Annotated in this window: 49 protein-coding genes, 2 pseudogenes and 1 riboswitch (1 of these 52 running past the window's edge); of the genes and pseudogenes, 21 read left to right on the top strand and 30 right to left on the bottom strand. The window is 45.1% G+C overall.

Annotation, left to right across the window (positions count from 1 at the left end):
• On the top strand, positions 1–96 hold the 3' portion of the coding sequence (locus L2755_RS12660) for a sigma-54-dependent transcriptional regulator (protein ID WP_248981056.1). Its footprint begins 1,275 nt before the window's first position; the window shows 96 of its 1,371 coding nt (coding positions 1,276–1,371); its start codon lies off the left edge, out of view; the stop codon is at positions 94–96.
• 88 nt (positions 97–184) lie between these two features.
• On the opposite strand, the gene L2755_RS12655 is transcribed toward L2755_RS12660, so the two are convergent.
• The 7 genes from L2755_RS12655 to L2755_RS12625 all read right to left on the bottom strand — a co-directional run bounded on the left by L2755_RS12655 (position 185) and on the right by L2755_RS12625 (position 11,642).
• Positions 185–1,429: a dicarboxylate/amino acid:cation symporter gene (locus L2755_RS12655; protein WP_248981055.1), complete on the bottom strand. Its 1,245-nt coding sequence runs from the start codon at positions 1,427–1,429 to the stop codon at positions 185–187.
• A 575-nt stretch (positions 1,430–2,004) separates the two neighbouring features.
• Positions 2,005–2,904, bottom strand: a complete 900-nt coding sequence (locus tag L2755_RS12650) for a DUF7281 domain-containing protein (protein WP_248981054.1) — start codon at positions 2,902–2,904, stop codon at positions 2,005–2,007.
• A 7-nt stretch (positions 2,905–2,911) separates the two neighbouring features.
• Positions 2,912–4,165, bottom strand: a complete 1,254-nt coding sequence (locus L2755_RS12645; protein ID WP_248981053.1) for a hypothetical protein — start codon at positions 4,163–4,165, stop codon at positions 2,912–2,914.
• The gene (locus L2755_RS12640) at positions 4,165–4,788 is read right to left on the bottom strand and encodes a hypothetical protein (protein WP_248981052.1); all 624 of its coding nucleotides are present in this window, start codon (positions 4,786–4,788) and stop codon (positions 4,165–4,167) included. Before L2755_RS12640 ends, L2755_RS12645 begins: the two co-directional genes overlap by 1 nt.
• On the bottom strand, positions 4,788–8,495 hold the full coding sequence (locus L2755_RS12635; RefSeq protein ID WP_248981051.1) for an ATP-binding protein: 3,708 nt from the start codon (positions 8,493–8,495) through the stop codon (positions 4,788–4,790). Before L2755_RS12635 ends, L2755_RS12640 begins: the two co-directional genes overlap by 1 nt.
• Positions 8,496–8,810: 315 nt before the next feature.
• Positions 8,811–10,184, bottom strand: coding sequence for an alanine/glycine:cation symporter family protein (locus tag L2755_RS12630; protein WP_248981050.1), 1,374 nt, complete (start codon positions 10,182–10,184; stop codon positions 8,811–8,813).
• 207 nt (positions 10,185–10,391) lie between these two features.
• Positions 10,392–10,523, bottom strand: a riboswitch (glycine riboswitch).
• A 411-nt stretch (positions 10,524–10,934) separates the two neighbouring features.
• Complete coding sequence (locus L2755_RS12625; RefSeq protein WP_248981049.1) at positions 10,935–11,642, bottom strand: DUF3581 domain-containing protein; 708 nt, start codon at positions 11,640–11,642, stop codon at positions 10,935–10,937.
• A 456-nt stretch (positions 11,643–12,098) separates the two neighbouring features.
• Between L2755_RS12625 and L2755_RS12620 the strand changes: the two genes are divergently transcribed.
• From L2755_RS12620 to L2755_RS12610, 3 genes are all read left to right on the top strand, one after another.
• On the top strand, positions 12,099–13,277 hold the full coding sequence (locus L2755_RS12620; RefSeq protein ID WP_248981048.1) for a porin: 1,179 nt from the start codon (positions 12,099–12,101) through the stop codon (positions 13,275–13,277).
• Between the two features lie 94 nt (positions 13,278–13,371).
• Positions 13,372–13,905: an FMN-binding protein gene (locus L2755_RS12615; protein ID WP_428847797.1), complete on the top strand. Its 534-nt coding sequence runs from the start codon at positions 13,372–13,374 to the stop codon at positions 13,903–13,905.
• Positions 13,902–14,672 carry a PepSY-associated TM helix domain-containing protein gene (locus L2755_RS12610; protein WP_248981046.1) on the top strand — a complete coding sequence of 257 codons (771 nt, stop codon included), beginning with the start codon at positions 13,902–13,904 and terminating at the stop codon, positions 14,670–14,672. Before L2755_RS12615 ends, L2755_RS12610 begins: the two co-directional genes overlap by 4 nt.
• Before the next feature lie 38 nt (positions 14,673–14,710).
• On the opposite strand, the gene L2755_RS12605 is transcribed toward L2755_RS12610, so the two are convergent.
• Positions 14,711–15,598, bottom strand: coding sequence for a LysR family transcriptional regulator (locus L2755_RS12605; protein ID WP_248981045.1), 888 nt, complete (start codon positions 15,596–15,598; stop codon positions 14,711–14,713).
• A gap of 174 nt (positions 15,599–15,772) precedes the next feature.
• On the opposite strand from L2755_RS12605, the gene L2755_RS12600 reads away from it, so the two are divergent.
• Positions 15,773–16,378 (top strand): short chain dehydrogenase, encoded by a 606-nt coding sequence (locus L2755_RS12600; RefSeq protein ID WP_248981044.1) that lies wholly within the window; start codon positions 15,773–15,775, stop codon positions 16,376–16,378.
• Between the two features lie 86 nt (positions 16,379–16,464).
• Here the strand turns inward: L2755_RS12600 and L2755_RS12595 are convergent, their stop codons facing one another.
• From L2755_RS12595 to L2755_RS12580, 4 genes are all read right to left on the bottom strand, one after another.
• Positions 16,465–17,103 (bottom strand): glutathione S-transferase family protein, encoded by a 639-nt coding sequence (locus L2755_RS12595; RefSeq protein ID WP_248981043.1) that lies wholly within the window; start codon positions 17,101–17,103, stop codon positions 16,465–16,467.
• Between the two features lie 164 nt (positions 17,104–17,267).
• A complete protein-coding gene (gene mrcB / locus L2755_RS12590; RefSeq protein ID WP_248981042.1) occupies positions 17,268–19,649 on the bottom strand; it encodes a penicillin-binding protein 1B in 2,382 nt (793 codons plus the stop codon).
• A 480-nt stretch (positions 19,650–20,129) separates the two neighbouring features.
• Complete coding sequence (gabT, locus tag L2755_RS12585) at positions 20,130–21,410, bottom strand: 4-aminobutyrate--2-oxoglutarate transaminase (protein ID WP_248981041.1); 1,281 nt, start codon at positions 21,408–21,410, stop codon at positions 20,130–20,132.
• Positions 21,411–21,476: 66 nt separating this feature from the next.
• On the bottom strand, positions 21,477–22,934 hold the full coding sequence (locus L2755_RS12580; RefSeq protein WP_248981062.1) for an NAD-dependent succinate-semialdehyde dehydrogenase: 1,458 nt from the start codon (positions 22,932–22,934) through the stop codon (positions 21,477–21,479).
• A 176-nt stretch (positions 22,935–23,110) separates the two neighbouring features.
• Between L2755_RS12580 and L2755_RS12575 the strand changes: the two genes are divergently transcribed.
• Positions 23,111–24,052: a LysR family transcriptional regulator gene (locus tag L2755_RS12575; RefSeq protein ID WP_248981040.1), complete on the top strand. Its 942-nt coding sequence runs from the start codon at positions 23,111–23,113 to the stop codon at positions 24,050–24,052.
• Between the two features lie 277 nt (positions 24,053–24,329).
• On the opposite strand, the gene L2755_RS12570 is transcribed toward L2755_RS12575, so the two are convergent.
• The 4 genes and pseudogenes from L2755_RS12570 to hrpB form a co-directional block, all read right to left on the bottom strand.
• On the bottom strand, positions 24,330–24,557 hold the full coding sequence (locus tag L2755_RS12570) for a hypothetical protein (RefSeq protein ID WP_248981039.1): 228 nt from the start codon (positions 24,555–24,557) through the stop codon (positions 24,330–24,332).
• A gap of 134 nt (positions 24,558–24,691) precedes the next feature.
• Positions 24,692–25,012, bottom strand: a complete 321-nt coding sequence (locus L2755_RS12565; RefSeq protein ID WP_248981038.1) for a hypothetical protein — start codon at positions 25,010–25,012, stop codon at positions 24,692–24,694.
• Between the two features lie 297 nt (positions 25,013–25,309).
• Positions 25,310–25,474: pseudogene (locus L2755_RS22315) on the bottom strand (transposase); the annotation flags it as partial.
• A gap of 460 nt (positions 25,475–25,934) precedes the next feature.
• A complete protein-coding gene (hrpB, locus tag L2755_RS12560; RefSeq protein ID WP_248981037.1) occupies positions 25,935–28,439 on the bottom strand; it encodes an ATP-dependent helicase HrpB in 2,505 nt (834 codons plus the stop codon).
• Positions 28,440–28,597: 158 nt separating this feature from the next.
• Here hrpB and thpR point away from each other — a divergent pair, with 158 nt between their 5' ends.
• Together thpR and L2755_RS12550 are read left to right on the top strand one after the other, a co-directional pair.
• Positions 28,598–29,113, top strand: a complete 516-nt coding sequence (gene thpR / locus L2755_RS12555; protein WP_248981036.1) for an RNA 2',3'-cyclic phosphodiesterase — start codon at positions 28,598–28,600, stop codon at positions 29,111–29,113.
• 144 nt (positions 29,114–29,257) lie between these two features.
• Entirely contained in the window at positions 29,258–29,569 is a 312-nt protein-coding gene (locus tag L2755_RS12550) for a hypothetical protein (protein ID WP_248981035.1), read from the top strand.
• Positions 29,570–30,040: 471 nt separating this feature from the next.
• Here L2755_RS12550 and L2755_RS12545 read toward each other — a convergent pair whose 3' ends face one another.
• Together L2755_RS12545 and pepB are read right to left on the bottom strand one after the other, a co-directional pair.
• Positions 30,041–30,958, bottom strand: a complete 918-nt coding sequence (locus L2755_RS12545) for a winged helix-turn-helix domain-containing protein (RefSeq protein WP_248981034.1) — start codon at positions 30,956–30,958, stop codon at positions 30,041–30,043.
• A 281-nt stretch (positions 30,959–31,239) separates the two neighbouring features.
• The gene (gene pepB, locus L2755_RS12540; protein ID WP_248981033.1) at positions 31,240–32,517 is read right to left on the bottom strand and encodes an aminopeptidase PepB; all 1,278 of its coding nucleotides are present in this window, start codon (positions 32,515–32,517) and stop codon (positions 31,240–31,242) included.
• Positions 32,518–32,756: 239 nt separating this feature from the next.
• Between pepB and sfsA the strand changes: the two genes are divergently transcribed.
• From sfsA to L2755_RS12490, 10 genes are all read left to right on the top strand, one after another.
• Positions 32,757–33,461, top strand: coding sequence for a DNA/RNA nuclease SfsA (sfsA, locus tag L2755_RS12535; protein ID WP_248981032.1), 705 nt, complete (start codon positions 32,757–32,759; stop codon positions 33,459–33,461).
• A gap of 160 nt (positions 33,462–33,621) precedes the next feature.
• Complete coding sequence (dksA, locus tag L2755_RS12530) at positions 33,622–34,065, top strand: RNA polymerase-binding protein DksA (RefSeq protein WP_202287904.1); 444 nt, start codon at positions 33,622–33,624, stop codon at positions 34,063–34,065.
• 56 nt (positions 34,066–34,121) lie between these two features.
• Positions 34,122–35,000 (top strand): tRNA glutamyl-Q(34) synthetase GluQRS, encoded by an 879-nt coding sequence (gene gluQRS, locus L2755_RS12525; RefSeq protein WP_248981031.1) that lies wholly within the window; start codon positions 34,122–34,124, stop codon positions 34,998–35,000.
• Between the two features lie 180 nt (positions 35,001–35,180).
• Entirely contained in the window at positions 35,181–36,482 is a 1,302-nt protein-coding gene (gene pcnB / locus L2755_RS12520) for a polynucleotide adenylyltransferase PcnB (protein WP_248981030.1), read from the top strand.
• Positions 36,482–36,961: a 2-amino-4-hydroxy-6-hydroxymethyldihydropteridine diphosphokinase gene (folK, locus tag L2755_RS12515; protein ID WP_248981029.1), complete on the top strand. Its 480-nt coding sequence runs from the start codon at positions 36,482–36,484 to the stop codon at positions 36,959–36,961. Before pcnB ends, folK begins: the two co-directional genes overlap by 1 nt.
• A 131-nt stretch (positions 36,962–37,092) precedes the next feature.
• A complete protein-coding gene (panB, locus tag L2755_RS12510; RefSeq protein ID WP_248981028.1) occupies positions 37,093–37,887 on the top strand; it encodes a 3-methyl-2-oxobutanoate hydroxymethyltransferase in 795 nt (264 codons plus the stop codon).
• Between the two features lie 58 nt (positions 37,888–37,945).
• Positions 37,946–38,794 (top strand): pantoate--beta-alanine ligase, encoded by an 849-nt coding sequence (gene panC, locus L2755_RS12505; RefSeq protein ID WP_248981027.1) that lies wholly within the window; start codon positions 37,946–37,948, stop codon positions 38,792–38,794.
• A gap of 176 nt (positions 38,795–38,970) precedes the next feature.
• A complete protein-coding gene (locus L2755_RS12500) occupies positions 38,971–39,477 on the top strand; it encodes a DUF4124 domain-containing protein (RefSeq protein WP_248981026.1) in 507 nt (168 codons plus the stop codon).
• A 124-nt stretch (positions 39,478–39,601) separates the two neighbouring features.
• A complete protein-coding gene (locus tag L2755_RS12495) occupies positions 39,602–40,009 on the top strand; it encodes a hypothetical protein (RefSeq protein WP_248981025.1) in 408 nt (135 codons plus the stop codon).
• On the top strand, positions 40,009–40,350 hold the full coding sequence (locus tag L2755_RS12490; protein WP_248981024.1) for a DUF4144 domain-containing protein: 342 nt from the start codon (positions 40,009–40,011) through the stop codon (positions 40,348–40,350). Before L2755_RS12495 ends, L2755_RS12490 begins: the two co-directional genes overlap by 1 nt.
• A 79-nt stretch (positions 40,351–40,429) precedes the next feature.
• On the opposite strand, the pseudogene L2755_RS12485 reads toward L2755_RS12490, so the two are convergent.
• From L2755_RS12485 to L2755_RS12445, 8 genes and pseudogenes are all read right to left on the bottom strand, one after another.
• A pseudogene (locus tag L2755_RS12485) lies at positions 40,430–40,540 on the bottom strand (ABC transporter permease); the annotation flags it as partial.
• A gap of 163 nt (positions 40,541–40,703) precedes the next feature.
• Positions 40,704–41,474, bottom strand: a complete 771-nt coding sequence (locus L2755_RS12475; protein ID WP_248981061.1) for an ABC transporter permease — start codon at positions 41,472–41,474, stop codon at positions 40,704–40,706.
• Positions 41,475–41,476: 2 nt separating this feature from the next.
• Positions 41,477–42,421, bottom strand: coding sequence for an ABC transporter ATP-binding protein (locus L2755_RS12470; RefSeq protein ID WP_248981023.1), 945 nt, complete (start codon positions 42,419–42,421; stop codon positions 41,477–41,479).
• Between the two features lie 140 nt (positions 42,422–42,561).
• Complete coding sequence (gene hpt, locus L2755_RS12465) at positions 42,562–43,095, bottom strand: hypoxanthine phosphoribosyltransferase (RefSeq protein ID WP_248981022.1); 534 nt, start codon at positions 43,093–43,095, stop codon at positions 42,562–42,564.
• Between the two features lie 7 nt (positions 43,096–43,102).
• The gene (locus tag L2755_RS12460; RefSeq protein ID WP_283102819.1) at positions 43,103–43,756 is read right to left on the bottom strand and encodes a flavin prenyltransferase UbiX; all 654 of its coding nucleotides are present in this window, start codon (positions 43,754–43,756) and stop codon (positions 43,103–43,105) included.
• A gap of 35 nt (positions 43,757–43,791) precedes the next feature.
• A complete protein-coding gene (gene mpl, locus L2755_RS12455) occupies positions 43,792–45,177 on the bottom strand; it encodes a UDP-N-acetylmuramate:L-alanyl-gamma-D-glutamyl-meso-diaminopimelate ligase (protein WP_248981021.1) in 1,386 nt (461 codons plus the stop codon).
• Positions 45,178–45,398: 221 nt separating this feature from the next.
• Complete coding sequence (locus L2755_RS12450; protein ID WP_248981020.1) at positions 45,399–46,244, bottom strand: universal stress protein; 846 nt, start codon at positions 46,242–46,244, stop codon at positions 45,399–45,401.
• 14 nt (positions 46,245–46,258) lie between these two features.
• Positions 46,259–47,746: a SulP family inorganic anion transporter gene (locus tag L2755_RS12445; RefSeq protein WP_248981019.1), complete on the bottom strand. Its 1,488-nt coding sequence runs from the start codon at positions 47,744–47,746 to the stop codon at positions 46,259–46,261.
• A gap of 606 nt (positions 47,747–48,352) precedes the next feature.
• On the opposite strand from L2755_RS12445, the gene L2755_RS12440 reads away from it, so the two are divergent.
• Together L2755_RS12440 and bluB are read left to right on the top strand one after the other, a co-directional pair.
• On the top strand, positions 48,353–49,669 hold the full coding sequence (locus L2755_RS12440; RefSeq protein ID WP_248981018.1) for an anaerobic C4-dicarboxylate transporter: 1,317 nt from the start codon (positions 48,353–48,355) through the stop codon (positions 49,667–49,669).
• 155 nt (positions 49,670–49,824) lie between these two features.
• Positions 49,825–50,469: a 5,6-dimethylbenzimidazole synthase gene (bluB, locus tag L2755_RS12435; RefSeq protein WP_248981017.1), complete on the top strand. Its 645-nt coding sequence runs from the start codon at positions 49,825–49,827 to the stop codon at positions 50,467–50,469.
• Here the strand turns inward: bluB and L2755_RS12430 are convergent.
• Positions 50,466–50,819 (bottom strand): hypothetical protein, encoded by a 354-nt coding sequence (locus L2755_RS12430; protein WP_248981016.1) that lies wholly within the window; start codon positions 50,817–50,819, stop codon positions 50,466–50,468. The genes bluB and L2755_RS12430 overlap by 4 nt on opposite strands.
• A 254-nt stretch (positions 50,820–51,073) precedes the next feature.
• Between L2755_RS12430 and L2755_RS12425 the strand changes: the two genes are divergently transcribed.
• Positions 51,074–51,784 (top strand): oxidative stress defense protein, encoded by a 711-nt coding sequence (locus tag L2755_RS12425; RefSeq protein ID WP_248981015.1) that lies wholly within the window; start codon positions 51,074–51,076, stop codon positions 51,782–51,784.
• A gap of 81 nt (positions 51,785–51,865) precedes the next feature.
• On the opposite strand, the gene L2755_RS12420 is transcribed toward L2755_RS12425, so the two are convergent.
• From L2755_RS12420 to L2755_RS12410, 3 genes are all read right to left on the bottom strand, one after another.
• Positions 51,866–53,032: a porin gene (locus L2755_RS12420; protein WP_248981014.1), complete on the bottom strand. Its 1,167-nt coding sequence runs from the start codon at positions 53,030–53,032 to the stop codon at positions 51,866–51,868.
• Positions 53,033–53,337: 305 nt separating this feature from the next.
• Positions 53,338–55,218, bottom strand: coding sequence for a tetratricopeptide repeat-containing diguanylate cyclase (locus L2755_RS12415; RefSeq protein ID WP_248981013.1), 1,881 nt, complete (start codon positions 55,216–55,218; stop codon positions 53,338–53,340).
• 280 nt (positions 55,219–55,498) lie between these two features.
• The gene (locus L2755_RS12410) at positions 55,499–56,779 is read right to left on the bottom strand and encodes an O-acetylhomoserine aminocarboxypropyltransferase/cysteine synthase family protein (protein ID WP_248981059.1); all 1,281 of its coding nucleotides are present in this window, start codon (positions 56,777–56,779) and stop codon (positions 55,499–55,501) included.
• Between the last annotated feature and the right edge of the window lie 892 nt (positions 56,780–57,671).

Raw genomic sequence — 57,671 nt, 5'->3', positions numbered from 1 at the left:
ATTAACGAAGCGATGAGCCGCACCGCCAATAGTCAAACCGCGGCAGCGAGAATGCTCGGCATTAGCCAAAGTGCCTTAAGCCGACGGCTTAAGTAAGCAGTGATGGATCAGTACTGATGGCCAATACTCATTTTTAGCCAAAAAAAATGCCAGCTAATCGCTGGCACTTTAGTCATGTCGCAGCTTAGGCGGTAACTAGCTTAGCTTCTGCACGTTTTTCAGTTTCATCAACAATGGTCAGCACTGCTGCATCGCCAACCACATTGCATGATGTCAGCACCATATCAATTATACGGTCTAGCGCTGCAACGATAGCAAATGCTTCAACAGGTAAACCCATCTGATGGATAAGCACACCAATCATCACCATTCCGCCACCAGGGACGCCACCAGCGCCAACAGAGAGCAAGAAGACACTAAACAGTAGTGCTGGAAGTTGATCCATGCCAATTGGAGCGCCAAACGCGTTTGCCACAAAGAAAATAGCAATGGTGATGTAAATCGATACACCGCCCATATTCATCGTGGCACCGAGCGGAACGCCAAAACCGGCAACGGCGCGATTAACGCCAAGCTTTTCGGTCAGAGTGCGCATTGTTACTGGAATCGTTGCATTTGAGCTGGCTGTGGAGAGTGAAAACAGGATCTGCTCACGTGTTTTCTCGCGGAACTCTTTTGCCGATATAGGGGTAAACATGCTAACGGCAAATGGATACACCACAAAAATCCATAACAGTAGCAAGCTTAAAATAACCACTAGGTATTCAAGCACACTACCAAATATCGCCGCTTCTAGTGTCGCGCCCAACTTTAGCATTAATGCCAACACACCAATTGGTGCAAGCTGCATTACCACGCTAATCAACTTCATCATGATTTTGTTGGCAACCTGAAAGCCACTCACTGCGCTTTTAGCGGTGTCGCCTAGAGACTTAATCACACCACCAAGTAGCAGTGCCATAAAGATAACTTGCAACATGTTACCCGACGTAAAGGCCGCAACAGGGTTGTTAGGGACAATGCCTACTATGAGTTCAACCAAGTTTGGCAGCTCAGTCGCGACTATCTCTACACCGCCGTTGCTGGACATATCCACGCCTTTGCCAGGTGCCAATAACAAGGCTACTGCTAAAGCAGCAAAAATAGCCACTATGGTGTTGATGATATAGAAGCCAAAGGTTTTTCCGCCTAAGCGACCAAAACTATTGAGATCTTTAAGCTCGCAAACACCACATACAATTGAGACGAAAACCAGCGGTACCACTAACATCATGATCATATTGACGAACATGGTGCCAGCGCCAGAAGCAATATCGACCACGGTGCCGCTAAAGAAGCTGATATCAGCGAGGAAGTATTGAATAATCGATCCGAAGATCAGACCGGTAAACAGACCAATAAAGATCCGCGTTGAAAGTGATTTAGTCATTAACTTGCCTTATATTCGACATGTCTTATCGCATGTCTTCTACTGCCTTCAATGATGACGACTTACGACTAAGCGCCTATTTATGGCAGGGATAGTGAAACATGCTGGCAATAATTTCAATCAAAAACAGTGAATAAGTTTAGCCAACAAATTTACAACAAGCACCAGTAAACAAGACAAGCTACTGTTAAATAAGTGAAAAACAATCACCCGCAGAACAATCCGAATGGTCAACTTTTACACACCCAACATAAGCTCAACATTAAAAGAACAACCACGCAAAAACCAAGCAGTTAATAACACTGCAAGCACAAGCAAAAACAGTGATAACAGCCACTAATGGTAACTTTGGCGAAGTGATAGACCGCTAGATATGACTAAGTAGTATTATCTAAAGCTCAACTGCTGAATGTTTGCGCTTAACACCCCGTAAGATGTATTTCAGCACAAGGTTAACAGCGAGCAGATGTTGTTGCTTAATACTCACTCGTTGCTCGATTATAACTGCAACAAAGACCAATACTGCGGATGCTTTTACTGGTATTTGGCTTGTTTATGCTGCCCGCGAGTCCAATTTATTTCGCCTTTAAATCAAATAGCTGCAACGCTACTCCATGGCTCAACATATGCTCTTGTTTCAGCGTTATATGTTGTGCATTCATTAGCGCAAAGGCCAACTTGCATTGTGCGGGTAAGGATTGTTGTCTTTGCAAATACAGCCGAGAGTCACTTTGGTTATGCCAGTCTTGTTCAATGCCCTGTAAATCAATGGCAATCGCCGCTTCGCAATCCATTGGCGACAACCAATAGTCTGCACCACTGCTGTAAGCGATTTCGATGCCTTTAGGGTCTAAATCACTAAAACAGACCAACTTGGTGTTAGGGTCATTCTGCCAACGCCTAAAAAATTGATAAGCAGTTCCCGTCTGTTGACTCGGTTTAACGTCGCCGCGGTATAGCCACAATGCGTCCTGCAAGCACTCAGGCAAGATCAAATTAGCTAAGTTGGCCATCAAGGTCAGGTTTTCAACCAAGACAATATAGGGGTGTTCAACGGTATCAATCTCGTCAGCCTTCACTGAAATACCTAGCGAGGATAAGGGCGACTTAGCCATCAGCTGCTGGTTAACTCGCAGCTCAGCAATACTATTAATTAAAATAAAATCACGACTCACTGGGTAGCTATTGAGTTTCTCACTCCGGTATAAAAATGAATTATGTTTGCGACTTTTAGTCTCTGGGTAAGTATCGAACTCAAGATCAACGCCCAACTCTTTTTTAACCGCTGCAATAAGGCGTATTTTATCGATACTGGTATAGGTGTAATACCCTGCCGACCCCTTCGTTCCTGACGACAAAGTCCCAAAACCATAGTCAGACGATAATTGCTTTACATACTCTTTACTGGGGATCTTGGCGCCAGAGGAGTATTGTCGAAGCAGGGCTTTGGTTTTACCAAACAAGTCTCTATTCATACAGGTTCTATTTTAAACTCGGGTCTAGGCCTATCACCACATCGTGGTAGCTAAAGTTGGCTGTTGTCCCTTGAACTTGGACCCCTTTCATATTGATGCTAAAAGCGGCTTGTTGTTCATTGGTTAACTTACAATAGTTGCTAAACACTAATTCAATCCAGGCTTTTGGATGAATGCTGTGCGCGGTGTCTTGCCACTGGATTTGTGAGTAATGCCAAAATGCCAATGCTGAGATAGGCTCATCTGAGGTGATCACTTGCTCAAACAGCGCTTCTGCTTGTAGATCAAAAAAGTCACTTTGGTAGCTCACTCGCTCTATAGGTGCTATCTCAATTTCAGCGCTCTCACGCTCTTTCACCTCCTGAGCAGCGGATTGCTTTCTTAAAGAGTGAACCAACTTAATCAGCGGAGTTTCTAGCGCTGTGTTACGGGTATCAACATAGGACCTAAGAGCCATCGCTGGTGCAAGCTTCAACGCTTCAGGCAGTGTTGGCTGTTCATACAGGTTATCGCTCAGTTCGAACTCTGGGTGCTGACGTAAAAAACGCGCCATGCTGCGCAGTTGATTGGCTTTTTTCTCATCACGACGTAAGCGAAACAAACTGAGGCGCATATTGTCGATAATGAAGCGTAATCGCGGCAACACTTGATTAAACCAATACACAAAGCCAGTGATTTTCCGCGCAAACTCATTGGGGCACGGCCAGTTAATCCACTCGTAGCAAGCTTCCGGGTCGATTTGCTGCAACTCGGTCAGCAGGTTTTGAGCATGGTTTAAGTAACGCTCATTTTGCCTGATCTTGTTGGCTAAGCTGCTAACAAAACCAAATTGGCTGACAATGCCGTAATGCATGTTATCGAGGTTATTGTTTAAACCATCTTTGGTTTCATATAAAAGATCATCGAGCTGTTCGAGAAATAAGTCGGCGTCTTCACTCTGATCGGCCTGTACTGAAAGCTGATAGTCTTTGACGGTTTCATCGAGTGCCTCAATCACCTTGCCCATATCGGTTAATTGACGATAGCTACTTTGCTTACGCATCAAACGATTGAGCATACGTTTAAAGTCGGTGGTGACTCTAAACTCACCGACCTCGTCATCTGGGCGCAGTAAACCCGCCTTGTGTAAGGTCGAAATAGTTTTGCTATCTTGGCTATCGGCCGCTATCGAGCCATAGACATAAGCACTGGCTAACAACTCATCATTAGCGCCAATCTTTCTCAGTAGCGCTGAAACCTGTCCTGCATCAAAACCCGCCATTAGAACAATAACTCATCTTGTTGTTCAGCCTGCTCATCTGGCAACTCGACTTGCTCTGAATCATTTAAAAACTCAATTAAGCAGTAAATTAGATCAAACCGCGCAGTGGCAAAATAACGGCTACTGCCTGGATTTTTTCGCACAAAATAGTGCATATCTTCCAGTTTATTAAACAGGGTCGCCAGTTGCTCTCTGGTTTCTTCCTTATTGGTTTTAAACGGCTTAATGGAGGTTAAGCGTCTAAGCTGGTCACGTAAGGTTTGATCTTGCTCGAAGGGTTCAAACAAGGTGTTAATATTGACCACCGATTTACCATGCAAGGGCAAGTCGGCTTGAGTGGCTGTTAGCAGTAGATCTAAAAACTCCACTAAGGGTCTAAAGATACTGCGCATTTCGTTAAACAGTGCTGATAACTCAGCCGTATTACTTTGGTCAACCCGCTCATAAGTGCAGTAAAAGGCATCGGCATTATCAAGGTAAGTTAAGTTACGATCTAGATTCGATAAAAAATCACTGACGCGCTCAAACTCGCTTTCCACTTTTAAGTAGGTGAACTCTTCAGCAAAAGCCGTTTCGCAAATCACCTCGCCAGTTAACAGCTTTTGGATAGTCTGTTTAAACATTATAACTCCTGCTTAGCGGTTGCCGCTTGTTGCTGATTGGCACGTTTCGCAAGTAACTCATCGAGGCGCGACTGCGGGATCTCCGCATGGTAAATTTTATTGTCTTTCAATTTATAATGCTTGTCGTACAAGGATAAAATATGACGATCCGTCGACGGCGAAGCCGACAAGATGTGGATATCGTTATCAGTGAACATTTTCAATAGCAGGTCAATGTTTTCGGCGGCCAATTCACCCAGCTCATCCACAGGCAAAATGATCTGACTGCTAAATTGGCTTTCACCGCGTAGCATACCCAGCAAGCCTGAGAACAATGACAACATGGCTAAATATGACAATCCAGTTGAACTGACCTTTTTCAATTGGCGAGCATTCCGCGCGTGTTTTACATGGCCTTTTTCAGTGATGGTAAATTCAATGTCAAATAAATTGCTGTGGTTCAATACAAAGCCTTCACTTGGCAAATAGGTCGCCAAATTTTGCATTGCATATACCAGATCGTCGGGGATCTCACCGACACCATCGCTTAACTGATCGCGGCATAGATCGTAAGCCTTGGAAAATTCTTTTAGCGATCCCCAATATTCCAGCTCTTCTTGCTTCATCACCGTGGTCACGTTGATCTCAGCTAAGGCATCAAAATGGGCTAGCGCTGTGACCTTACTCGACAAGTTTTTACCTATGGTCTTAATCTGTCTAGCAAAGTTTTCAACGTGTTGATAGAACTCGTTGATCATCGTGGCGTTAACCGACACCAACTGATAAGTGTTCTTCTGCTTTTGCTCCGCACTGCTTAGCAACTCAACGATGGGCTCTCGATATTTAAATAAGCTTCTTGCGGCGCTAAAATTGTCATTCTCGACCACCAGTTTTTGCCAATTATCGTACAAGTCACTGCTAGCGTGTTTCTTTTTAAAGCCATCATTAAACTTATTGAGTTGCTCGCCTAGGCGTTTCTCAATCACTTTAAATTGGTTGAGCCAATCGGCGCAAAAACTCACACTCAGATCGGCTTGATTATGAGGATGTTCAGCAGAGCCTAGCGCTTCAATACCGTGTTTTTCACAATGACGTTGGCTTTCATTTAGTTGAGTGAGTAACTCCTCGGTGTAGGCTTTTTTATCATTCAATTTTTTAATATTGCTGCGCAGTGCGCTAATGTCACTATTGAGTCGCACTCTAGTATCTTCAAGCTGCGTCTCAATACCGCGTTGCTGCACTAATCGATTCTGATTGAGCTCAACTAAGCCATCTCGATGACAATAGCGGTCAGTCATGAAGTGTTGGTAGTGATGCGCCTTTTGCTCAAAGACAGCACATTGCTTCAATGCTTGCTCTATCGTCTTGCGCTCGCTGGTGCGTTTATCAACTTCGCCATCGGGGTCAAGCTTAGCTAAATCGGTACTTTGCTGCTTTTTTAAATCTTTTAATCGTTGTTTATAGTTGGCTTCCAGCGCGGCTGTTTCCGCCGCTAATAATGCCAACTGACTATCACGATCGCCTTCAACCACCATGCGCTTTTCAAGCAACTGATTGTGTAACTCGTGTCGCTGCTCTTCGACATCATCGCTATGCTGTTGCTGCTGTTTGACTAGGCGCTTGTGCTCGGTCTCTAGCGTTTTTAGTTGCAGGTTAACCGCGTCGGTATACGCTTTAATCGCGACTCGTTTTTTAAGCTCGAAATTATCTTTTTGCATGTTGAGCTGTTGTAAGTTGAGCTCATTCTTGGCGATGTGTTGCGTCGCGACAGCACAATCGTTTTCAGCTGCTGCTATCTCTTTGGTTAGCAGCCCAATATGTTCATCAAGCTGTTCTATCTTCTCAGCCTGCAGGTTAACTTTTTCCGCCAGAGCCTCGTATTTTTCTCTTAGCTGGATCTCATCAAGAAACAGTGAGTCATTACTCTGCAAAGGCTCTAAATCGAGTGACAGACCATAGAAACTGTCACCACCAACCCATGCTGGCGCTAAATCACAACGGGTTAACTGCTCGCTTGTCAGTAAGCGACCAATGGTATTTTTCCAGTTTTTTGCTTGGGCTTCATTATCGAGGAAATACTGCAATGAGCCTTCAGCAGGAATAAGCTGTGAGCCGACTTGCGCATATTCCGCAGATAGCCCTTCTAGCTGACGCTTTTCTTGGGCATATTTCTCTAACTGATTATCTCGTCGCTTGATTAAGCCGTTATATTGCTGCAATGCTTGAGAATGGCTCTTATACAAACTATTTTGTTTATCTTTAGCTTCGCTTAACGCGACGGTGTTTTGCTCAATATCTTGCTGTAACTCAGGGGCGAGTTGCACTTGATTGAGCTGTACCTGAGTTAACTTTTGCTGCTCAACCTTAAGATCGCTTTCCAGCTGTTGCTTATTCAATTGCAATGCCGTATTTCGTGCACTCAGTTGTTGCTCTAGTTCGCGGTTTTGCAGGCGATCGACATCGTTGATCTTAGTGAGCTGCTGGGTGGCAACTTCACGAATGTCAGTGACTTTTATTTGATTGCCGTTTTGATCTTGCAGATGCTTAAACTTAAGTGTTTGAATAAGATCGGTAAACTTTTGCTGCAATTTATTAATATTGCCTTCAAAGGCACTAATAATGGCATTGATCTCATTGAGCTGATCTTGATGCTGCGGCGCCCTGTCAGCTTGCAGCTGATAATTTGCCGCATCATCATCGTCATAGTTCATTTTATCGGTATCGAGTAAATCAATTCTGCTTTGATCACTCTCTATTTCAGCTTTTAAGTTAGACACTTGCTTGCTTAATGACTGCTTGCTGGTTTCGAGTTCCTGTAGCAAGGCGGCAAGTTGTTGTTGCGCTGTCGTTTTCTTTTCAGCGCTTAGCTGTTGCTGCTCATTAAGGTTAACTTGGTGAGCGAGGATTTCAAAATGCAGGTGCTGCAGTTTATCGATAAGACTGTCTAAACTATTAAAATCACCCTGCCACAAGCCAATTTTTTCCGCCACTTTTTGCACTGCGCGGCTCGCTTGAATATCGGCAAGCCAGTTGCTGATATCTTCTTTATTGAGGCTAATCTGCTCTTTTTCGTCGCTTGTGCCTCGGGCAAGGTAGTCACTGGCAATAGCCACCAGCATGCGCTTAACCGCTTCAAAATCGAGGTTTTTCTCAATTGTGCCGTTAATCACTTTATCGATATGCGGACTCGATTGCTCACAAAAGCTGTAGCGGTTTTGTAATTGACGCACGTCTTTTAATTTACGACCACTACGGAGGTTTTGGATCACTTGACGGTATTTTTCAACCGCTAGATAACTTGATGAGTCACAGCCTATCTGTCGATAAAAGCCCTCAATCTCCTTCATTGAACGACGCTGATGATTGTCGCCAATGAAGTGGTCACTGTTATAAGCCGCATCAATAAATTTATATTGGGCTCCACGGCCATCGCTACTGACGAGCACCATACAAGTTTGCCCGTGGGGACGTTGATACTCATAGATCAACATGCTTGAAGCTCGTGGCAAATAGTAGTCGACAAAATTACGCGCCTGATCGACCTTGCTAACAATATCACTAGGTCGCATGCCATAAAATAATGGCAATAATCGCATTAAAGAGGTTTTACCTGCGCCATTAGTTCCCTCTAACTGCGTGTGGCCGCTTAAATCAAGCTCATTAACCTGCCCTTTCCAAAAACTGTCAATGATTATAATACGCAGTAAAGAGTAGCCTTGCTGAGCCATGAACGATCCTTATATGAGCGACTTTTACACCGTTACGACGTAAAAAAGGGTAAGCCAGATAATTTATAAGGATTAGGCTTTATTGTCGATAGCAAAGCCCACTAGAATAACCAATTGGCTTACTTTATTTCGTTTTATGCCGGTAGTGTGAGCGTAGAGTGGCTGTAGAAGGTGTTTCTTAGAATATTTAACAGATTTTGTCAGCATTGATGAGATTTTAAACTACGATTTTTTCTACTTAAAATGGCACCTTACTGCCGATAAACGTGCAGTAAAGTGACCTGAATCCCTTACACTAATTATTCCCCACGCAGATTATTGACTACGCAGTTCATCAAGCACTGCGGCGCGGCGCTTAGCAAAGTACTTATTGGTCTCTGCAATAATCACATGCCTTAAACCAATTAAGGCAATCAAATTTGGGATCGCCATCAAGCCGTTAACGGTATCGGCTAACATCCAAATCAAGTCCAGTTGAATAAAGGCTCCGACGGCAATCAAGCTTAAAAAGATCAGTTGATATAGCCTAATGCCTTTTTCACCCAGACGCTGACCCGTTAGGTAATACCAGCAACGCTCACCGTAATAATGCCAGCCCAAAATAGTGGTAAAGGCAAAACAAACTAGCGCTATGGTCACCACATATTGACCAATAATAGCCGAGCCGCCAGCGGCGAATGCAGCGCTGGTCATCGCTGCACCTGCGGTATCACCACTCCATACGCCAGTGATGATCAACACCAATCCGGTCATGGTACAGATTAAGATGGTATCGAAGAATGTCCCCGTCATGCTAACCATGCCCTGTTCAACAGGCTCATTGGTTTTGGCAGCCGCGGCGGCAATTGGCGCGCTTCCTAGACCAGATTCATTAGAGAATACCCCGCGGGCAATACCAATTTGCAGTGCTTGCGCGACCGTCGCCCCTAAAAAGCCGCCAGCGGCTGACACTGGCGTGAAGGCAGAATGAAGCACTAATTGCAGCGCCGGCATAATTTGCTCGGCAAACATCACCAAGATCCACACGCAAGCAAGCACATATCCTAATGCCATCGTCGGCACGACTTTTTGCGCTACATTGGCAATGCGTTTAACGCCGCCGAGCGTCACAGCCGCTACCATAGAGGTCAACACAATCGCGGTAACCCAAGCTGGCACATCAAAGGCGATGGTCATGGCATCGCTAATGGCATTTACCTGCGCAAAGGTGCCGATGCCAAAAAAGGCGACGCCGACGCCAAACACGGCAAAGATTTTTGCCAGCCATTTAAGACCGAGTCCGCGCTCAATATAGTACATCGGGCCGCCGGCAATATTGCCACGGGCATCGGTGGTGCGGTATTTCACCGCCAACATACACTCGGCGTATTTGGTCGCCATGCCAAAAAAGGCTGCCAACCACATCCAGAAAAGTGCCCCTGGACCACCCATCTTAATCGCGGTGGCAACCCCTACAATATTACCGGTACCTATGGTGGCCGATAGTGCAGTACAAAGCGCGGCAAAAGAGCTGAGATCGCCCTTGCCTGTCGCTGGTTTAAACAGCAGGCTGAGGGCGAGCGGAAGTTTAAAGACTTGAATAAGTTTAAGTCTAATCGTCAGGTAAAGGCCGGTTCCGACCAATAAGCAAAGGGTAACGGGACCCCAAACAATGGCATTAATATCGGCTAGTAGTGCGTGGTAGTTCATGGTGTTCCTCGAATATTAAACAACAAGACTCGCTATTGCCAAACGGCTTAAAAAATAGGAGTTATTAATAGTCGGAGGAGGAAAAGAAATGGCTTATGTTTGTCGCTGGCGAATGCAGCAACGGTTTATTCCACTCAGTGATGAGTAGAAAAGGCGCAGCGACAAGCGACAGTGACTAATATCGGCTTGATAATAGTTAACACAGTCATCCTCTCCTCTGTCCTTTTGCCTGAGCGTTTCGCGTTAACTAAAAAGCGGTTAACACTTTCGCCTTCGGCGCCGCATGACAAATAAAGCTTCGAACGCTTATCTGCTCGCAGTCTCTCCAGAGGCTCGTCCAGTAACAGTCCTCACCACAATGTGGCACCTGAAAGAGTCCTTGGTCTGAGCGCTACGCTATAAGTTAATATAGTGAAATAGAGCTCGAAACAAAGTTGCCTCGTCGGTGTAGGGTTGCTCCCTACTCTCCTGCTACCTTCATCCGAACGGATCCACTATTAATCGTATCTAAACGATTTATAGGGTTAAGCAGCATGCGTTATCTAACGGCTAGCCTCAAGTGAGATAACTCACACTTTAATCACTTGAAAGCCAGAATTAGAACGGTTGCTGATTTAATCAGCGCGCGAATAAAAAAAACCGACTAATCGCGAGTGCGATTAATCGGTGTTAATACTAATTCAATGTTAAATGCTATGGTCAATGAGCGGCCTATAACATTAGATCATGATCAACGCTATAGAGGTATGTTTAAGCACTATAGCTAATGCGGCGCTCTTCGTACCTATCAAACATTTGCTGTGCTTGGTCATCTACGTAAGGACGTAGGCCACTCATCACCAATGTTTTAATGCCGGTACCCACTAATGTCTCCCCACTATGCAGTTCAAACGTTAAGGTGACATCGCCACGCTTACCTTGGATCTGTAAATCTTGTGCAACTAACGTGAGCTCAACTTCGGTAAAGTCGAGTGTGGTCAGATCAAAAGACATGCTTTCGTAAATAACCAATGGCCTTGCAGGGTTGATCATCATCTGGTGCTGTTTCATCATCGGCACCAAAATATGCATAAAATTGAGACCAGAAAATGCGACATATTTACGAATAAACGATTCAATTTGCACATCACAATACCTAACGTCTCCGCTACGGTGGACGTTTAAATAGCATTTGTCTTTGTCATCTCTAATATCGAAATCTTCGTCTACAGCGGCAGGGAATTGCAGCTGTACGCCTTCACCAACCATACCTGCAAAATTAAAGGTCATTTTCTGGCTGAGACCGTATTCATTCAACACCAGAGAGAAAAGCAGGTCACCTGGTACGCAAAAGCGCTTGGCAGCGACGTCATGAATTGGATTAAAATCTTGTGCAACGCTTTTAGCAAACTCACTCGCCTGTTCAGGGGCGATTAAAATAGACTGGTTTGCTTTTTTAAAGAAAGAACTTAGAAACATAATCACTCAACAATCTTATTAGCGTTCAAAGTAGCGGTGCATTGTATACCATGATTGATTTTTGACTCACCCGATGACTTCCTCACGCCTTGATTAATACGTTACTACCAACGTATATACAACCAAAAAACGACATAAAAAACGAGTCGCTCTAAGTCTATTTACATTTCCAGCGCGCTAATCATAGCTATTTTCATGCCAATGTAACTAAAACACTTACCTCTAGCGTCATTATAAAGGCAAATGTATCAATTTACCCTCAAGAGGACCCAATAGCTAAAGCCTTGATTAAATACGAATAATAGTAACCATACAAAATAAAAGGTTAAACCTATTGATACAATAACTTTACAAACCTTGATCTAAATCATAATTTGAATGAGAATAATTTGCATTATGTTACTCAATTGGTAGAATCCTCACAAATTTTATAACCCGATCTAACAAAGGGACTGAATGATGATGAAAAAAACCTTACTTGCTACTGCGCTAGTTAGCATGTTTGCGGCTCAAGGGGCTTATGCTTCAGATGAAACAGCTGAGCTACGTAAGATTATTGAGCAGCAGCAAAAGGTCTTACAAGATCTTGAAAAGCGTCTTGATGAAACAGAAATTCGCGTTGAGAAAACCGCTGATGTTGTTGAAGAATCTGTTAGCGAAAGCAAAAGTGCGACGACTATCGGCGGTTACGGTGAGCTTCACTACAACAACATTACTAATAATAAGACTGGCACAGATAAAAAAGAGTTCGACTTCCATCGCTTCGTACTTTTCGTCGGTCATGAGTTTACTGAAAGCACACGCTTTTTCTCTGAGCTAGAGGTTGAACACTCAATCTCTGGTGAAGGCCAAAACGGTGAAGTTGAACTAGAGCAAGCTTACATTGAACACGACTTTAACCAGATGCTCACTGGTAAAGCGGGTCTATTCTTAATGCCTGTCGGTATCATTAACGAAACCCATGAGCCACCAGCATTTTATGGTGTTGAGCGTAACCCTGTTGAGAAAAACATCTTACCAGCCACGTGGTGGGAAGCGGGTCTAAACCTAAACATTCAAGCAGCGCCAGGTCTTGCATTTGATGGTGCAGTAACCTCAGGTCTTTACGTTGATGAGTCATATAGCATCCGCGGCGGACGTCAAAAAGTGTCTAAAGCAAAAGCTGAAGATTTAGCCTATACCGCACGCATTAAATACACCGCAGTGCCCGGCCTAGAGCTAGCAGCTACGGCACAGTACCAGTCAGATCTAACGCAAGGCCGCGCAGGTGCTGATACTGCATCGGCGACATTGTTAACCGCTCACGCTATCTACTCAATTAAAGGTTTTACTGTTAAAGCGTTATACGCTCAGTGGGATATCGATGGAAAAGAAGCTGAAGCCTTAGGTCGTGATGATCAAAACGGCTGGTACATCGAGCCATCATACAAGTTCAACGAAAGCTTTGGCGTGTTTGCTCGTTACAACGAATATGACAACGAAGCAGGCAATAGCGATCACACTAAAATCGAGCAAACCAATGTAGGTATTAACTACTGGTTGCACGAAAACGTGGTATTTAAAGCTGACTATGAAAAAGTGGGCGGCGCTAAAGATTCTGACGGCTTCAACCTAGGTGTTGGGTACCAGTTCTAATTTGAGCTAAGCTCAAATAACTCAACTTCAGTGCTAAAAATGAGTGCTCAATATTGAGCACTCACTCATTTTCCATCACACGAGCTCGTTCAACATGAAACTACCTCTCGTTGTATTATCTGTCTTATTAAGTTGCTCATTGATGAGCGCTGCAGTAAACGCTAGAGGGACCTACCAATCAGCAGAAGAGTTTATAAGCCAAGCCTTTAATGCCGAAGTGCCTAAAGCAAAAGTATTCTGGATTGACGATACCGCACAACAAGCCATTGAATCTATCCTGTCCCATCGTTTTAGAAAGATGCGTCTACGCTACTGGCAGCAAGCCAATGAAAGCGTATGGATCATGGATGAAATAGGCAAAGAATCGGCCATTACCGTTGCCGTTCATGTAAGAGACAGCGCGATTGCCCAGACTAAAGTGCTGGTATATCGAGAAAGTCGTGGTGATGAGGTAAGGCATGACTTCTTTACTGATCAGTTTAAATCAGCCAAACTCAAGCAAGACTTACAACTCGATACACATATCGATGGCATAACAGGTGCGACATTATCGGTTCGAGCATTAACCAAGTTATCTCGAATAGCCCTGTACCTAGACGACTATGTGATTAGAAAAGATGAACAATGACGCGCAAACATCCTAACCTCAGAGTAAAACTGTTACGACAATTACGCCCTTGGCATCGCAGAATCGGTATTTTCTCAACCCTATTGGTCATTTTTATGGCCGTTTCAGGCGTACTGATTAACCACAGCAATCAGCTTTCGCTCGATACCGCCCCTGTAAAGCAAAGCTGGCTGCTCGATTACTACGGTATAAAAGCCCCAACTCAAGTATCACTTTATCAAGTAAACCCTCACACATTAGTCAGTGCCAACAACCAAGTTTGGTTAAATCAGCAGACTATTCTCGAAGCCAATGGCAAAGTGCTAGGCGTTGTTGATTATCAGGGCATGATCGTCGCGGTAGATAGCAGCCACCTTTATTTAATCTCTAGCGACGGCGAGCTTTTAGAAACCCAAAGCAGCGCCACCGGATTACCCGTAGGGATTGAAGCGATTGCTAAGTCAGAGCGGTTGTGGTTAAAAACCACCAGTGGACGTTTTATCGCTGACAGTGACCTAATCGATTGGTCTCTCGATAGCAGCAATAAACCGATAGATTGGGTGAGTCAGTTAGATAACAGCCAAACCCAAGAAGTCACCGAGCAAATACGTGCCAGCCGCCTGCACTGGGAGCGAGTATTGCTTGATATGCATAGCGGCCGCTTCTTTGGTGCATTAGGCCCTTGGCTAATGGATCTTGTTGCACTCGCACTGATCATTATGTCATTAACGGGTTGCTATATTTGGCTGCAGCATAAACCCGCTAAAGTGAAACGTGGTAAAAAATAATGGGCTTTCGCTGAGTCGACTTTAATCACTAGCCTGCTTCAATCACTCTCTACTAATAAAGAGACCACCCATTTTTGCAACACATCTTCGTTATAACGGGGGTGCCAAGCCGCGATAACATCAAATTTATCAGGCGACTGCTCTAGTGCTATCTCTATCAAGTTCAAGTCTTTAATCGCTCTAGATGGCAAGAACGCGATTGAATCTGTGGTTTCCAGATACAGGGGGACGATTGAAAAACAGGGCGCTGAAACCACGATATTACGATTTAAACCAAACTGCTTAAACCAATCATCAATCGAACCTTTAAAATTGGGTCTGGATGGCGAGGCAATAATACTCGGGTAGTTAGCCACTTCCGCCAGTGAGGGGTTAGATTGCGCTATAGAGGCATTCGGCGAAGCCACGCAAACATGGTGCTCTTCAAACAATTTGACTATCGGGTAGCTGTCAGGAATGTAATCAGGAAAAGCGATCGCTAAGTTCACTTTGCCGCTTTGCATTAACTCGTGCAGCTTATCGATCTCAAAGTCTCTGACAATCAACTTCAAATGTGGCGCCTGCCGTCTCAACTTTGCAATCAACTCAGGTAATACCACCTGTTGAGCATAATCGGTGGCTGCGATAACAAAGGTGCCGCTAATGGTTTTGGGGTCAAAACTGCTGGGCGCTAACAGTGCCTTAAAGTCATTTAACAGCTTATTCACGCCGATGGATAGCTCCTCTGCAAATGGCGTCGGCACAAATCCATTGGTTTTACGAAGAAACAAGCGATCGTCAAATACGTCACGTAATTTTTTCAGGTGTTCACTCACCGCTTGCTGGGTCATCCCCAGTTCGCTAGCCGCTTTAGATGCATTTTGTTCGCGGATCAGTGCCTGAAACACCCGTAGCTGTTTAATGTCTAATCGGTCTAGTTTGCTCAAAACTCATTACCCTCATTTTTCTATTTGCCTGTATCAAGCTAACACAGCTGCAGACTCAAGACCCGACTTAAACAATAAAAACTTGTATCACTAACAAATAAGCTTTGTTTCTATTTGTTAAACGAGTCCTCTATTATCTCGGCATCGAAACAGAATGAATGATTGGAGTACAAAATGAAGACAGTAATTTTAATTGGTGCACTAGGTAAAATGGGACAGGCAGCATTAACAGGATTAGGCAATCACAAGGTCATTACCGCGGGGCGTTCTGGCGATGTGGACCATATTGTTGATATCACCAACGAACAATCCATTAGGGCTCTGTACGAAAACGTCGGCCACTTCGATGCAGTGGTAAACACTGTGGGATCGTGTGAATATGCCAACTTCACTGAGATGACTGAAGCCCAGTGGATGAGCACAGTCATGAGCAAGATGATGGGCCAAATCAACTTGGTGCGTATTGGCCAAGAGTATATTGCCGATGGCGGCTCATTTACCCTTATCAGTGGCATCTTGAATGTTAAACCGATCCCCTATGCGATTGCAGATGCCACCACCAGCGGCGCTATCGATACCTTCGTGAAATGTGTTGCTCTTGAAATGCCAAGAAACCAGCGTATTAATGTGGTCAATCCAACTGTACTTGAAGAAGCATGGGATGTGTACGGCGAAATGATGCCAGGATTTCAGCCAGTTCCAAGTACATTGGTAGGTAAAGCCTTTGAGCGTTCAGTCGACGGTTTTATTAGTGGTGAAGTGATTTTCGTAGACGCCTAGCCCTAAGTTAAGACCTAAATTAGGCCCCAACGATACAGAGCATAGACGGTTAACCTTCTATGCTCTGCTGTACTCAGAATTTGAGTTTACTGATAATCTTCTAGGCTCAAGCCTTCTTTATTACACACGTTAATAATGGCGCTATGTCTTGCCAATCGACATAGATATCGAGACAGGTTATCGAACGCTAACGGCGGCTGTTTCAGTTCATCCGCCCATATCGCCAGCATAAACAAAAAGAAGTCACAGACTGTGACCTGCTTGCCCACTAAAAAATCTCGCTGACTCAGTTCAGTATCGAGCAATTGCAATATTGCGGATAACCGCGCCTCTTGCGCCGCTGTAATCTCCAAGGCAGCCTGCTTATTGTCGGTATGCTTTTCAGGATAAAAATACAGCATCAATTCGGCTTGCAGTGTATTGGTTAAATACATCATCCATTGAAAAAACTTAGCCCTATCATTGCAGCCTAAGGCGGGGATCAAGTTTGTAGCTGGGTTTGACTCAGCGAGATGAATGCAAATAGCAGCGCTTTCAAACAGCACCAGCTCAGTGTCGATTAACGTGGGGATCCGGCCTGCCGGATTTAGCGCTAAGTATTCAGCAGATTTTTGCGCATTACGCTTTCTATCCACCAATATTAATTCGAAATCGACGTTTAGGGCTTCCAGCACAAAGTGCGGCGCCATACTGGCATTGAGCGGGTAATAGTACAGTTTATACAACTCACTCTCCTTTTAGATGATCCATTCACTCAGGCCGTAGAGATCACCCTGTTGAAATAGATCCATTAAGGCCTACCCGCTTAGGTTTCCACTTTACTTCCCGGCTCTTCCTGCTCTTACCGGAACTTCCTGCTCTTATCGGCATTTCCCTGCATTTCCGGCTCTTAACCACCTATCAACTTCTTCCACCATGGCAGTGGCTCACCACAATTGGCAGCGGGTTGATAGCTTTCCCTTAAGGCTGGAACCTTCATTACATTGCCGCAATCCGCTTGTTTCGCTACCCCGGTACCAGGTTCAAAGTAGCCCTGTACTACGCCATCGACAGGCGCCATTCGCAGGCTCAAGGGGGGGCGTTGTTTCAAGAACGCTTGGTAGACTGCCATCGCGCCGCTACTGCCGTATAGATTGGTTTTGCCGTTATCATCTCGACCCACCCAGATAGCCGCTACGTTTCGCTCATCAAAGCCGGCAAACCAAGAGTCTCTAGAGTCATTACTAGTACCGGTTTTACCCGCCAGTGTCACCCGCGGAAAAGCCTTGCCTAAACGTTTAGCGGTGCCATTTTCGACCACTTGGGTCATCGCATATTTAACTAAGTAGTTACTCGCTGCGGGGATCGCTTGAATGGCTCTAGCTCTTGATGCTGCAAGCGGTTGGTTGTTAGCATCCAGTACCGTGGTCACTGAATTTAGGTGGCGATAGCGACCATTATCAGCAATGGTTTGGAATACCTGCGCCACCATTAGAGGGGAGCCGTTGACCGCACCGAGTAACATTGACGGATACTCTGGGATCTTGTCTTTCCAACCGGCGCGGTCGAGCGTGGTTGCGACCCCTGCCACACCTATCGCCATCCCAAGGTTAACCGTCGGTACGTTCATCGACTTTTTAAATGCAGTCAGTAACGGCACTTGGCCGCGGAATTTTTTATCCACATTTTGCGGTGACCAGGTTTTGCCTTGACCATTTTTAAGGGTGATAGCTTCATCTTTTAGTGGTGTCGCTAAGGTGTATTTATCCGCTTGATTTAGCGCGGTTGCATAAACAAACGGCTTGATTAACGAACCAATAGGGCGACGGATCTCAACGGCGCGGTTAAAGCCGTGGTAACTTGGCACTTTATCGCCAACCATTGCGGCAATGCCAGCAGAATACTTATCAGTAAGTACCATGCCGACCTGTAAGGATTTATTGCTTTTCCCTAACTGTTTAAGCGTTTGCTTTACCGCTTTTTCAGCGGCATCCTGTGCCATAGGATCTAGCGTGGTATACACTTTAATGCCAGATTGTTGCAACAGTGCATCACCATATCGCGTGGCTAACTCATGCTTAACCACCGCAAAAAATGCGGGCAGTTTTTGGTGCACTGGCTTGTCGGATTTTCTTAACCCCAATGGCGATTCAACAGCCGCCTCATACTGAGCCACATTAAGCTCACCCGCCTCCATTAGCAGGCGCAACACCAGATCACGGCGTTTCAGTGCCCGCTCGGGATAACGCCAAGGGTTATAGTATGACGGGCCTTTAATGGCCGCGACCAAAAAGGCTTGTTGCGGCATGGTCAACTCAGCGATTGGACGGCCAAAATAGAATTGCGATGCCAGCCCCATACCGTGTACTCCACGAGCCTTGTCTTGCCCCATGTAAACTTCATTAAGATACGCTTCGAGAATTTCGTCTTTCTCATAACGGAAATCGATAATAATCGCCATCAATGCTTCACGCAGCTTACGGCTAATCGAACGCTCACTCGTGAGGAAGAAGTTCTTCGCCAGTTGCTGAGTAAGAGTAGAGCCACCTTGCACCGTTCGTCCGGCACTGATGTTGACCATAGCCGCACGTACAATCGCAAAAGGATTAACACCGTGATGTTGATAAAAACTACGGTCTTCAACCAAGATGAGTGCATCGATAATGGCTCGGGGCATTTTTTCTGTTGTCACAAAGAGCCTATCTTCACCATCCCCGGTAATCATGCGATCCAATAACACCGGCTCTAGATGGAACACCGCCAACTGACGTTTATCGCTACTTCTAGTGACTGAACTCACGCCATTAGAGTCAAAGGTGAGCATCACTCTTTGCTCTGCTTGGTCCCCCTTAGGATGCAAGAAGGGTCGACGCCAAAGATCAATCTTGGTTTTTGAGGCGGAGAATTCGCCTACTTGGCGCGGATTAGCCACTTTACGGTAACCGAGCAGCTTAAGCTCAGACATCAACTGGTCATGGCTTACTGCCGCCCCAGGGTACAAAGCCATCGAACGACTAAACACTTGCGCTGGCAGGTGCCACTTCTGCCCTTCGAATTTACGGGAAATGATTTGATCTAAATAGATGCCGTACGCTGCGACAGCCACAGCGCCAATCACAGCGAGCTTCCAACTGATAGACCACAGCTTACGACCCCAACTGGTTTTATTCGCTGAGGCTTTTTTCGATACTGCCTTTGACGGTTTTTTAGCGGCTGAAGCTCTTTTAACCGGCGCACGTTTTGGCGCGTTTTTCGGTTTAGCTTTTGCTTTCGGTGTAGCTTTATCTGTCATTACTGTTCCGCGGCCTAACTCTTGATGATGAAGAGCTGCTGGTCTTTATGGGTAAATGTGCTCGATTGCATTGTCGCGAGGGGATCTGGCCAAAAGAGTTGGCAACAAATGATTGAATTACGCAATCCCCTCTCACTCGCATTCTTTGCAAATGCAAACTATCACAATAAGCAGACAACCAAGAGAATGAAAAATGAGATAGGATTTTACTATATACCCGTTCTACTTCAAAGTGCATGTTTAACATGTTGAGAAGTGACAGAATTGCAGTACAGAAGACCCTCAGAGTAATCAGATTTCTTGATAAGAATGAATGAAAAGGCTTAATGATAATTAGGCGTTTCTCAATATTATACCGGATGGGAATATCCACTTAACCCAAGGCATATTGAGACGTTGAACGTCGAACTTGGTAGAATAGATCCACCAAGTCCTCAAGCTCAGAACGCTTACTAGTCCGATAACTCTGATCCGTTAACTTTAGTCAGCTAACTCACTAAACAACTGATTAAACTTGCTTAACCCTTCATAGATCAACTCATCAGATATGGTCAATGCAGGCAAGAAACGGATCACATTGCCATAAAATCCACAGGCAAGCAGGATCAAGCCATGGGCTGCAGCCTTAGCGATAACTGCTTGCGTTAGCTTTGCATTAGGTTGCTCACTGTCACCATTGCTCACGAGTTCAATAGCGATCATCGCGCCTTGATTGCGCACTTCACCAATGACATCTGGATAGCGTGATTGCAGTAGCGTCAGCTGTTCATTAAAAATCTGACCGATTTGGCCTGAGCGCTGCACCAAGTTTTCCGCTGTAATGATATCAAGCACGGCGAGTGCTGCCACACAGCCAATTGGCGAGCCACCGTACGTGCCGCCCAGACCTCCGGGCAATGGAGCATCCATGATCTCGCTCTTACCGACAACGGCAGCAATAGGAAAACCACCCGCGATACCTTTGGCCATAGTGATCAAATCCGGCTCAACATCGGCATGCTCAAAACTGAACATTTTACCGGTGCGACCAAATCCTGTTTGGATCTCATCGGCAATAAGCACGATGCCATGTTGATCGCATAAATCACGCAGCGCCTGTAAAAATATCGCTGGGGCAGCATAAAAGCCGCCCTCGCCTTGGACAGGCTCGACAATAATCGCCGCCACGTCACTCGGGGCAATATCGACTTTAAACAGATTATCTAACGCCTTAAGAGACTCCTTCACCGACACGTCGTGAAAAGCCATCGGAAAAGGCGCGTGATAGATGTCACCAGGGAACGGGCCAAATAGATGTTTATAAGGGCTGATTTTACCTGTCATTGCCATGGTCAAATTAGTTCGCCCATGAAAGCCACCATTAAAGGCGATGACGCCACGGCGGCCAGTATGGGCTCTGGCGATTTTGACACAGTTTTCAACTGCTTCAGCCCCAGTGGTGACAAATATCGCTTTCTTGTCACTGTCTCCTGGTGCTAGCTCCGTTAGCTTTTCAGCCAGCTCAACGGCAGATTCATAGGGATTAATCATCACACAGGAGTGGCTAAACTTATCAAGTTGCCCTTTAACAGCAGCCACGACTTTGGGATGGCTATGGCCAGTATTGCAAACCGCAATACCAGTGCCGAAATCAATATAGCGATTACCGTCAACATCCCAAAGCTCAGCGTTCAATGCCCTATCGACATATACCGGGTAGACATTGCCTTGACCACGAGCGATAACTTTCACTTTTCTATCTTGTAAGCTGCTGTTTGTCATTACTATCATCCTATTATCGAAACTGCCTGAACTCGCGGTTTAAGCCCAATTCACAGAGTTCTGCTACTAGCGGTCTAAGCCGCCCATGCACAGATATTTGATCTCCATATAATCGTCTAGGCCATACTTAGAACCCTCACGACCATTACCCGATTGCTTAACGCCACCAAATGGCGCCGCGGCGTTTGAGATAATGCCCTCATTGACACCGACCATGCCAAACTCTAGCCCCTCACCAACGCGCCATACTCGACCAATGTCTCGAGAATAGAAATACGCTGCCAAGCCATACTCAGTGTCGTTGGCCAGTGCGATAGCCTCCTCTTCGGTTTCAAAGGTGATAATCGGTGCGACTGGTCCAAAAATTTCATTACTTGCCAACGGCATATCATTGGTCACGCCGATTACAATTGTTGGTTCATAAAAATTTGCCCCAACAGTGCTACGTTTGCCTCCGGCAATCACCTTCGCGCCCGCGGCGATCGTCTCTTCAACCAGCTTGTGCACGCCATCCACGGCTTGTGAGGTGATCATCGGGCCTACATTGGTACCGTCAGTAAATCCATCGCCAACCTTAAGCCCAGCCACAGCACTGGCAAACTTATCGGTAAACTCTTGCGCTATGCCCTGTTGCAGCAAAATACGGTTAGTGCAAACGCAAGTCTGGCCAGCATTGCGATATTTAGAGATAAGCGCCCCTTGCACTGCGGCATCAATATCGGCGTCATCAAACACGATAAAAGGTGCATTGCCGCCCAGCTCCATAGAAACTTTTTTCACTGTACTAGCAGCTTGGGTCATCAATATTTTGCCTACGGCGGTAGAGCCGGTAAACGTGAACTTGGCAACATCAGGGTGCTGAGTCAGCACCTTGCCCATGCCAACCGCATCTTCACCCACGACCACATTCAACACCCCAGCAGGCACGCCAGCGCGCTCTGCAAGTTCAGCCATCGCCAGTGCCGATAACGGCGTTATCGGCGATGGACGCACCACAAAAGTACAACCCGCCGCCAGTGCCGCTGCGGCTTTGCGGGCAATCATTGCATTGGGGAAGTTCCACGGCGTAATAGAAGCAACAACGCCAACCGGCTGCTTGATCACTATGATGCGTTTATCCGTTGCTGGCCCTGGAATGGTATCGCCGTAGACACGTTTGCCCTCTTCAGCGAACCAGTCAATAAAGGCAGCACCGTAAGCGATTTCACCTTTGGCTTCAGCCAAAGGTTTACCTTGTTCCAACGTCAAGATTCGACCGAGGTCATCTTGGCTTTCCATCATCAGATTAAACCAACGTCGCATGATCACCGCGCGTTCATTGGCCGACTTCTTAGACCAAGCAGGCAAGGCTTTTTTAGCGGCGAGTATCGCGGCTTCGGTTTCTTCGATGCCAGCATTACTGACCTGTGCTACAACTTGACCATTGGCCGGGTTGATGACATCAAATCGGGCTGATGCTTCGAGCCATTGGCCGTCAATGTATGAGCTGAGCTTAACTAATCCAGAATCGTTAACTTGTTGCATGATCACTCCAGCGGGCTGTTTCATCTGATGATGGCATCCGTATGTTCATTTAAAATGAAACAGATACTAATAATTCATATGGCTATTGAATAGCAAAATGTATTCAGGTTAAATACAAAACAATAAACCTTATGTTTTACAGCCATCAAACATTCACGATTTCTATAGGTATTAATGTGCTTAAGACGACCCAAAGAAACTCTATCATTCCAAAAGCGGTGACTGAATATGATTTACGGTTACTGCGTATTTTCAGAACCGTGGTTGAGAACGGGGGTTTTTCGGCATCGGAAGTTGAGCTTGGTGTGACTCGTTCAACCATTAGCGTGCACATGTCAAATCTAGAGAGTCGCATGAAGCTGAAATTATGCAGCCGAGGACGTGGCGGTTTTGCACTAACCGAAGATGGTCAGGCGGTGTATCATGCCTGTATTGAGCTATTTGATTCTCTGAATGATTTTTCAAGACTAATTAATAGCTTAGGCGAGGAGCTGAGTGGAGAGCTGATAATATTATGTGCCGACCAACTTGATTCTAGAATGCAGCTTCAGCTAGCGAAAGTAGTTAGAAGAATCCATACAAGCCAACCGCAATTACACCTTGTACTCGACAATGAAGCCCTCAAACATATTGAAAAATGCCTACTTAAAGAAAAAGCCCATATCGGTTTATTGCCCAGCTATCAGCAGGTCGAAGGGCTAGATTATCAAACCATTTACAACGAACCTATGTACCTTTGTTGCAGCCACACTCATCCATTCTTCCTGCTTGATGACGCTGAGATTAGCGCTGAGATGTTAGCGTTAACGCCCGCAGTCCACCCGGGGATCGATATCGATTCAGAGGGTAAAGCGCAATTAAAGCAGCTAAATCTATCAGCCAAAGCCTATCAGTTTGATACCCGTAAAACCTTAATACTCTCTGGCTGCTATATAGGCTATCTGCCGCTGAGCTACATCAAGCAAGAGTTAGCAGCCGAGCAACTGAAAATTATTCACCGCGATAGCGCCAGTTACCAATTCAGCTTGTCGATGGTGTCCAAACACAATCCAAGAGAGACCAGTAAAATAGAGCTACTGAAAACAGTATTTAATGAAGTCTTTAACCAAGAAGGTTAGGAGTCTTTAGCCTATGGGTTAAAGGTTATTTGGCGGTGAATAGCTTCTTATCGATTCAGCGTTTGATAATTAATACTGTTGTTGGAGAGTTGCTAAACACGTTTTTGGACAGAAACGTTTTAGGTTATTTACTCTAATGCGGATGACTCAGATGAGAAAAAGTATCTTACTTTATTCGAAAGCCCTAATTAGTTCCGACCCCTTTATCCCCGGGCTTGTTCAACACTTGGGATAAGGACGCGGCTGCGCGCGGCCTATCCTTATACGTTAGGTTTTTTTAATGCCCGAACACAACAGCTCTTTTATTATTAATAAACCAACAATAAATACCGCTACAAATTACAACGCCTAATAAAAATACAAACATTGCTGGTTGGTCAGAGAAGCTTACACTTGTTCCCCTAACGGAAATTTCATTAATAGTTATTGAGTAGTAAGAGTACCAAAATGCAAGCCCACCAAAGAAAGCTAGAAAATAATCAACCAATTTTAAATTTGATAACATCTTTGATTAGTATCCTTACTCTGATAAAAACATAACGCCCCCATAAGCCGTGAGCAATGCTGGCACATTTTGTTGCGCCTTTTCTTTGTTGCAACGAATGTTACGGCGTTGCGAATCGTGACTTTATGGGCTTGTTATTGCGCATAGCCAAGGTTGATACCTACAAAAAAAACTAAAAATACCGCGGAATACAAAAGAAAGAAAACAAGCATCCCTTTGCTCAATGAAGTCACCCCGCTGTCGTCTAGCTCCCTCCATTCGCTCTTAAAAAGAAACCTCATGAATGCCATGTTATTCGAAATTGAATTATTCATGATTAGGCTAGGCTTCCCCATAGATTCGTACTTTTCTGGATGCCTGAGTTCAAGAATTTTAAACAGTCGATGGCAAAGAAAAAACCAGACCAGTACAGATAAAAATAACAGCCCAAATAAAATGGGAAATACTTCAGTCATTGCACGCTCCTTGCGCTATAACGCCGGCGTCAACTGCAGGCAAAAATGGCGGCTTTTGTGCAGCTTTACGAAAAACAACTTAGCCAGCCATTGATAATCAATAACATAACTAGCTTTCAAGCAGATATCAATACTCAGCGTCTTTCAAATCATCAGATGAGGTTTTTTCAATATTGCAGCTGCGAAATACTGTGAAAAAGGAGTGAATTGCAGGATTTAGTCAGTTTTAAGGCGTTGAGCGTCGACTCTGAGATTAACTGAGGAAGGGGGTCTTGAGGTGAGCGACTGGAGTCTAGTCTAGTTGCATATATACTGACAACTACTTGAAAAGTGCCGTCGGCGCTTACCTAGGTGCTCACAGTAGCTATCGAGCTCCTGCAACGTACCCACTGGGCCGTGAAACAGTTGCCCAAACTCGCTGATTATTTTTATCCAATTTGCAGTTGGAATGTTTAATCTGTTCGGCTTCGGCAGCGAATCCTCAGCGCCCTGGCGAAATTGTCTGAAAAGGGAATATTTCCAACGGGGAAGACTAGATTCTGTTAGTAAAGGTTATTCCACTTAACAATTGCGTTTAGTTGAAGGCTTATGACATTAAATTGATAACTCAGATGCCAAGAGTTTGCGCTTTTCGAAACCAGTGTAGGTGCGGCTGAGGCCGTCGAAAACAAGGATGTTTTCGTTGAGCCCATAAGGCCAATTCTGTTCCATACAGAATTTGGCATTTCCTCCGTCCTTGGAGGTCAGACGTGCTTGCGGCGAGCCTCAGCAGTATCTGCACATACGCCGACCGCAGGTCATTGGAACCACATTTAATTAAAGTAAACTTGTTTCTGCCTCAAACCACTTAGGTTTCACTCCCCCCAGAAACATTAATATTATTCAGTAACTATCAATACTGTGCAGCTATACAAAAACAAAATTACTTTTGGGCGAAGGTCTTCTTCTTGGTAAATTTAGTCGGCTGAGTGTTGGCCGGGTCATCTGGCCAAAGGTGCCTAGGATAACGGCCTTTCATCTCCTTTTTGACATGTTCATAGGGCCCTTGCCAAAAACTGGCGAGATCGGCGGTTAACGCCAAAGGTCGCCGAGCTGGCGATAGCAACTCCATAGTAACCACTAACTTTCCCTGGGCCAGTTTAGGGCTTTCCTGCATACCTAAGGCCTCTTGCAGCCTAACGCTGAGTCGCCCTCGTCCGTCGCCGTCATATTCAATCTTGGCATGGGTGCCTGTCGCCATAAGCCACTTGGTCGGCAATAAACTTTCGAGATGCTTCTGGGTGGCCCATGGCATTTGATTAAGCAGTAGCGTGTAACAATCGACTTGTTGCAGCTGCGCCAAATTGCGCACATCATCTAAATAGGGCTTAAGCCAATCATCTAACTGCGCTAATAAGGTATCGTCATCAAGTTTTGGCCAGTCATGAGAGAGATCCAAGTTGCCTGCAATCGCCACTCGATGGCGCAACTGTTCGATACGCTCATCAAACTTGAGTAACCCAAGGCCGTTAATACTGATCTGCTCCACGATGGCATTTGTAATAAGCCGCTTATCGAGATTTTTTATCGGTGCTTTACTGAGCAAAATCTGTCCAACTTTACGCTGCCTTTCAGCAAAGAAGCGACCTTTACTGTCATCCCAACCACAATACTCAAGGGTTTCAACTAACCCTGACAATTGAGTAGTGAATAATTGTTCATTCAAGGCGCAAGCGAGATAAACTTTACCGTTGCTGCGCCCTTCGGTTTCTTGAAAGTCTGCAATCACTAACCAAGCTTGACCAGATAGTGCATCATCAGCGGCCAGTTCCACACCTGTTCCACTTGCAAGTTGGTAACCACTCACTCCGCGCTGTTTAGCGACTCTGTCTGGATAAGCGAATGCCAACAACAGTGCAATATCATCACTCGCAGCCTGGCGCGCTATCGTGGTAAGCGCTTGACTAGAGCTTGACCTAAGATTCAATGTTTTAAGCCACTGGCGGATCTGTTTTGCCGACTCAGAAGCCAAGGCTTCGGCAAAGTAATGGCTTATATCACTGCCTTTGCGACTGCGTCCTCTAGATTCTAATGTGCCGGCAATAATGCAGGCGAGTACCGCTAAATCCTCATCGTGATTTTGGGCAGATAAACTTTTAGCCTTTAACAGCATATGCGCTAAACGCGGCTGACAACCTAGCTCGTAAGCAGCCCTGCCATGGGCGGTGATCGCGCGTTTGTTATCTACCATTTCAAGGGACGTGAGTAACTGCCAACTTATATTCTCGTTTGCCGTTGAAGGCAGTGTCAGCATCGGCAGTTCACTCAAGGATTTAACCCCCCAATAGGCGCCATCAAGCACCATAGAGATAAGATCGGTATGCATTATTTCAGGCTCGTCAGCCTGAATAAGTCGACCATGCTCCTCTTGGCTCCAGAGTCGAGTGCTGAAACCAGCCATTAAACGCCCTGCTCGGCCACTACGTTGTGCGGCAGATGCCTGGCTTATCCGTTTAAGTGACAATCTGGTGCCGCCGGTTCTTGGGTTAAAGCTGGCTTGTCGTTTATAACCCGAGTCGACAACTTGGGTTATACCTTCGATGGTTAAACTGGATTCGGCAACGTTAGTAGCCAATACCACTTTGCGTATACCCTTGGCTGCTGGCGCTATCGCAAGATCTTGCGCCTTAGGCGGCAAACTGCCATAGAGCGGGCAGATGCTAAACTTAGCCGGGTCCAAACGTGATGACAGCATATTTTGCAGCCGTCTAATCTCACCTTGCCCAGGTAAGAATGCCAATAACGAACCTTCCGATTGCGAAGCGAGCGCCTCTAGGATCACTTTGGCCATATGGTCTAACCATAAGGATTGTACGGGCGCGGCGCGATAGCTTTGCTCGACGGGGAAACTGCGGCCTTCGCTACTCAATGTGGCAGCCTCTGGCATCAATTTAGCCAGAGGTAAACCCGACAAGGTCGCTGACATCGCCAGTATTTTTAAGTCTTCGCGAAAACTCGATTGGATCTCCAACGCCAGCGCCAAGCCGAGATCGGTGGTGAGATGGCGCTCGTGGATCTCATCGAAAATAACCAGTGCGATCCCACTGAGTTCGGGGTCGCGTTGGATCATTCGCGTCAGCACGCCTTCGGTGACGATTTCTAGCCGAGTATCACGGCTGACCTTGGATTCGCCTCGTACCCGATAACCCACTTCACTGCCCAGCACGCAGCCGCGCTTGAGCGCGATAAACTGGGCAATATTACGCGCCGCGACTCTTCTTGGTTCTAGCATCAAGATTTTGCCGTCTATTTCATCCCAATCCAACATCGCCAGCGGCAGTGCCGTTGATTTACCGGCACCTGTCGGCGCCTCCAGTATAATTTGCTTACACTGATTAAAGGCGGCTCGGATCGGTTGTAGCAATGTCTGGATAGGTAATGAAGTCACAGGGTTCTTTTCGTATGGGGCTCAATATGGCGGCTTAAAACCTGCCATATGAAAGTAATCATTGCCTAGCAGTGTACTCTAAAAGCCTCTGCGAGCTAAACTACACTAGGTCTTTTATCGCGACAATTTTATCTCCACAAATAAGGCAGGTCTAAATAATGACGGATAAAAGAGTGTTTCTCGGCTTCTCACTAACGCCGCTGCAAACACTGCAGATTGAGGCGATACAGCAACAATTGCCGCTCAGCGTTAGATTGGTTCCCCGTGACAACCTGCATATGACGCTGGCTTTTTTAGGCCAAGCCAGCAGTGAAACGATTGCTGCGTTGATCTTATCTGTTGATGCCATCACTAAACCTCGCTTTAAGGTCACACTCGATCTTATTGAGCATTGGCACAAACCCAAAATACTTTGCCTTAAAGGCGCAGCATCAGATCCCAAACTGATGATGCTTGCCAATGCGGGGCAATTACTTGCGCAGCAGCACAAGCTCCATCAGGGTGAACATCACTATAATCCGCATATAACACTGTCTAGAAAAGCCAAAGCAGCCGTCAGCGATGTGAAGTTTCAGCCACTATTAATACAACCAAAAGCGCTGCATCTTTTTCAGTCATTTGCCGGTGAAAATGGCGTTGAGTATCCAATACTGCACACTTGGCAATTGAGCTAGCGCTCTGTTCAATAATGCGCCAGCAATTGAAAGCCCTGAGTAGAACAGTAAATTGAAGACATATTTAGTGGAATGAGTATTAATCTTTCTCGCTTTCGCAAAGTAAGCTAATCTATGCCGCATTAGCGCCAATAGGGTTCAATTATGACAACATCGCAAATTACTAAAGTACAACTTACCGATCTTTTATCATCTTGGAAGTTGGGGAAAATCTCGGCTGAAGAGCTGCAAGACTGGATGGTGACTCACTACGATCCACCAGAAGTGATTATCGCTAAAGGTGAGCCAGAGTGGACTCAGGAAGCCATGAATATCGTGATGAATGAATATGAAATTGCAAAAACTGCCAAATTTCGCTTAGACAATGCTCAATACGCTATCGATTTTGTTAATTGTAGCGAAGCAAGCTTCAATCAATCCAAACATCTCTTTATCAAAGATGGCTTTGCTGACTAGTCTGTCAACAATAAGCATTAAAATAGGCACTTAAGTCAGTGTCTAAATTTGCTGTTTATAATGAGATTTAGTGCAAAAAAATGCCACCTATGCGTAGGTGGCTAATCGAAGAACTATAAATACGGTTTAATTTAATGGTCGGATAACTTTCAAAACCACTAAACTTTTATAACAAAGACATAAACAACTATATAAGGTGCTATTTGCCCAGCGGCATGTATCAGCGCCAGTAGTTAATGACTTACTAAACATATAGATAACATAGACATGGTAATTTACCCATTGAGATACTGTGAATTAGTTTGAAAAATTGTGAATTAAAAATAAATAGCTTAAATTCAATAGCTTAACAATTTAAATGTTTTGTGCTTTTGATGATTGGGTGGCTGTTTTTGCAGATTTCATTGTACAGCCGAGGGCTAAGCTTCTATCAACGGGTATGTATGGCGCTAAAAGAGCACGAGAAAATCACTAAAAGTGGGCTAAAATCAACCCGTAAAGCGTATCAACATCAATTACAACAGCTTGACCACCACTCTGAAATATTGCGTCATTTACACCGGGTGAATCCACATAAGTGTATAGATAAAAATCAGTATCATGCCCCGCTGCGCGAATCGCTTGTAATAGCTTAAGCCCAGCGAGTGGATCTCCGTGTCGCCCCATGTCCGAAACCACAACTTGGTATTTATACATGGATAACAGCATTAGCGCTTCTTCTGCAGTGACCGTGTTATAAACACCAATATTTCTCTCTTCTAAATAGGCTTTTTCTACCAAGTTATTCTCTGGGTGGTCGTCAACCCAAAGCACCCTGCCTACAGCACCTGCTGGCTCACTATAACTAAGCGACTTTGTTTGTGTTGTTGATGAATCGCTATTAACTCCGCCTTGCCAAAACTGGAATATAATCGCTAACACAAGCAATAATGCGATCAATACTTTAGCAAATATTTCCCACCATGAGATAGAGGTCACTTTTTTACGTCGTTCTACAAAAGGGGCCGAGGAAGATGGGTTATTAGACACTGCAGAGGAAGGTCCAGCTGCAACATCGTCACTGTTTTTATGCTGTGATAGCTGCTTTCCCAGTTCGTGTTCGAGCCGATAACCTCGGCCATGAACAGTCTGGATCAAAGGGCCGCTATAGCCTGCTTTAGCAAAAATTTTCCGAGTGTCAGAAACCAGCTTAGACAACGACATATCTGACACCACCGTGCCTACCCATATTTTATCTAAACAATCTTGTTTTGAGCAATATTCAGGGTAGCTTTGAGCTAGTAACTGAATAAGCATAATATTGCGCTCATCAATGGCAATGTTTGCACCATTCACAAGCAGCTCTGCTGTTTCACAATCGATCGAGAATTCACTAAAACTAAGTTTCATGGACGGCAAACCAATACTTAAGCAGAAGTTCAATAGTTAACAATACTGCAACACAAACGATGTTTTAGCAAAGACTGTTTTTAGAGTAAATGCCTTAAAATAGATGTAAATTTGAAGCAGCATATTACTGACATGGAACAGGCAGGTATAACTAGCTGAAATGGATTACATTAAATCAGCTACTATGCTAACAATTTCAATAAAAAAGCCACCTAAAAAGGCAGCTTGATTAAAGAAGCATCATAGCATCTAGCGTATTGCACTAGATTAACGGCGAAATATTAATCTTCTAATAAGCCAGCAACGGTCAATACACCATGGGTCGTTGCACCTGCTGACCATAAAGCATCACCAGAGTCAGAAAAAGCTGATGACAGGTCAATGTGCAGCCAGTTAGCCTCTGGTGCTACAAAGCGCCATAGGAAACCCGCTGCATTTGAAGCGCCGCCAGCACCGCCACCTTTCATTGCTCGGCTGTTGGCTGTATCAGCATAAGGGCTTGGGCAACTGTCCATATGCCAAGGGTCTAGCGGCAATGGCCATACACGCTCACCTGCCGCAAGTGCTTTTTGTTGCGCTAACGCTAAAACTTCCGCTTTAGGAGAGAAGATAGCATTGTAGTTTGTACCTACAGCCATCAACGCAGCACCAGTCAATGTTGCAGCGTCGATGATCAATGGTGCACCGGTTTCTGATGCCGCTTGCAGGCCATCAGCCAGCACTAAACGACCTTCGGCATCAGTATTAACCACTTCAACGGTTACGCCATTCTTGTAGGTAAGAATGTCGCCCAGCTTATAAGCATGGCCACTGATTAAGTTTTCTGCGCAGCATAAAAATAACTTAACGCGCTTGTTAAGACCTGACTTAATCGCGAGTCCAAGTGCTGCTGTGACAGTTGCTGCACCGCCCATATCGCACTTCATGCCTAGCATGCCTTCTGAACCTTTAATGCTGTAACCACCAGAATCGAAAGTAATACCTTTACCTACGAGTGCCACAGAAACATCTGCGTCGGCAGTCAATGGATTGAAATCAACTTCGAGCATCGCCGGTGGACGCTCACTACCACGGCCTACTGCGTGAATACCTATCCATTGGTGCTCTAATAACGCCTCGCCTTCTATAATGCGGTAGCTAATCTTATCGCCACCAATATCGCTCAACCATTTTGCAGCTTGAGTCGCTAACACCATCGGCGATAAGTTTTCTGGCGTTTCGTTAATCAGTTGACGGGCAAAGTTGGCACAGTCTAAACGGTTAGCCAGTAATGTTTTTGCTGAGTCGTCACCAGTCCACTGTATTTGCGGCTGTTTTTTAGCGGTAGCAAAGCCTTGAGCAAAAGCCCATTGTGAATCAACAGTCCATAAACTGCCTTCCAGTGCGACAGCGCCAACACCTTGGCTTTGCAGTTTACGGGCAGCTTGTTGCACTTGACGCTGAATATCCCCCGCTTTGATATGGATTGATGCCACATCGTTTTGAAAAGTAACATTGGCTTTTCCCCAATGAGCAGCGGGGGCTTCTTGGGTGAGGGTAACTTTCATTACATTGGTCATTTTCGGTCCTTAAAATGTGAATCGATCAGCAAGGGTGGCCTCGACTCGCTTATTATTTTCAGCTGAGTTTACTGGATCCCCGCTGATATCTAAAGTCAGGGTTAAAAAGCAAAGCCCATTTGAGAATATTAACAGTCACTTGGTTATTTAACCTGGAGCTGTGGGAATGAATTCTTCTCATCGTCCCTAGATAAACTCTGTTAATCTAGCGGCAAATTGACCCTCTTTTGGTAACAGAAATGGAATTTGACCCGGCATTTGAATGTGGCACCCTCATCCAACGATATAAACGTTTTTTAACTGATATCACGCTTGAGGATGGTAGCGAAGTCACTATCCACTGCCCTAATACGGGTTCGATGCGTCATTGCTTGTTTCCAGAGAGTAAGGTGTGGTTTTCAGTCTCTGATAATCCAAAGCGTAAATACAGTCGCACTTGGGAGCTAGCGGAAACGCCAGCTGGCCATATGATAGGTATCAATACCGGTCGAGCGAATGCCCTAGCCGAGGAAGCGATTATTGCCGGCGTAATAACAGAATTGTGTGGCTATGATTCACTGCGCCGCGAAGTTAAATATGGCAGTGAAAACAGCCGTATCGATATTTTATTAGAAGATAACAACCAAGCCAATTGCTACGTAGAAGTAAAAAGTTGCACCCTGCTTGAGGATGGACAAGGATATTTCCCTGATTCGGTAACGACTCGTGGTCAAAAGCATTTGCGCGAACTAATGGAGATGGTGCAGCAAGGCCATAGAGCGGTATTGCTGTTCGTTGTTCAGCATAGTGGAATACACTCCGTTAAAGCGGCAGCCCATATTGACCCAACATATGCAAAATTACTCGATGAAGCACATACAGCAGGAGTAGAGATTTTAGCTTATAGTGCTGATTTATCACCCACAGCAGCCCGTTTGGTTAAATCCTGTCCGGTTAACCGCTAATTCAGAATATACAGTTGAAATTGTTCTTAATAGCGCACATAGTCAAAGAATCGAGTCCAGATAACACAAATTATTTGCCTATATAGAGGGTTTCTGGTATAGATAGCGCCCGTTATTATACAGACGCCCTACAACGCAAATGATTAACAGGAGATGCGTTATGCCACAAGGCACTAAAAAACTCGGCGTGCTCGCTATCGCAGGTGTAGAACCTTACCAGGAAAAGCCCGGTGAGGAGTACATGAACGAGGACCAACTGGGTCACTTCAAGATTATTCTTGAAGCTTGGCGTAACCAATTGCGTGAAGAAGTCGATCGTACTCTTAATCACATGCAAGATGAAGCGGCCAATTTCCCAGATCCTGTCGACCGCGCAGCCCAGGAAGAAGAATTTAGTTTAGAATTACGTGCTCGCGATAGAGAACGTAAACTAATCAAAAAGATTGAAAAGACGCTACAGATCATCGAAGAAGATGATTTTGGCTTCTGTAACTCTTGCGGTATCGAAATCGGTATCCGTCGATTAGAAGCGCGTCCAACAGCCGATCAGTGTATCGATTGTAAGACACTTGCTGAGATCAAAGAAAAGCAGATGGCGGGATAATCGCTATCTTAAGGTGCGGAGCATTTGCTCCGCTCTTTTGTTTCTGTACCTTTTAAATGGTTAATTCTACGCCCTATATCGGTCGCTTTGCACCGTCCCCTTCTGGTCCACTTCATTTTGGTTCATTGATTGCTGCCCTCGGCAGTTTTTTGCGTGCCCGCTCGATGAACGGACAATGGCTGCTGCGTATTGAAGATATCGACCCACCAAGGGAGATCGCCGGTGCCAGTGACCAAATCCTTAGCACGCTAGCAGCGTATGGGCTGCACTGGGATGGTTCAGTGCTCTATCAAAGCCAACGTCTTGAAGTTTATCAGCAACAAATCACTCAATTACTAGGGACTGACAACGCATATTATTGTCAGTGCACTCGTAAAGAGATTAAAGCCATGGGCGGCAGTTATGATGGACGCTGCGGCAGACTTACGCAGCCCCATAAAGTGGGCGCTATCCGCATTCGTAACCACTATGGGGTGGCGCAATTTCGAGATCAAATAAAAGGGTCGATTACCGTTAATAGCCAATTTGCTGCTGAAGATTTCATTATTAAACGCAGTGACGGACTCTATGCCTACCAATTAGCCGTGGTGCTTGACGATATCCACCAACAGATCACCGAGGTGGTTCGAGGCTCAGATCTGCTTGAGCCCACTTGCCGTCAAGAAAGCCTGTTTAAACTGTTAAAACAACCCAACCCAGATTGGCTGCATCTGCCGTTAGCCTGTGCCGAAAAGGGCCGTAAATTATCTAAACAAAACCATGCTGCTGCAATTGATGTCGTAAAGCCACAAGCCAGTATTAATGCGGCTTTAGCCTTTTTGGGACAAGCAGAATTGCCCCCTGAAACACAGGTCAGCAAGATGCTAGAACAAGCTATCAGTCAGTTTGATTTGAGCAAGGTGCCAAGGCAATCTGAAATACTCCTTGTTCCGTGAACTGAATCGTATACTCATTGAGCTTCAATTGGGTTATCATAGCCCACTTGTTTTTACCTAAGTTAACATCCAAATCAGAGGTGTCCCATTTTTCGCCGTATTAGCCAATTCTGTAAACAGTTATTTGATGCCAATTCAAAAACTGAAGAAGATACTCAGGTCGGTCTGAGTTTAGAAGTTGTGCCTCGTAACGCGCACTCAATTTCTCGTAGACAGATCAGCGACAATGCGATCAAAGTACTCTACAGACTGCATAAGTCAGGCTTTAAAGCTTACTTGGTCGGTGGAGGAGTACGTGACATTCTACTCGGTATGCAGCCTAAAGATTTTGATGTGGTCACTAATGCCACGCCAGAAGAGATTAAGCGATTATTCCGTAACTGCCGCCTTGTGGGCAGACGTTTTCGTCTTGCGCATATTGTGTTTGGCCGCGATGTTATCGAAGTCGCTACCTTGCGTGGGCATCACGTCGATAGCGAAGAAAAAATATCTAAGACCAATGAATCTGGTCGTCTGCTGCGTGACAACGTTTACGGCAGTATCGACGAAGATGCTGAGCGTCGTGACTTTACGGTCAATGCGCTCTATTACGATATTAGCGACTTCTCTATTCATAGCTACGGCGGCGGATTACAAGATCTAGAGTCACGTACCATTCGTCTTATTGGTGACCCTGATACTCGTTACCGCGAAGATCCAGTACGCATGCTTCGCGCAGTGCGTTTTGCGACTAAACTCGATATGACCATTGAATCGGCAGCCGCTGATCCAATAAAAAAATTAGCGCCTTTGCTGAAAGATATTCCCGCTGCTCGTATGTACGAAGAGGTCCTCAAGTTATTCTTTGCCGGCAAAGCCGCTCAGAACTACAGCATGATGCGAGATTTTGGTTTGTTTGCGCCACTATTTCCGTTAGTAGATGCACTACTAGATGAAGCGCCTCATGGACCTATTGCAAAATTACTGCAAGAGATGATGGAAAATACTGACTTGCGTATTGAGCAAGAAAAACCAGTGACTCCGGCATTCTTTTATGCAGCGCTGCTTTGGTATCCATTAACCCAGCGAGCAGACGACATTGCTCTTGAAAGTGGTTTGAGCCTCTATGATGCGTATACCGCTGCTATGGGCGACGTCATGGAGCAGCAGTGCCGTACCATTAGTATCCCGCGCCGCTTTAGTTCTGTGACCAAGGATATATGGCAACTACAGCTACGGTTTGAGCGTAACAGGGGCACCAAGGCATTTAAGTTTATTGAGCACCCGAAATTTAGAGCCGCTTACGATCTGCTCTTGCTACGTGGTGAAGCCGAAGGTGGTGCTGTGGCGAAGAGTTCGGCATGGTGGAAGAGCTTTGTCGAAGGCAATGAAGATCAGCGCAATGTTATTGCTAAATCAAGTAATAAAGGCGGTCGTAACCGTAACTCGCAACGCCGTCGTCGCAAGCCGTCAGAACAAGCAGCGCCTAAACCTACCGAGTAATGATTCAGGTCTATGTTGCATTGGGGGCTAACCTAAGTCAGCCCATCGAACAGCTCAACAATGCTTGCCAAGCATTGTTGAGCATTGCCGAAGAAAATTCATTTAGCATCTCACCTTACTATCGCTCTGTGCCCATGGGCGATGTTGAGCAACCCGATTACGTCAATGCGGTTGCAGGCTTTAAAACCGATCTCACCCCGATTGATCTGTTAGATGCCTTACAAAAAATTGAAAATGAACAGGGTAGACTCAGAACGCTGCGTTGGGGACCTAGGACCTTAGATTTAGATCTACTGCTCTACGGCAATGAACACATCAATCTCCACCGGCTCACTGTTCCCCATTATGGAATGAAACAACGCAGCTTTGTGTTAGTGCCATTATTTGATTTAATTCCAACACTCATTTTGCCCGATAAAACAACCTTGGGTAGTTTGATAACTGCAGCTCTAGTCGCTGAGCTACAGCTGGCAAAGTAGGATAAGTCATTTTTAGGCTAAATTTTTGCTAGAATATCCGCATCAGTACAGAAGTTTGATTCCGAGATCATTGAAGTTCAGCCCAACTTGGCATATAACAACTTCACAAATTAGGTTTTAAAATTACCACTATGTCTAAAATTACGAGTTCCACACTGAGAACCTTCAAAACTGAAGGCAAAAAATTCACTGCATTAACGGCTTATGATGCCAGTTTTGCCAACGCATTCGATAGCGAAGGTGTTGACGTTTTATTAGTCGGTGATTCAATGGGGATGGTACTTCAAGGACATAACGACACCCTGCCAGTAACGGTTAACGATATAGCCTACCATACTCGATGTGTTCGTCGTGGCGTTGAACGTGCACTACTTATAGCCGATATGCCTTTTATGAGTTACGCAACACCGGAACAGGCCATGATCAATGCCGCCACGCTGATGCAAGCGGGTGCCAGTATGGTTAAAGTTGAAGGTGGACACTGGCTACTCGAAAGCGTCAAGATGCTAACCGAACGCGGCATACCTGTTTGCGCCCACTTAGGCTTAACACCGCAATCGGTACATGTATTTGGTGGCTTTAAAATTCAAGGCCGTGATGCCGATAATGCCCAGCGTATTCTCGATGAAGCAAAGGCCCTTGAAGCCGCGGGAGCACAGCTGCTCGTCGTTGAGTGTATTCCCGCTCCGTTAGCTAAAACCATTACAGAAGCATTAACGATTCCGGTTATTGGTATCGGCGCTGGCGCAGACACTGATGGCCAAATCTTGGTTATGCATGATGTATTAGGCATCTCAAGTGGCTATATTCCACGTTTTTCGAAAAACTACCTTAAGCAAACAGGCGAGATCCGCAGCGCTGTTCGTGCCTATATTGACGAAGTGGCTCAAGGTATTTTTCCAGCTGAAGAACATACTTTTAGCTAAGTATTTTCGTTATCAGCTTTTCAGTATTCATCTTTGTCAGTGTTAGAGCAGTCGTATCATGATCACTACAGAATCAATTAGCGCTATCCGCGAGCAAGTCCGTGCATGGCGCATTAAAGGCGAAACTGTTGCCTTCGTGCCCACCATGGGCAACTTGCACCTTGGGCACCTTACCTTAGTTAAAGAAGCCAGATCGCGCGCTGATCATGTGATCGCTTCAATCTTCGTCAATCCAATGCAGTTTGGTCAGAATGAAGATCTAGATGCCTATCCAAGAACCTTAGCGGATGATCAAAACGCGTTAATCGAAGCCGGCGCAGAGCTGCTATTCACGCCGACACCCGCCATCATCTACCCTAAGGGAATGGACGCACAGACCTTTGTAGAAGTACCGTTGATCTCTGATCAACTGTGTGGTGAAAGCCGCCCAGGTCATTTCCGCGGTGTTGCCACAATTGTGTGTAAGCTGTTTAATATCGTGCAACCCGATATAGCGGTTTTTGGCCAAAAAGACTTTCAACAACTGCTGGTGATAAAGACCATGGTTGAAGATCTGTCGATGCCGATTGAAATCATCGGAGTTGCAACCATCCGTGAAACTTCAGGCCTTGCGATGAGCTCCCGCAACGGTTACTTAACTGCAGCGCAAAAGCAGCGTGCAGTAGTGTTAAAGCAAACCTTAGATAACATGGCTATAGAGCTAAGCTCAGGCAAACAGATTGATGCGGTTATTGAAGCTGCTGAGACAACAATCGCTGCAGCTGGATTTAAAAATGATTATCTCGATATTCGTCATGCTAAGACCTTCAGCAAGGCATTAAATAGTGATCGAGAATTAGTCATTCTGGTGGCTGCTTATATGGGTGACACACGACTAATTGATAATCTGGTCGTAAAATTGCCTTAGTTATATTTGGCTCAAAGCATCTGTTTTGGGCCATAAAACTGGTGTTATTCTCTGAGTTCAGCCATAGTATGTTAGAACACTTCTGTATCAATATGGAAAGCAAGATACGGAAAATGCACGCTTATTGTAATTATCGATAAATAATAGCGCTTGAGTTGAAAAGGATATTTAGCCCAATGGCGAAAGTCATATTATCAATACTTTGCTTAATGCTCAGTGGATACGTAGCAGCAAACAGTATTTTTAAATGCATTAAAGGTGACAAGATCGTCTTTAGCCAACACTCCTGCCCAAAAGAGTTTCGCCAGCATAAAATCGAGTATGAACTTGGCATTACCACCGAGACAGATTCAGACAAGCCCATCACCACACTCGACCCTCTACAGGCGCTATTAAAAAAAGAAACTATTTCAAAAGAGCGCTTACTGCAGCTATTAGACGGTGAAATGTACCGCTTGAAGCAAGAGAACAGCTATTTTGAAATATTAAGAGCCAGTGAGCTGCAAAAGCTAGAACGTAATCGCTATTGGCAGAAAAAAGACAAGACTGATCCTGAATATGTCGAATCGATTCAAGAGATGAATTTGCACTTCGACAACCTCATCGCTAATAACGCCACAACGATTACTCTACTCTATGATCGCAAACAACAAATTACTCAACAAACCACAGCAACTAAGTAACTATTTGGCAGATAACACCTGTATCACTTACCAACAAGCACCACAAAAAAACACATCAACTCTTCACTTTGTAACTGGCTAAGGTAATATTTCATTAGCCCAACCTTAAAAGCCCGGTATCATCATGCGTAAACTCAGCTATATCACCCTATTCATTGTTGGAGTGTTATTAGGCACAAGCCTAGCCTATATCACCCTACAGAACATTATCGCTAGTCGCGGTGGAATGGGGATGCATGGCTTTGTCTCTACGGCTAATAAAGTACTTGAGCAAAAAGAGATCACCGACATGCTAGTCTGTTCAAAGCTGGCGATGAGCGCTGGCAATAAAATTGATAATATCGGCCTAAACATGCGCCTAAACACTCTGCTAAAACCCTATGATAACGGTCAACAACGGGCTTTTTATGTGCTGGTTTACGTCAAAGGCTATGCGTTTGGCATCGCTGATAGCATAGAAGATAAAACCCAGGCCTATAGAGATTATGCCTGTCAAACACAGTACCCTTGGCTCCAAAAGCAGGAGCACTAATGACAAGCACATTAGCGCAAGTAAGCTGGCCTATCATACTACTACAACAAAACAGCAATGATTTGCTGCGACTAGAATCACGCTTAGATTGGTTTGAACAAACAGAGTTGCTTGGGGTACTTCAAGGTAGTTTTATTATCGATTATAGCGGTGACAGTTATCTTATTACCGAAGATATCCCTCCTAGGCTGCAGCGTGCTTCTACACAGCTGTCTTTAGATAAACTGCGTCATGCTGTGCAACTCTACGCCAGTCAAAACGGCCACTGTTGTACCAGTAAGTTGACGCTAAATACCATTGAACAGCTATTCGAGATAGTTGAATTTATCGAGCAAAGCTAACGATGTAGCTTCTACAAAGATAAGCCAATAAAAAAGCCAACAATTTGATTGTTGGCTTTTTTATTACTGGCGTTCTCTGTTAGCTTCTTAAACCGATACCACGCGAGATAAGGTAATACGCTAAGCTCCACAAGCCAACACAGAAGCCGACCATGACTGCTATGGATAATTGTGAACGTACGCTCATATCGTATAGCGGTTATCTTACAGGTCGGATTAACTTCTTAAACCGATACCACGGGAGATAAGGTAGTACGCTAAGCTCCACAAGCCAACACAGAAGCCGACCATGACTGCTATGGATAATTGTGAACGTACGCTCATATCGTATAGCTGTTACCTTACACGTCGGATTAACTTCTTAGCCCAATACCACGTGAGATAAGGTAATACGCTAAGCTCCACAAGCTGACACAGAAGCCGACCATTACTGCAATTGAGAACGGCACGCTCATATCGGCATAACCTAAGAACCCAAAGCGGAATACGTTGATCATGTATACCACAGGGTTTAGCGCCGACACCCCCTGCCAAAAGTCAGGCAGCAAGGATAACGAATAGAACACGCCACCTAAATAGGTCAATGGGGTCAGCACAAAAGTCGGAACAATACTGATATCGTCATAACTTTTGGCAAAGATAGCATTAATCAATCCACCTAAGGCAAATAAAACCGCGGTTAAGAACACGGTAATCGCCACCAACCCAACATGTTGAATGCTGATATCAACAAAGAACATTGCCACTAACGTCACTATCGTGCCGACACATAAACCCCGGGCAACACCGCCACCGACATAACCGGCAATAATCACATAGTGCGGCACAGGTGCAACGATAAGCTCCTCCAAGTTACGCTGGAATTTAGCACTAAAAAACGAGGAGGCAACATTAGAGTAGGAGCTAGTAATCACCGCCATCATGATTAAACCAGGCGCAATAAACTCCATGTAAGATACACCGCCCATCTCACCAATGCGTTTACCCACTAAATTACCAAATATCAGGAAATACAAGGTCATGCTGATAGCCGGCGGCACTATAGTTTGGATCCAAATACGGGTAAAGCGGTTTATCTCTTTGGTTAAGATACTTTTAAAAGCCGTGAAATACAGCGCTCTCATATTCATTTTACGCCCCCTGACACTTTGCCTTTTGCGACTAACTCAACGAACAGCTCTTCTAAACGGTTCGCCTTGTTACGCATCGACAACACTTGAATATTAAGTGCACTCAACTGTACAAAAACGTCATTCAGACTTTGCTCTTTTGCCACATCAACCTCTAAGGTATGTGGATCCGTTAACCTACATGCTGTCTGCTCAAGAGCGGGCTTCTCATTGAGATCGCAGCCCAAATCAAGAATAAAGGTTTCCATATTCAAGCGGCTAAGCAAGGATTTCATACTGGTGCATTCCACCAGTACACCTTTGTCGATAATACCGATATTACGACACAACATTTCTGCTTCTTCTAAATAATGAGTAGTGAGAATAATCGTCACCCCCTGCTCATTTAGCTCGGTAAGAAAAGTCCACATAGAGCGACGCAGTTCAATATCTACACCGGCTGTAGGCTCATCTAAGATCAGCAGTTGTGGTTCATGCATTAGTGCGCGCGCGATCATCAAACGGCGCTTCATGCCACCAGAGAGTTCACGAGCTGGACTGTTGCGTTTTTCCCACAAATCGAGCTGACTAAGGTGTTTTTCAGCACGCTCTAGTGCCTGCTCTTTCTTAACGCCGTAATAACCCGCTTGGTTGACAACAATTTGTAATACCGTTTCAAACTGATTGAAATTAAACTCTTGCGGCACCAAACCTATGCTCAGTTTGGCGAGTTCAAGCTCTTTATCAATGTCATGCCCAAAAACAGATACGCTGCCTGAACTCTTTTGTACCAATGAGCTAATCACACCAATGGTGGTTGATTTACCGGCTCCATTTGGCCCTAGTAAGGCAAAAAAATCGCCCTTATTAACTGTTAAGCTTATGCCCTTTACTGCTTCAACTCCGCCTTTATAGGTTTTTTTTAAGGAGTCGATAACTAAGGCGGCTGCTGTGTTTGCCATGGTTATTCCAGTCACTCTGTATTAAGTAAACAAAAACTCCCGCCATTAGCGGGAGTCAATCGTATAAATTGCTCTCCCAGCTGGTTAATCGGTTTAACGCCAATCAGCATCAAAACCCGACCTCAGCTATAGAGACAATATTAATCTTCTAGCGGAATGACTCTCGCGATGTAAGGCAGATTACGATACTGCTCCGCGTAGTCGATACCATAGCCAACGATAAACTCGTCAGGAATGGTAAAGCCGATAAAGTCGACAGGCACATCAACTTCACGACGTTGTGGCTTATCAAGCAGGGTACATAGCGCTAAACTTTTTGGCTCGCGGATCAACAAGATCTCACGCACCTTATTTAGGGTATTACCAGAATCAATCAGATCTTCAACAATCAGTACATCACGCCCCTGAATATCGGACTGTACGTCTTTAAGAATTTTTACGTCGCGGCTGCTGCTCATGGCATTGCCATAACTTGATACCGACATAAAATCGATCTCTACGTGGCCTTTAATACGTCGACAAAGATCTGCCATAAATACAACAGAACCCTTGAGTAGACCGACCATTAACAGGCGGTCACTATCGGCATAATGCGCATTAATCTGCTCAGCCAAAATATCCAATTTTTGATCGATCTCTTCAGCAGAGATCATCACTTCAGTGGTGTGTTTCATAAAACTCTCAGTAGTCGATGTCGCTGGGATTATGCTTGTCATAACCCCAACGATTCGTTAATGCATGGTCAACGCCCAAATGGTCAAGAATTCGAGCGACCATAAAGTCTACCAGATCTTCAATCGATTTGGGATTATGATAAAAACCCGGTGCAGCAGGCATAATGGTAACGCCCAATCGAGATAGCGACAACATGTGCTCTAAGTGTATGGCACTAAAAGGAGTTTCTCGAGGAACCAAGATTAATTGACCACGCTCTTTTATGACAACATCGGCAGCTCTTTGGAGTAAATTATTACTCATACCCGTCGCAACAGAGGCTAATGTTCCAGTACTACACGGACAAATGACCATCTGTTTTGGCGCTGCGGAGCCTGATGCTGGCGGTGAAAACCACTCCTCTTTGCCCAATACAATCAACTCGCCAGCCACGTCGCCAAACTGGGCTAATAACTGTGCTTGCGCCTTTGCGCTATTGGCACTCAATTGCAAGCCTTGCTCTGTGGCTAATACCACTCTAGCCGCCGAAGAGATCATCAAGAAGACTTGATAATCACTTTTAAGCAGTATCTCTAGTAACCTCAGACCATAAGGAGCGCCAGAGGCGCCGGTCCAAGCCAGACTAATAGACTTGTCTGCTTTATGATATGTCACACTCATGGCTAATTATTTACCTGTGTTAGTTTTGACCAGTATTAGTGTTTACTGTTATGACTTAATTGAGCCAGTAGTTTTTGATGTAAGCCGCCAAAACCACCGTTACTCATGACAATGATAGTATCTCCGCTGCTAGCCTGAGCAACGACTTGCGCTATTATCTGCTCAATATCAAACAAAACATCAACCGGCACAGAGGCTGTCGCCATAGCGCTGCTGATATCCCAATCGATATTACCTGCTTGATATAAAAATACATTGCTAGCCAAAGCCAACGAGTTTGCTAAGGTGTCCTTATGGACGCCGCTCTTCATGGTGTTTGACCGTGGTTCCAATATCACCGTCACCTTGCGATTACCAACTTTGGCGCGCATACCTGCTAGAGAGGTCGCTATCGCCGTTGGATGATGGGCAAAGTCATCATAAACCTCGATACCTTTAACGGTACCAATCAGTTCCATACGGCGCTTAGGTGGCGCAAATGTCACTAACGCTGCAATCGCAGCATCAGGCAGTACACCAACATGCCTCGCCGCCGCAATCGCCATCACGGCGTTTTCGATATTGTGCTGGCCAATCAGTTGCCAATCGACAACACCTTGCAGCTCACCATTGAAGAACACTTCAAACTGATGACCATCAGCGCTAAGGTTATTGGCGTGCCAGCCCTGAGTGACCGCATCTAAATGGTAAGTCTCTTGCTCACTCCAGCAGCCTAACGCGATAACCTGCTGCACACTTTGCGCATCCGCTGGCCAGATCACTTTACCTTCACCGGGAACCGTACGTATTAGGTGATTAAATTGACGTTGGATCGCTTTAAGATCATCAAAAATATCTGCATGATCAAACTCTAGGTTATTGATAACCAAAGTGCGCGCTTGGTAGTGGACAAACTTAGAACGTTTATCAAAAAAGGCGCTGTCGTATTCATCAGCTTCAACGACAAAAAATGGAGAGCCACCAAGACGAGCCGATACACCAAAGTTTTGCGGTACACCACCAATCAAGAATCCGGGCTCATAGCCGCAGTCTTCTAATATCCAGGCCAACATACTCGAGGTGGAGGTCTTACCATGGGTGCCAGACACCGCGAGCACCCAGCGCTCAGCTAAGATATGTTCTGCTAAAAACTGTGGTCCAGAGGTATATTTAAGCCCGCGATTAAGCACCGCTTCGACGCAAGGATTACCTCGGCTCATGGCATTACCGATCACCACAAGATCAGGTGCATCATCTTCACTTTTGCCCAATTGAGCGGGATCGAAGCCTTGGATGAGCTCGATTCCTTGCTCTTCTAACTGAGTGCTCATTGGCGGGTAAACATTGGCATCGCTACCGGTTACCTTGTGCCCTTCAGCTCTGGCCAGCAGCGCTAGGCCGCCCATGAAGGTGCCACAGATCCCTAAAATATGTACGTGCATGGTGGTCACTCTGGAGTTTGAAAAATCTAGGTTATTCTAACCAATTGCTACGCGCTTTGTCAGTTAACTCGCGTTTAAATATCAGCTTACTTAAGATGTGATGAGTGTTAGATATATTGCGCTTTAAATGAGTGATGTGCTGGTGTTAGCGAATTTTGATAGGGTGAGCGAGTTATCAGCTCACCCCTTGTTGGATATTTTAACCGTACTTACAAAAATAGCTAGCGGATCAACAGCAAAGGCACAGTGCTTTTTATTAGCACCTGTGTGGTATTGCTACCCACAAAGTACTGTCGTAGCTTACTGTGTCCATACGCTCCCATCACTATCATCCCTAGCTGCTGTTGTTGTTGGTACTCTAGCAATGCATCATCCACATGCCCTGTCAGCACTCGCTCAGTCACCATTATCCCAGCTTCGTGAAGTTGCAGCGCCGCTTGTTGAAAAGCCTCACTCTTGTCACCAGAGCTATTAATCATCACTAGATGACACTCAAGCCCAACAAGCAAGGGCGTCTTAATCGCTTTTTCAATCAACTTGTCGCTGGTTGCACTGCCATCAAAGGCGATCATATATGAACTCGGCACCTCAAAGGTTTCACTAACGACTAGGGTATGCGCCTTAATCGTTCTAATCACACTTTCAAGCTGTGAGCCTATGGTGTTAGTGCTGCTATGATCTTCACCCGACTTTCCAATCACTAATAACCTAAGTGATTCTTCTAGATCGGTTAACGTCTCTAGCAAGCTGCCATGACGTTGTAATTTATAGATATCATTAACGCCTCGCACCTGCGCTAATTCCTCGGCATCAGCAAGTAACTGCTTGCCATGCTTAAGGGCGACTTTACTGCGCAGCTCGTCAAGCTCTACCAGTTCGTTGAGTAGAGCTTCTTGACTACCAAGGCCAATTTGGCCGGACAGTTCACTGACCACGGGTCGAGTGGTTCTATCGAGTACATGGAGTAACGTTAACGGTGCAGTCACTTTTTGTGCCACCCAAGCACTGGCTTCACAGGTCGCCAGAGTTAATTTAGAACCATCAATACACGCAACAATATTCTTCATCTGTGTCATCCTAATTAGTGTCCTGCCAGTAGTTTTTCAACTTCTTCGGGTTTATCGTGTACGCCAAATTTATCGACAATGGTACGAGTGGCTTGATTCATACCGATGAGCTCCACATGGGTCCCCTCGCGGCGGAACTTAATCACCACTTTATCTAATGCTGATACCGCAGTCACATCCCAAAAATGGGCAGCTGACAAATCGATAGTGACCGACTCAAGTACTTCTTTAAAATCAAACGATTCAGTAAACTTATCCGATGAGGCAAAGAACACTTGGCCAATCACTCGATATTCGCCGCTGTCACTATCAGCCACACTGTTCCGCACCACCATCATGCGGCTAATCTTGTTAGCAAAGAATAGGGAAGCAAGCAGGACGCCGACAAACACACCGATTGCCAAATTATGCGTGGTGACGACCATAGCAACTGTTGCTAGCATCACAATATTGGTCGACAGTGGATGTTTCTTCATATCGATAATTGAGCGCCATGAGAACGTACCTATGGATACCATAATCATTACTGCAACCAGTGCGGCCATGGGAATTTGCTTCAACCAAGGCCCAAGAAAGACCACCATGATTAGTAAATACATCCCCGCGGCTAAACTCGACAAACGTCCACGTCCACCGGATTTGATATTAATCATCGATTGACCAATCATAGCGCAACCCGCCATACCACCCAACAACCCGGTAGAGATGTTAGCAAGTCCTTGTCCCTTACATTCACGGTTTTTATCACTACTGGTATCGGTAAGGTCATCGACAATGGTTGCCGTCATCATAGATTCTAATAATCCGACGACCGCAAGCGCCATAGCATAGGGCAATACAATCATTAATGTTTCTAGGTTTAATGGCACATCAGGCCACAAAAATATCGGTAAAGTATCTGGCAAATCTCCCATATCACCCACGGTGCGCACATCAACATTAAACATCATAGCAAACACGGTTAAGCCGACAATACAGATCAATGGTGAAGGGATTAATTTGCCAATAACCGGCAGATAAGGGAACAGATAGATGATAGCAAGACCCGCTATTGTCATCGCATAAACGTGCCAAGTGACATTGGTCAATTCGGGTAACTGCGCCATAAAAATCAGTATCGCTAGGGCATTAACAAAACCGGTAACCACTGATCGCGATACAAATCGCATCAAATTACCTAGTTTTAAATATCCCGCTAAAATCTGCAACACCCCCGTCAATACGGTAGCGGCCAGCAAATACTGCAAGCCATGCTCTTTCACTAGGGTGATCATCAACAGCGCCATCGCGCCTGTTGCCGCAGAGATCATGCCTGATCTTCCGCCCGTAAAGGCGATAACGACCGAAATGCTAAATGAGGCATACAAGCCAACTTTAGGGTCGACACCAGCAATAATTGAGAATGCGATAGCCTCTGGAATTAGGGCTAGCGCTACAACGAGACCCGCGAGCAAGTCACCGCGGATATTAGATAACCAATCAATTTTGAAGTTTTTAAACATTGAACTCTCAGTTTACGCACGGCAGTTCGCAGCAGAGATTAGACTGCAGTGATATGCGTGCTTTTTGATAAAATTTTGGCGCAAAAAACTGTCGAAATCATCGACAACCAATTAACAAGCGCAAAGAAATAAGCATGATGCTTAGTTAGCAATGAAAGCTATAGGGAGGGCGAAACGTTAGGGCGGCGTCATTAACACAGTGAGTAATTTCCTCTTAAATTATAATAAAGCGCGATTCTACACTAAAAACCTAGTCTATAAAATAAACAACACTGCGATTTCTGGTTATTTTATTACCATACAAACACCACCAGTAGCTGAAAGCACCAGCCAAGCCACTCTCGTTCAATACCCATCTAACCTGAAGATGCTGGATTCAGTGGGACTGGGGATATACCAAATTTTGACGAGCAAACTGCGCTTAAGTTAGCTCACACTTCTTAGAGACAACCGCCATGATCCAATGCGCTATATCACCTTGCTGAACAGCGGCTATTTAAGCAATCGATAACATACGGTATAAATCAGTAATCACAGGGCTATCTGCATAGCAAATGGCCACTATTATTTACCTAGACCTCCGCTCACTATAAGAAGGGACACACAATGTTTTTTGTGCATATGCTGTTACTGTTGGCTGTCATCTTTGTCGGGATCCGCCACGGCGGCGTTGCCTTCGGTCTTTTAGGCGGATTGGGCGTTTCCATTCTTGCCTTTGTATTTGGCGTTGCGCCGGGTTCACCACCTATCAACGTTATGTTGATCATTCTGGCCGTCGTTGCCGCTTCAGCCACATTGGAAGCCACTGGCGGTCTAAAACTGCTGGTTCGCTATGCGGAAAAACTGCTGCGTAAACATCCAAACCAAATCGTGTTTCTCGGTCCGCTATGTACATACTCATTAACCGTACTGGTGGGAACAGGCCATTCGGTGTATCCGCTATTGCCGGTTATCTATGATGTCGCTTATAAGAAAGGCATTAGACCTGAGCGCCCGTTAGCGATGGCCACCGTAGCTTCGCAAATGGGGATAACAGCCAGCCCTATTGCCGCCGCGGCTGCCGTTGTTATTGCTACATCAATGGAAAACAACCTCGATATCGGCCTAGTGGATGTATTGCTAGTCACTATCCCTTCAACATTAATCGGTGTTTTGGTCGCCTCAGCTTGGAGTTTAAAACGAGGTAAAGATCTCGATAAAGACGAGGAGTTTCAAACTCGACTGCTAGATGCAGAGTTTAAGAACAGCCTCATTGATGCCGACATTGAAACCGATGATGTCGCTAAAAGTGACAGTATCGCTAAGAAAGGCTTAAGCATATTCCTGCTCGGCATTTTAGCTGTCATTGGCTTGGCGATGTTTAGCAAAGAGTTACTCCCTGAAGGGGTAAAGATGTCGGTGGCCATTCAGTTTATGATGCTGTCGGTTGGCGCACTTATTCTATTAGCCACCAAGGTTGACCCGAAAAAAATCGTTAACAGTAATGTCTTTATCGCAGGCATGACCGCTGTGATCATTATCTTTGGTATTGCCTGGTTAAGCGACACCATTATTAGCTATCACAAGAGCTATTTAATCGAATCGGTGAGTGATGTCGTCCATGCTCACCCTTGGTCATTTGCAATTGCGATGTTTGTGGCGTCCATCTTCTTAAAGAGCCAAGCCGCAACCTTAACCATCATGCTGCCATTAGGTTTCTCTTTGGGGATCCCTGCACCTGTGCTTATCGGCGTATTGCCGGCTTGTTATGCTTACTTCTTCTTCCCATTCTACCCAAGCGATCTAGCGGCGATTAGCTTTGATAGAACTGGCACCACTCATATTGGTAAGTACGTCTTGAATCATAGTTTCATTGTGCCCGGCTTTATTGGCGTAGTGACCGCAACCGTTATTGGTTACTTCATCTCAATGGTGATTAATTAGTAAAGTTAATCGCTAATACATAATCAAACTAACGCGCCAGATATTAATCTGGTTATACTCTAAAACGTGCTCTATAAGAGCACGTTTTTGTTTAAGTAAACCACAGGTTAAATTAGAATATAAACCGCAATTTAACTATCAATATTGGAAGCGAGATGAGTCGATTATTTAGTGAGAGTGATAGCCAAGTTTTGGCCGATATTATTCGTCTTCGACGCGATGTGAGAGGCAATCGATTTAACGATAATCCCGTGTCTGACGCCGACATTGATATGCTGCTAAATGCAGCCATGCAAGCACCTTCTGTGGGATACTCACAGCCGTGGCAATTTGTAATTATTCGCGACTCAAGCATTAAACAAGCCGTGCAGCAAACTTTTATCGAAGCTAATGCCGCTGGCAGTAAGCAATTTACTGGGGATAAACGGACTCAGTATGATGCACTGAAACTCGAAGGTATTCTTGAGGCTCCGGTCAATTTAGCCGTATTTTATCAACCGAGTGAAACCGCCGTTTTAGGGCAAACCAGCATGCCAGAAATGGGCAAGTTTAGTGTGGTTTGTGCCATCCAAAACCTGTGGTTGATGGCGCGTTCACTCAATATTGGCGTAGGTTGGGTTAGTATTTTAGATCCGTTAAAGATCAAGCAAGCGTTAAATGCCCCCGAAAGCGCCGAGCTGGTAGGTTATCTGTGTATTGGCTACGTCGATGAGTTTCTGGCAGAACCCGAGCTTAAACAAAAAGGCTGGCAGCAAACGAAGTCTGCTACCGAGGTTATTTTCAGAGAGCGTTTTAGTTAACCCTGCTTTCTTTTCTGCTTCATCTGCTCCCGCATCTCAGCTACCATCTGTTGATACTGTTCATATTGTGGCTCGTCTAAGATCTGCTGCATCTTGTTATCTCTGGTCTCTGCGGCAGCTCTCATCTGTTCGCCTTTTTCACGACGACTCCCTTCGCTATCATGCAGTAGTTTCATTTCATCATGAAACTCTCCCATCACCGCTTCAGTTTCAACTTGCTGTTCATCGGTGAGATTAAGCTCTTGAGTAAATTTGGCTAGCATCTGCCCAGGCTCCGGTCGCTCTCCAGCAAATACATTCACGCTTGATATACTCAACAGCAGTGTCATTACGATTAAGATACGTTGCATTGGTTTACTCCTTTAGATTGGAGTCACCATTATAGTCCGTTGTTTGTATTCAAGATGGTGCCTAAGGTAAACAACTGTAAAAGCACGTCAATTTAGCACTATGTTGGAGGGGCTGAACTTATCCAACATAGCCAGCAATAATTAATGATCAAAAGTTATAACCCTTTTTCCAAAAGCTCACGTTTATAACTTATATAACCAAGCAACAGCGCAGTTTTATCTTGGCAAATTTTAGCCTTACTTTTGGAGTCACTATGAAAAAATCATCTCTTGCAGCACTCGTTTCAGCCTTAATCCTATCGGCCAGTATTTCAGCCCCTATACTTGCCGCCGATATGAGCTTTGCGCATCTGGAAACCATAGGCACTAGCAGTATCATCGCTGAAGCTGACATGGCTGAAATAAACGTAGCAGTGGTCATCAAAGCGGAAACAGCTAAAGCCGCCAAAGCAGCGTCAGATATTGCAGTGGCTAAATTTATTGAACGTCTAGAAAAAGCGGGGGTGGGCAGCGAGCTTATTCAAAGCGCCAACATCAATCTGCAACCGCAGTATCACTATGAGAAAAATAAGCCCAATAGAGTGATTGGTTACAGCGCCAACCGTCGCGTAAAAGTGACGGTCTTAGAGTTAACGGATCTCAATCGCATTTTAGATACTGCGCTTGAACAAGGTATTAACCGCATTAATCATATTGCGCTTAAATCGAGCAAAGAGGCGCTATACCTAAAGCAAGCAAGAATGGCAGCCATTAAAGATGCCCAACAAAAAGCGGCAGAGCTAGCCCAAGGCTTTGGCGAAGAACTCGATGGCGTATGGCAAATCCGCTATTTTGATCAACGTCCAGTGCAGCCGATGATGATGAGAATGAACGCTGAGAGTGATAGCTATAATGTGCCTAAAAGCTACCAACAAGGCCAAGTCACTATTCAAGATAGAGTGGAAGTCACCTATCGATTGAAATAACGACCACCCATTAAAAAGGCTTATCCGGCAGTATTACTGCCTGATAAGCCTTAATCGCTATTGCTAAACATGACATGTCGATTACAAGGTATAGCGAATACCTATGGCCACACCATCATCCTCAGACACCGATTGCATCGCTTCATTTTCTGGATTAGCGCTGCTGAAATCACTGAAGTCGACACGGCCTTCTAAGTAGAGCACCACACTGTTATCCCAGACATAGTGCACACCGGCAACGGCAAACTGACGTTTAAACACATCCCCAGGATGCACCGCCTCATAGGCATCACCAGCCGCTAATATATTGTACGTGGCCAGCAGTTTGACATTATTGCCCAAGTAATAGGAGATCAGCGTTTCTAAACCTAGCGCTTCTTGCAAGAAACGACCTAAGTTATCAGTATCGTGGAATTCATTTTGGTTAACGTTCATCGCCGCATACCAACCATGCTCATCCCAACTGCCCCAGGTTAAACCCATGCCATAGATATAGTCGGTCTCAGAAATCATCTGTCCACTGGCCGTGGTAGCTTCAGGCTCGCCAATGTTAGCGCCAGCTGTAATCACCAACATATCCGTTGCTTGATAGGTTAAGCCAATGCCGTAGGTATTATCGTACTCTGTCATCACCAATCGATTTGGATTGTTGCTGCCATCATCTTCAATATCTGTCTGACTGCTTTTTAACTGCATTTGTGCCGCGATACCTAAATTTCCCCAGCGATTACGATACTGGATCACTTTATCACCGCGACCAACACCATTGATGGCACCATCCGACTTGTTGTAAGTGTATGTACCGGATGCGTTACCGTCCCACACAAAACTATAGTTGGTATTATAAACAACGTCGTACCATGCACCCCACTGCTTACCAATCGCAATAGAGCCAAAATCTGCATGACTAACACCAATGTAGCCTAAACGGTTGTTTAAAAAGTCTCCGCTTTCAGTCTCGAAGTTACTTTCACTACTGTATGATATTGTCGCACTACCAAAAGGGTTGACCCCCCACTCTAGCTTGACATAGCTCCTCCAGTCATTAGACATTTCACGAGTAAAACCAAAGTTAATTCTGGAGCTACCGTTAACCACCTCAGTGACATCTTGCGTATTAATCACTCGAGCATCAACAAAACCACCCACCTCAAATGCATTTTTACTATCTTTAAATACCTCTACCGCGAAACTTGTTGGCACAAAAGCCAACGTTGCCAATGGCAATACTGCTAGCGCTTTATTCATAAAATCTCCAACCTTGGTTATTTTTATAATCTGCCTTAGCGTGCTTCACTCGCGGTTGTCGATATTTTATTTCAAAGAGCTTACTCAAAAACCGCATTCACTAAACAGAAAACATAGCAAAAAATTGGGTAAATACAAGTTGATAGCTAATGAAGTTTTTTTATGCGAAGTGCATTAGAAAAGGCTTAAAGATACTCAATCTCGCATTTTCAGCATCAGAAGGAAAACGCTTATAACGACGGTAGTACTAAGGAGGGGATGAGCCGCAGCACTCAGCTACGGCGATTAGAATTTAACAGCCGATACTAGGCACACTGTCGAGCCAAATAGACCTTATTTTTACCAGAGAATTTAGCTTTGTATAGCGCTTTATCCGCCTCTTTAAGCAGCGCACTCAAGCTCAATGCTTGCTCATTGACGACGGCTATTCCTAGGCTTATGGTAAATTCGATGGTGACCTCATCAAACTTAAAAGGCTCTAGTGCAATTGCGCTACGAATACGTTCAGATATTACAAAAGCGGCTTTTTCATCGGTGTTCGGCAGCACTATTAAAAACTCTTCACCGCCAATTCGGCCGACTAAATCCTGTTTTTTTAACCAGCGCTCAGCACGTTTAGTCACCGCTTGAATGGCCAAATCGCCAACATGGTGGCCGAAGCGATCATTAATGCTTTTAAAGTTATCGATATCAAAAATAATAACCGATGCCGATTGCTGTTTTTTAATCGACTTTTCAATCATCTTCTCACCTGTTTTAAAGGTGTAACCTCGATTAGCAATCCCGGTAAGGAAGTCAGTTTGAGCGCGGCGTTTAAACACTTTTCGCGAATGCATTAAAAAGAACACGGTTGCCAATAACACCACTGCTAGCAATACAAAAATACTCTGCTTAAGCTCACTAATACGCTCTTTATCTATGGCAGCTTTAAGATTCAATTGATTGATTGCGAGTTTATTGGAAAGTAACTCATTCTCAAACTCGGCCAGTTTTGAATTATGCTCTAACGCTGAGTCGATGACTTCGTTATCGATGATGTTTTTATTGTACTCGCGCTCTTCATCAATCACCTTTAGTAGCGTATTGATTGCCACTAAATACTCCTGCTTATCGAAAGCAATAATGGCGTCTGCCGTCAGCAGCATACTGCGCATATTGGCCGGAAAAGACTTATCTTGTTCAAAAACCCGTGCCATATCCGCCGCTTTTTCGGTCTCTCCGGTACGCATATAAGCCTGTGCAAGAAACAGATGAGCACCGCTAACAAAAAAACGCTCGTGGGTGGTTTCTTTAAGGGAGATAGCCCTTTCAAGGTGCATTATAGCTCGTGGATAATCAAGGGCACCTAATGCGATACGTCCAGAGTTGAGGTAGGCAAAAAAATAAAAATCTTTAAATTCTGGTGCTGCTTCTGCAAGTGCAAACTGCGCAGCGATATTCACTTGGGCGCGCTGCCAATCGCTCAATTTTATCGCAGAGCTGATCATGTTGTGCTGCATGTTAAACATGTCTTCTTTATCGTCTACGGTTTGCCAGGTTTGATAGGCCTTATCGAAGTTATCATAAGCGCGTTTATGCAGGCCAACAGTGCGATACAGACTCCCTGTAGCATTGTAAATCATGGCCTTACGATTAGCATCAAGCTTGTCACTCTTATCAACGATCACCATGGCTTCGTCGAGTAGCGCAATTCCCTTATGAACCGTTGTCGCGCTGTTATAACAAAAGGCATTCTGTGTGAGTGTTTTTGCCAACAGTTTTGCGTTGTTATGCTGCCTTGCCAAAACCAGTGCTTTACGCCGATCGATGCAATAAACAGTGGGATCATTCGTCTGCAGATACAGAGCAAAAGAGCGTTCTAAATAGCTATCGATCAGAATATCACTAACCGCTAACGGTTCAACAAAAGCGATCCCAATATCGTAACTGGCGATGGCCAAGTCTAACTGACGTGTTTTTTCGTATAGCTGGCCATAGAGGAAGTACAAAGCTGCGCTTTCATCTGGTGACAGCACATTGGCCTCGGTGTCGAAACTATCGAGTAGTGTGAGTCCTACAGCGGGTGAGCTTTCTTTAGCTGATATTGCCAATTGAGTCAGCGCGTCATTTGCTTGCGCCGTAGAAAACAGCGTCACTAAAGTGGAAATAAGGAAGACAAAGGCCGCTATTATTGTTTTTATATGCATACACAGCTCTGTATAACAGACTCTGAAAAATGATTATTTTTCAGAGTAACACATGGGGATACTTTGTATACACTGTTGATTTAATTAGATGTTTATGCATTAGGACATCATGATTTTTTCGGTTGCTTTCATAGCGTAATTCAGAGTTTTCTGATGTATAAATCTAGCAGTTAAGTTATTTTGCAGTTTGCAACGCTGAGAAGTAGCCATTTATATGGTATATAATTAAAAACGAAAAAAGGTTAACAAACTTGCTAACCTTTTCAACATTAATGACGGGTTAACAGGCTTGTACTAGTGCTTGTTCTACATCAGCAATGATATCGTCAATGTGTTCAATACCGACCGAGATCCGTACCAAATCTTCTGATACTCCCGCTTTTTCCAGTTCAGTGGCATCTAACTGTCTATGGGTTGTCGAAGCTGGGTGACATGCTAAGGATTTTGCATCGCCAATATTGACCAATCTTAAAATCATCTGCAGTGCATCAATAAAGCGGCCACCAGCGACTTTACCGTCATCCGCCTTTATTCCAAAACTGATGATCCCAGAAGCTTTTCCAGCAGTGATTTTATGACAGTTATCCTGGAATGGACTATTGGGCAGCGCTGCGTAATTGACCCACTTCACTTTTGGGTGCGCTTCTAAATACTGTGCTAAGGCTAATGCGTTGTCACAGTGACGCTCCATCCTTAACGCCAGTGTTTCTAAGCCCTGCAGTAATAAGAAAGCACTTTGCGGTGATAGAGCCGCGCCAGTATTGCGCAGTGGTACTACACGGCAACGGCCAATAAAGGCTGCAGCACCGAAAGCCTGGGTGTAGATCACACCGTGATATGACGGATCCGGTTCATTGAGCAGTGCAAAACGTTTCGGTTGCGCCGTCCAATCAAACTTACCGCTATCAACTATTGCCCCACCAATTGTGGTGCCATGACCACCGATATATTTAGTCAGCGAGTGAATAACGATGTCGGCACCATGCTCAAACGGCTTACACAACACGGGCGTCGCCACTGTGTTATCAACAATGAGCGGCACGCCATGTTTATGAGCAATTTCAGCGAGTCGTTGCAGGTCAACGATATTGCCTGCTGGGTTGCCAATTGACTCACAAAACAAGGCTTTGGTTTTGTCATCAATAAGGGCATCTAATTTGTCGAACTCATCGAAACCCGCCATACGGACTTCGACACCTTGTCTTGGCAAAGTATGAGCAAATAAATTATAGGTACCACCATAAAGTTGACTGGTACTAACGATGTTGTCACCCACTTCGGTCAGCGCCTGAATCGCATAAGTGATTGCCGCCATACCAGAGGCAAGCGCTAACGCAGCAATCCCGCCCTCTATGGCTGCCATGCGTTGCTCCAGTACATCGGTGGTTGGGTTCATGATGCGAGTATAAATATTGCCAGGCACTTTAAGATCGAATAGATCGGCACCATGCTGAGTGTCATCAAAGGTATAAGAGGTGGTTTGATAAATAGGTACAGCGGCAGCCTTGGTGGTCGCTTCCGATTTATAACCATGGTGCAGCGCTAAAGATTCGAGTTTCATACCAGCCATATCCTATTCCATTTGAATGAAATACCAACATAACAAACAGCCATCTAGAAGTCTAAATATTTTTTGGTATGCTGGGTACTTCAAAAGCAGCGGATTTATTTACATGCCTTGTCCAGCAGAAGCGCAGGTCATAAGAATCACTTCGACCTGAAATCAACTCAGTGTTGTTTGATAACGCTATAGCTGCGGCCTTACGGTCGAGAAAGCCGTGGCGCTTCGCCCATTCTTGTAATCAAGAGTAGAGCCAAAGGGAAAGCGCTTGTCCCCGCTGTTGATTTCATAAGAGTCAAATCCTCAGCGCCCCGGCGAAATTTAAACAGCAAAATTTCCAACGGGGAAGATTACAGCCTGCAAGTTTGGCTCCTTAAATGTAAATACTGGTGTTCACTGATGTGGAGGTTTATCTAAATTTAAAAGCTTTTAATGGTAACTCTAATGCTGAGAATTTTCGCTTTTATAACCCAGTGCAGATGCGGCTGAGGCCTTTGATGGCATGGATGCCATCGTAGAGCTTACATGGACGTACTTGCAGCGAGCCTCAGTTGCGTCTGCACATACGCTGGCCGCAGGCAATTGGAACCGCTAAAGCTGCGGCTTTACGGCCGAGAAAAGTCGTGGCGCTTCGCCAATTCTTGTAATCAAGAGTAGAGCTAAGTGGCAAAGCACTTGTCCCTGCTGTTGATTTCATAAGAGTAAATCCTCAGCGCCCCGGCGAAATTTAAACAGCTAAATTTCCAACGGGGAAGACTAGATTCTGCAATTTAGGTCATACGCCTTTAAGTCATGGCGTTTACTGAAAGCTACAATTTCTAGCTTTAGTATTGGATATGCAAATGCCGAGAGTTTGCGCTTTTATAAGCAAGTGTAGATGCGGTTGAGGCCT

The organism is Shewanella abyssi (genome assembly GCF_023284025.1).
In the GTDB taxonomy this organism is placed as follows: domain Bacteria; phylum Pseudomonadota; class Gammaproteobacteria; order Enterobacterales; family Shewanellaceae; genus Shewanella; species Shewanella abyssi.
Note: the sequence above shows the minus strand (reverse complement) of the source record. Positions and strands in the feature narration are given on the sequence as shown.

What these genes read in the sequence shown, in the direction of transcription:
- pepB (WP_248981033.1), bottom strand. Translation starts at nt 32,517, where the DNA reads ATGACCAATGTAATGAAAGTTACCCTCACCCAAGAAGCCCCCGCTGCT.
- L2755_RS12630 (WP_248981050.1), bottom strand. Translation starts at nt 10,184, where the DNA reads ATGAACTACCACGCACTACTAGCCGATATTAATGCCATTGTTTGGGGT.
- mpl (WP_248981021.1), bottom strand. Translation starts at nt 45,177, where the DNA reads ATGCACGTACATATTTTAGGGATCTGTGGCACCTTCATGGGCGGCCTA.
- panC (WP_248981027.1), top strand. Translation starts at nt 37,946, where the DNA reads ATGATCACTACAGAATCAATTAGCGCTATCCGCGAGCAAGTCCGTGCA.
- L2755_RS12580 (WP_248981062.1), bottom strand. Translation starts at nt 22,934, where the DNA reads ATGCAACAAGTTAACGATTCTGGATTAGTTAAGCTCAGCTCATACATT.
- L2755_RS12610 (WP_248981046.1), top strand. Translation starts at nt 13,902, where the DNA reads ATGACGCGCAAACATCCTAACCTCAGAGTAAAACTGTTACGACAATTA.
- L2755_RS12430 (WP_248981016.1), bottom strand. Translation starts at nt 50,819, where the DNA reads ATGCAACGTATCTTAATCGTAATGACACTGCTGTTGAGTATATCAAGC.
- L2755_RS12640 (WP_248981052.1), bottom strand. Translation starts at nt 4,788, where the DNA reads ATGTTTAAACAGACTATCCAAAAGCTGTTAACTGGCGAGGTGATTTGC.
- L2755_RS12425 (WP_248981015.1), top strand. Translation starts at nt 51,074, where the DNA reads ATGAAAAAATCATCTCTTGCAGCACTCGTTTCAGCCTTAATCCTATCG.
- L2755_RS12495 (WP_248981025.1), top strand. Translation starts at nt 39,602, where the DNA reads ATGCGTAAACTCAGCTATATCACCCTATTCATTGTTGGAGTGTTATTA.
- L2755_RS12565 (WP_248981038.1), bottom strand. Translation starts at nt 25,012, where the DNA reads ATGACTGAAGTATTTCCCATTTTATTTGGGCTGTTATTTTTATCTGTA.
- mrcB (WP_248981042.1), bottom strand. Translation starts at nt 19,649, where the DNA reads ATGACAGATAAAGCTACACCGAAAGCAAAAGCTAAACCGAAAAACGCG.
- L2755_RS12550 (WP_248981035.1), top strand. Translation starts at nt 29,258, where the DNA reads ATGACAACATCGCAAATTACTAAAGTACAACTTACCGATCTTTTATCA.
- L2755_RS12625 (WP_248981049.1), bottom strand. Translation starts at nt 11,642, where the DNA reads ATGTTTCTAAGTTCTTTCTTTAAAAAAGCAAACCAGTCTATTTTAATC.
- L2755_RS12445 (WP_248981019.1), bottom strand. Translation starts at nt 47,746, where the DNA reads ATGTTTAAAAACTTCAAAATTGATTGGTTATCTAATATCCGCGGTGAC.
- L2755_RS12470 (WP_248981023.1), bottom strand. Translation starts at nt 42,421, where the DNA reads ATGGCAAACACAGCAGCCGCCTTAGTTATCGACTCCTTAAAAAAAACC.
- L2755_RS12415 (WP_248981013.1), bottom strand. Translation starts at nt 55,218, where the DNA reads ATGCATATAAAAACAATAATAGCGGCCTTTGTCTTCCTTATTTCCACT.
- L2755_RS12650 (WP_248981054.1), bottom strand. Translation starts at nt 2,904, where the DNA reads ATGAATAGAGACTTGTTTGGTAAAACCAAAGCCCTGCTTCGACAATAC.
- L2755_RS12500 (WP_248981026.1), top strand. Translation starts at nt 38,971, where the DNA reads ATGGCGAAAGTCATATTATCAATACTTTGCTTAATGCTCAGTGGATAC.
- L2755_RS12475 (WP_248981061.1), bottom strand. Translation starts at nt 41,474, where the DNA reads ATGAGAGCGCTGTATTTCACGGCTTTTAAAAGTATCTTAACCAAAGAG.
- sfsA (WP_248981032.1), top strand. Translation starts at nt 32,757, where the DNA reads ATGGAATTTGACCCGGCATTTGAATGTGGCACCCTCATCCAACGATAT.
- L2755_RS12600 (WP_248981044.1), top strand. Translation starts at nt 15,773, where the DNA reads ATGAAGACAGTAATTTTAATTGGTGCACTAGGTAAAATGGGACAGGCA.
- bluB (WP_248981017.1), top strand. Translation starts at nt 49,825, where the DNA reads ATGAGTCGATTATTTAGTGAGAGTGATAGCCAAGTTTTGGCCGATATT.
- L2755_RS12460 (WP_283102819.1), bottom strand. Translation starts at nt 43,756, where the DNA reads ATGAGTGTGACATATCATAAAGCAGACAAGTCTATTAGTCTGGCTTGG.
- L2755_RS12645 (WP_248981053.1), bottom strand. Translation starts at nt 4,165, where the DNA reads ATGGCGGGTTTTGATGCAGGACAGGTTTCAGCGCTACTGAGAAAGATT.
- L2755_RS12440 (WP_248981018.1), top strand. Translation starts at nt 48,353, where the DNA reads ATGTTTTTTGTGCATATGCTGTTACTGTTGGCTGTCATCTTTGTCGGG.
- L2755_RS12410 (WP_248981059.1), bottom strand. Translation starts at nt 56,779, where the DNA reads ATGAAACTCGAATCTTTAGCGCTGCACCATGGTTATAAATCGGAAGCG.
- L2755_RS12545 (WP_248981034.1), bottom strand. Translation starts at nt 30,958, where the DNA reads ATGAAACTTAGTTTTAGTGAATTCTCGATCGATTGTGAAACAGCAGAG.
- dksA (WP_202287904.1), top strand. Translation starts at nt 33,622, where the DNA reads ATGCCACAAGGCACTAAAAAACTCGGCGTGCTCGCTATCGCAGGTGTA.
- folK (WP_248981029.1), top strand. Translation starts at nt 36,482, where the DNA reads ATGATTCAGGTCTATGTTGCATTGGGGGCTAACCTAAGTCAGCCCATC.
- thpR (WP_248981036.1), top strand. Translation starts at nt 28,598, where the DNA reads ATGACGGATAAAAGAGTGTTTCTCGGCTTCTCACTAACGCCGCTGCAA.
- panB (WP_248981028.1), top strand. Translation starts at nt 37,093, where the DNA reads ATGTCTAAAATTACGAGTTCCACACTGAGAACCTTCAAAACTGAAGGC.
- L2755_RS12570 (WP_248981039.1), bottom strand. Translation starts at nt 24,557, where the DNA reads ATGTTATCAAATTTAAAATTGGTTGATTATTTTCTAGCTTTCTTTGGT.
- L2755_RS12635 (WP_248981051.1), bottom strand. Translation starts at nt 8,495, where the DNA reads ATGGCTCAGCAAGGCTACTCTTTACTGCGTATTATAATCATTGACAGT.
- L2755_RS12615 (WP_428847797.1), top strand. Translation starts at nt 13,372, where the DNA reads ATGAAACTACCTCTCGTTGTATTATCTGTCTTATTAAGTTGCTCATTG.
- gluQRS (WP_248981031.1), top strand. Translation starts at nt 34,122, where the DNA reads ATGGTTAATTCTACGCCCTATATCGGTCGCTTTGCACCGTCCCCTTCT.
- L2755_RS12620 (WP_248981048.1), top strand. Translation starts at nt 12,099, where the DNA reads ATGATGATGAAAAAAACCTTACTTGCTACTGCGCTAGTTAGCATGTTT.
- gabT (WP_248981041.1), bottom strand. Translation starts at nt 21,410, where the DNA reads ATGACAAACAGCAGCTTACAAGATAGAAAAGTGAAAGTTATCGCTCGT.
- L2755_RS12490 (WP_248981024.1), top strand. Translation starts at nt 40,009, where the DNA reads ATGACAAGCACATTAGCGCAAGTAAGCTGGCCTATCATACTACTACAA.
- L2755_RS12655 (WP_248981055.1), bottom strand. Translation starts at nt 1,429, where the DNA reads ATGACTAAATCACTTTCAACGCGGATCTTTATTGGTCTGTTTACCGGT.
- L2755_RS12420 (WP_248981014.1), bottom strand. Translation starts at nt 53,032, where the DNA reads ATGAATAAAGCGCTAGCAGTATTGCCATTGGCAACGTTGGCTTTTGTG.
- hpt (WP_248981022.1), bottom strand. Translation starts at nt 43,095, where the DNA reads ATGAAACACACCACTGAAGTGATGATCTCTGCTGAAGAGATCGATCAA.
- L2755_RS12450 (WP_248981020.1), bottom strand. Translation starts at nt 46,244, where the DNA reads ATGAAGAATATTGTTGCGTGTATTGATGGTTCTAAATTAACTCTGGCG.